This is a genomic window from Jiella endophytica (assembly GCF_004519335.1).
Classification (GTDB): domain Bacteria; phylum Pseudomonadota; class Alphaproteobacteria; order Rhizobiales; family Rhizobiaceae; genus Jiella; species Jiella endophytica.
On the sequence record NZ_SOZD01000002.1, the window covers coordinates 1,022,912 to 1,074,963 of the forward strand.

The window sequence follows — 52,052 nt, forward strand, 5'->3', positions numbered from 1 at the left end:
ACTTTGCGGCGAGCTTCCGGGCGCTCGCCGACATCGGCTTTTCCCGCGACATCACCTTCGAGAGCTTCTCCGGGGCGATCGTCGACGAGGCGCTGTCGGTCGCCTGCGGCATCTGGCGCGACACCTGGACCGACAGCGACGCGCTCGCCGCCCATGCCAGGACCTTCATCGAGGAACACTGGCGGGAAGCGGCGATCACCCGGCAGATCAACGCGGCGGGCTAGCCATGGCGCTCGCACCGGATCAGCTCGGGCCGACGGTCGCGGTCGGCGAGATTCTCGTCGAGATCATGGCGACGAGCGTCGGCGACGGGTTCTGCGAGCCGATCGCGCTCGTCGGCCCCTATCCGAGCGGCGCGCCGGCGATCTTCATCGATCAATGCGCCAGGATCGGCGGCGCGGCGGCGATGATCGGCGCCGTCGGCAGCGACGATTTCGGGCGGCTCAACGTCGGTCGCCTCGCGGCCGACGGCGCCGACGTCTCGGCGATCCGGGTCGACCCGGACTATCCGACCGGCAGCGCCTTCGTTCGCTACCGCGCCGGTGGCTCGCGCGATTTCGTCTATAATATCGCGACGTCGGCAGCCGCGCGCTTCGGCTGGAGCGCCGAGGTTGAAGCCCTCGTCGGCCGTGCCGGCCACCTCCACGTGATGGGCTCGGCCCTGTCGATGAAAAGCGCGGTCGAGGTGATCGAGCGCGCGCTTCCGATCGTCAAGGCGCGGGGCGGGACGCTCTCGCTCGATCCGAATCTGCGCAAGGAGATCGTCTACGACGCGGCGACGGAGCGCCGCTTCCGCGATCTGGTCGCGGCGGCCGACCTGATCCTGCCCTCCGGCGACGAATTGGCGCGCGCAGCCGGTGTCGACGGCGAGGCGGCGGCGGTCGCTCGGCTTCTCGAGACCGGCGTGAAGGAAATCGCCCTGAAGCGCGGGGCGGCCGGCGCCACGGTGTTCACGCGGCATACCCCACCGGTCTTCGCGCCGGCCTTTCAGGTCGAGGAGGTCGACCCGACGGGTGCCGGCGACTGTTTCGGCGGCGCCTATGTCGCCTGCCGGCGCCTCGGCATGGGGATCGAGGCCGCCCTCACCTATGCCAGTGCCGCCGGCGCCCGCAACGTCACCCGCCGCGGCCCGATGGAGGGCGCCGGCAGCCGTGCGGAACTCGACGCCTTCATCGCCGAAACCGCGAGGCACGCCTGATGGTCGCCGTTCTCGACGCCCTTGCCGAAACGCGCCGGGCGAAACGCCCGCGGGGGATCGCCTCGGTCTGCTCGGCCCATCCCCTGGTGCTGCGCGCCGCGCTCCGCCATGCCCGCGAAAGGGCGGGGCCGGTGCTGGTCGAGGCGACCTGCAACCAGGTCAACCACCGAGGCGGCTATACCGGGATGACGCCGGCGGGTTTCGTCGACCTCGTCGGGCGGATCGCCCGCGAAGAGCGCTGCCCGCCTAAGCAGATTCTCCTTGGCGGCGATCATCTGGGGCCCAATCCGTGGCGCGCGCGCCCCGCCGAGGAGGCGATGGCCGAAGCGGAGACGATGGTCGCGGCCTATGCCGGAGCCGGTTTTCGCAAGCTCCATCTCGACTGTTCGATGGGATGCGCCGGCGAGCCGCCGGCCCTCGACGACGAGACCACCGCCCGGCGGGCCGCAAGGCTGGCAAAGATCGCTGACGACGTCTGCCGGGAAGCCGGCGGGGCGATGCCGCGCTTCATCCTCGGCACCGAGGTGCCGCCGCCCGGCGGCGCCGACCATGTTCTCGACGGCGTCGAGCCGACCGCCCCGGACGCCGCCCGCGAGACCATCGCGGTGCATCGCAGGGTCTTTCAGGTGGCCGGTCTCGGCGAGGCCTTCGACCGCGTCACCGGCATCGTCGTCCAGCCGGGCGTCGAATTCGGCAACCGCAATGTCGTCCGCTATGACCGGGAGAAGGCCGCCGACCTCTGCAGGGTCCTGGACGAGGAGCCGGGGCTCGTCTTCGAGGCGCATTCGACCGACTATCAGGGCGCCGCACCGCTCGGCGCCCTCGTCGAGGACGGCTTCCTTATCCTCAAGGTCGGCCCGGAACTCAACTTCGTCCTGCGCGAGGCGCTCTACGCCCTCGACCTCATCGCCTCCGACCTTCTGCCCGGCTATGGCGACCGGCCGCTGATGCGGGCGATGGAAGCGGCGATGCAGGCTGATCCCGCCGGCTGGCAGCGTCACTACAAAGGCGACGGCGCCGAAGCGCGATTCCTGCGCCACTATTCGCTGTCGGACCGCATCCGCTACTACTGGCCCTCACCCGAAGCGGAAGCCGCCGTCGAGAGGCTGACGGCGGCGCTTACCGGCGTGAAGCTGCCGCTGCCGCTCCTCTGGCAGCACATGCCTGCTGCCGAGCACTTCGCCGATCGGCCGCTCGATCCGCAGGAGCTCCTGATCTGGCGCGTGATGCGGAGCCTCGACGTCTATCAGGCGGCGGCGGACGGCGATGCGACGCCCCGCGCCGCATGTTCATGAGGTGGAGAATGGCTGTTTCGCCGCCGGATATTCGCCGCCGCCGCGTCATCGCCCGGCTTGGCCGCGCCAGAGACTGAAACGCCTGAAGGCAAGGGAGGAACGCGACAATGGCACAGGATTTCGCCGGACAGACGGTCATCGTCACCGGTGCCGGCAAGGGCATCGGCCGCGCGACGACGGCAATGCTGGCAGCGCGGGGCGCGGCGGTCGTCGCGATCGCCCGGACCGAGGCGGATCTGTCGAGCCTCGCTTCGGCCACCGGCTGCCGCACGATCAGCGCCGATCTCCTCGACAGCGCCGCCGCGCGGGCCGCGATGAAGGAGGCCGGCACCGCCGATCACCTCGTCAACTGCGCCGGCACGAACGTCCTCGAGAGCGTGATCGACATGACCGAGGAGGGCTACGAGGCCGTCCTCGGCATCAATCTGCGGGCCGCGCTGATCTGCTCGCAGGAATTTGCCAGAGCGCGGATCGCGGCGGGGGGTGGCGGCTCGATCCTCAACGTCACCTCGATCGCCGGGCATCGCGGCTTTCCCAACCACCTCTGCTACGCCGCCTCGAAGGCGGGGCTCGAGGGCGCCACCCGCGTCCTTGCCAAGGAGCTCGGGCCGCACGGCATCCGCGTCAATGCCGTCGCCCCCGGCATCACCCTGACCGAACTTGCCGCGGCGGCCTGGAGCGATCCCGCCAAGAGCGAGCCGATGATGGTGCGAACGCCGATGCAGCGCTTCTGCGAGGTCGAGGATGTCGCCTCGACCATCGTGATGATGATCTCCGGCGACGCGGCCATGGTGACCGGCGCCGTGATGCCGATCGACGGCGGCTTCCTCGCCGTCTGACCTCTTTCCCAATCGCTTTTCGGAGAACCAACATGGCTGAAACGCTGAACGGCAAGATCGCCGCGGTGACGGGCGCAGCCTCCGGCATCGGGCTTGCAACGACGGAGGCGCTGATCGCAGCGGGCGCGACGGTGGTGATGGTCGATCGCGACGAAAGGGCGCTCGGCGAGATCACCGCCCGCCTCGGCGACAGGGCGATCGCCCAGACCACCGACCTACTCGACACGGAAAGCTGCGCGCAGATGGTGCCGGAGATCCTGGCGAAGACCGGCAGGATCGACATTCTCCACTGCAACGCCGGCACCTATATCGGCGGCGATCTCACCGAGTCCGACACGGCGACGATCGACCGGATGCTGACCCTCAACGTCAATGTCGTGATGAAGAACGTCCGCGACGTCATCCCGCACATGATCGAGCGCGGCAGCGGCGACATCGTCGTCACGGCCTCCGTCGCCGGGCACATGCCGATCCAGTGGGAGCCGGTCTATTCGGGTTCGAAATGGGCGATCACCTGCTTCGTCCAGACCATGCGCCGCCAGCTGAACAAGCACGGCATCCGCGTCGGCCAGGTGTCGCCGGGCCCGGTGATCTCGGCGCTGCTTGCCGACTGGCCGCCCGAGCGGCTTCAGGCGGCCAAGGATTCCGGCAGCCTGATCGAGCCGAGCGAGGTGTCAGACGCGGTCGTCTACATGCTGACGCGATCGCGCAACGTGACGATCCGCGACATGATCGTGCTACCGACGAATTTCGACATCTGAGGGCGGCAAGTAGCAGCCCTGCAGCACACGGGGGCCCGGCCGATCCGGCGCCGGCTCGAAGCGCCGAGAGCTGGAAAGCCGTGGGGGGAGAGGAAGATATCATGAGCGATCTGTCCGGGCTGACGGCCCTGATCACCGGCGCCGCCGGCGGCATCGGCACCGCGATGGCCGAAGCCTTCGCGAAGGCCGGCGCACGGCTCGTCCTCGTCGACATCACCGATGCGTCGGAGCTTGCGGCGCGCCTCGGGCCGGAGCATCGCCACGCCGTCGTCGATCTGGAAGACCCGGCGGCGATCGCGGCGGGCGTCGAGGCGATCGGCCGCGAGACCGGCATCGACATCCTCGTCAACAATGCCGGCTTCGGCATCGTCTTTCCGGCCGACACGACCGAGATCGAGGCATGGGACCGCACCATGCGGATCAACCTGCGGGCGCCCTGGCTGATGGCCGCCTCAGCCCTGCCCTTCCTCAACGCATCCGGGCGCGGGCGCGTCGTCAACGTCTCGTCCCAGGCCGGCGTCATCGCCATCGAGGAACACGCCGCCTACGGCGCCAGCAAGGCGGGGCTGATCAGCCTGACCAAGGTGATGGCGATCGAATGGGCGCAATACGGCATCACCGCCAACGCCATCGCCCCGACGGTGGTCGAAACGCCGATGGCGCTGGTCGGCTGGTCCGGCGAAAAGGGCGAAAAGGCCCGCCGCGACATTCCCGTCGGCCGCTTCGCCCGCCCCTCCGAGATCGCGGCGGCGGCGCTCTACCTCGCCTCGGGCGAGGCGGGGATCATCAACGGCGCGACGCTGATGGCCGACGGCGGCTATTCGGTGCGGTGAGATCTCGGCCCCGCAGCTTCTCTCTGTGAGACGATGGGGAATTTGACGCGAGAACTCGCACCGTCGCCCTCATCCTGAGGTGCGAGCGCAGCGAGCCTCGAAGGGCGAGGGCTACACAGGGCGCGACCGTCTGATCATCATGACACCGTTGGCCGTTGCCAGAGCCGCAAAGAGGATCGCGGCAGGCGATGCTGCGAAGCCCCCTCGCCCTTCGAGGCTCCGCCGGGCTTCGCCCGGCATCGCACCTCAGGATGAGGGCGCTTCCCGGCGGTCTGACCCCGCTGGCATTCTGGTCTACCTCGTCGGCCCAGCATCCGATATCACGCCGGCGATGCCTGAGCCTTCATGCGGCGGAGTTCCCGCCGTCCAGGCGCTCCAAAGGTTTGGCCGAAACGTCCCTCCAGGTCGTCATCCTCGGGCTTGTCCCGAGGATCTCCTGTCGGCTGATCAGCGGGCTATCCGGATGCGGAAGGGCGTTCTGCCGAGGTTCTGATGTTGCTCGGGCAGTGGATCCTCGGGACAAGCCCGAGGATGACGGCGCGTTGGTGTTGGCGCTCGTCCTGAACCGTCTTTGGCAGCCCAGACGACGCGAGCGGTGGCAACTTCCCGCCCGGCCGTCAGTCCACCCTGCCAGTAGTCAATCGGCCTGTCGGGTCGTCATTCTCGGGCCCCGTCCCGAGAATCCAGGGGATCGAAGGACTCGGGGCGATCGACAGGCAACCGGGCGGTTGGCTCGGAACCGCAGGTAGGTAGCTGAGGAAAAACGCCAGAGCCCGCATCCTGAGGTGCGAGCGCAGCGAGCCTCGAAGGGCGAGGGCGACACAGGGCGCAACCGTCTCTTCCCTCATGCTTTGGTGGGCGGGCATCCGATATCACGCCGGCGATGGCCGGGCCTTCAGGCGGCGGTGTTCCCGCCACCCAGGCGCTCCAGAGGTTCGGCCGAAACGTCCCGGACGTTCCGGCCATCAGACCTCAAAAGTCGAAGTCGTTGATGTCGTCCTTGGTGAAGACCTTGGGCGCGCCGAGCAGGACCTGGCTCTGGTTGACGATCTGCAATTCGCCGAGCCGCCCGGCCTTGACGGTGGTGTCGCCCGGCTTCAGCGTGCCGTCGACGACCTGCCGCATCACCTCGGCCGCGGCATAGCCGAGATCGACGGTGTTCCACAGGATCGTCGACTTGATGCAGTCGCCGTTGATGTAGGGCTTCATCGCATTCGGCAGAGCGAGGCCGACGACCGAGACCTTGCCGCAGAGGCCGTTCTGCTGGACCGCCTCGGCGGCGGCCGGCGTCGCGACAGAAGTCATGCCGAGAATGCCCTTCAGCTCGTCGCCATATTTGTTGATCAGCGTCTGGGCCTGGTTGAAGGACAGGATGTTGTCCTCCTGCGCTTCCACCGTCTCGAGGAATTTCAGCTTCGGGTGGCACTTCTCGGTATAGGCCTGCATCTCCGAGATCCACCGCGCCTGGTTCGGCGTGGTGAAGGTCGAGGTGACGATGGCGAAGCTGCCCTCTTCGCCGATCTCGGAGGCGAGCTGGTCCATCATCGACTTGGCGACGCCGTTCGGCAGTGCCTGATTGACGAACCACTGGCGGGCGTCGGCCTGGGCATCGGCGTCGTAGCCGACGACGTTGATGCCGGCGGCGAGCGCCTTCTTCAGCACCGGCGCGATGGCCACTGGGTCGTTGGCGGCAAACAGGATGCCGTCGACGCCCGAGGTGATGTAGTTGTCGACGAAGGTGATCTGCTCGTCGATATTGGCGCGGGTCGGCCCGTCGGTGTTGATGGTGATGTTGCCGAGTTCCTTCGCCGCCTCCTGCATGCCCGAGGCGGTGCTGGCGAAATAGCCGACGCCGACGAGCTTCGGAATGTCGACGACGGTGATGTCCTTGCCCTTGCGGTCGGGCGCATTCTCGGGCGCGCCGCCGTTGTATTCGCCGGGCTCGGGGGCCGGCGACTCGCCCGAACAGGCGAGCGGGCTGGTCGGCTGGTCGTCGCCGCCGGTCCAGGCCGATTGCGCGGCCACCGGCGTCGACAGCAGGCTGGCGCCAAGCAGCGCCGTCATCAGTTTCTTCATCGGTTCTCCTCCTCAAGTCGGGCGCCCTCCCGGCGCCCCTCCCAACCCTCAGTCGTTCGAGAAACGGCCGAGAATATTGCTGATCAGAACGGCGACGATCAGGACCGCGCCGATGACGACGGTGGTGCCGTCGCCGCGCACGCCCGAGAGCGACAGGCCGTTCTGCAGGATCTGCATCAGGCAGAGGCCGATCAGCGTGCCGATGACCATGCCGCGGCCGCCGAAGATCGAGGTGCCGCCGAGGACGACGGCGGTGATCACCTCGAGCTCGATGCCGTTGCCCATGTCCGAGCGGGTGGTCGAGACGCGCGAGACGAAGACGATCGCCGCCAGTGCCGAGACGAAGCCCGAGGCCGTGTAGATCAGGAGCTTCGTGCGCTCGACCGGCAGGCCGGAGAATTCCGCCGCCGCTTCGCTGTTGCCGATTGCATAGGTGGTGCGGCCGAAGGCGGTGAAGCGCAGGAGAAAGATGCCGGCCAGCGCGACGAGGGCGAACAGCCAGAGCTGCGTCGGAATGCCCAGGAATTCGCCCCGGCCGAGCACCGCGAACCATTCCGGATAGCCCCGCACCGAGCGGGCCTGGCTGATGCCCTCGGCGAGCCCGCGATAGAGCGCGAGCGTTGCCAACGTCGCGATCAAGGGCGGCACCCGGAACCGGGTGATGATGAGGCCGTTGGCAAAGCCCGCCGCAGTGCCGGCAAGGAGTGACAGGCCGATCGCCGCGGGCAGCGGCAGGCCGGCATTCTGCCAGAACACCCCGACGAGGATGGCGCAGAGGCCGAGGATCGAGCCGACCGACAGGTCGATGCCGCCGGTGACGATGACGAAGGTCATCGGGATCGCGATCAGGCCGACCTCGGTCATCAGCCGGGCCTGGTTCAAAAGGTTGGCGGTGGTCAGGAACCGGTCCGACTGGGCGGCCATCACGAACAGGGCGACGGCGAAGAGAATGCCGAGGATGGCTTCGTGGCGGATGAGGATGCGGGTCATGGCTCTTCTCCTCCTCAGCCGGTTCGCCTGCGCCGCGCCATGTCGGCGAGCACCGTTGCCAGAATGAGGACGCCCTGGACGGCTCGCAGCCAGTAGGCCGAGACGTTGAGGAAGATCAGCGAGGAGCCGATCGCCGCAAAGAGGATCGCCGCGAGGGTCGAGCCGACCACCGTTCCAACGCCGCCGAGGATCGACACGCCGCCGACCACCGAGGCGGTGATGATGACGAGTTCGAGCCCGACCGGCGTCGTCGACTGGATGACCTGCAGCTGCGTTGCGAAGAGCACGGCGGCGACGCCGGCGATCGCCCCGTGGATCGCGAAGACCCGCACCACCACCGAACTCGGGCTGATGCCGCTCGCCCTTGCCGCTTCCGGATTGCTGCCGACGGCGTAGACCGAGCGGCCGAAGGCCGTGTAGCGCATCAGCAGAGCCGCGACGATGGTCATGCCGACCATGAACCAGACCGGCGAGGGAACCCCGAGCAGGCGAAACTGGGCGAGCTGGTAGCCTGCCGGCAGGCCGCTGATCCAGCGCCCGCCGGTGAAGGTGATCAGCCCGCCCGAAAGGATCGACAGCATGGCCAGCGTCGCGATGATCGAGGGGACCCGGGCGAAGGCGATGAGGCAGCCGACCAGCGCGTTGATCGCCGATCCGATGAGGAGCGGCGCCAGCCAGGCGACCCAGATCGGATAGCCGCTGGTGACCAGCAGGCCCGAGATCACCGCCAGGACGCCGATCAGCGCACCGATGGAGACGTCGATATTGCCGGAAACGATGACCAGCGACATGCCGATCGCCGCGACGGCGATATAGGCGTTGCCGACGAAGATGCTGGTCAGGTTGTTTTCCGAGACGAAGCGCGGATTGACCGCGCCGACGAAGGCGAACAGCGCCAGGATCACCACGACCAGGAGGATCTCCTGGCCGAGCGAGCTGACGGCATGGAAGGACCGGCGGCTCATCGGGCTCCGCCCGCGGCGGCCGGCTCGCGCCGGGTCTGCATCATCGCGGCGCCGACGCTGTCGGGCGTCGCGTCCTTGCGATCGACGATCGCCGAAAGCCGCCCCTCCCGCATCACCAGGATGCGGTCGCTCATGCCGAGGACCTCGGGCAGTTCGGAGGATATCATCAGGATGGCGAGCCCCTTTCTGGCCAGTTCGCCCATCAGCCGGTGGATCTCGGTCTTGGCACCGATGTCAATGCCGCGCGTCGGCTCGTCGAGGATCAGCACCTTCGGGTCGGTGGCGAGCCATTTCGCCAGGACGACCTTCTGCTGGTTGCCGCCGGAAAGCTGGCCGACCCGCTGGCGGGCGTCCCTCGCCCGGATCGAGAAGCGCTCGATCGCCTCGCTCGCGAGGCGCTGCTCGCGGCCGGTATCGACCACGGCGTAGCGGGTCAGCCGGTCGAGGATCGCCATCGAGACGTTCTCGCGCAGCGGCTGCGGGCGGACGAGGCCGTGCAGGCCGCGGTCTTCCGGCACATAGGCGATGCCCGCCGCGATCGCGTCGCGGACGCTGGCGATCCTGCGGGGCGCGCCGTCGACGCGGATCTCGCCGGCCGTCGCGGGAGTGACGCCGAAGATCGTCTGGGCAAGCTCGGTGCGGCCGGAGCCGACGAGGCCGGCAATGCCGAGGATCTCGCCGGCATGAAGGTCGAAGGAAATGTCCTCGATCACGCCGGCCAGCGACAGGCCGCTGACCTCCAGCCGCGTCTCGCCGCGCGGAATGTCGACCTTCGGGAAAAGCTGGTGGATGTCGCGGCCGACCATCATCGACACGAGCGAGCCTTCGGTCACGTCCGCGACCTTGCTCGTGCCGATCGAGCGACCGTCGCGCAGCACCGTGACGCGGTCGGCGATCTCGAAGATCTCGTTCATCCGGTGCGAGACATAGACGATGCCGACGCCATCGGCCCGAAGCCGACGGATCACCTCCAGAAGCCGCCGGACATCGGCCTCGGCGAGCGCCGCCGTCGGCTCGTCCATGATCAGCACGCGGGCGTTGCGCGACAGGGCGCGGGCGATCTCCACCCGCTGGCGGTCGGCGACGGAGAGCTTGCTAACCCGCTGGTCGACGTCGAGATTGGGGCAGTCGAGGCGGTCGAGCAGCTCGCGCGCCTCCCGCCGCATCCTCGCCCAGTCGACGAAACCGCCGGCAGTCTTCGGCTGATGGCCGAGAAAGACGTTCTCCGCGACGCTCAAGGCCGGAAAGAGCAGAAGCTCCTGATGGACGACGGCGATGCCTTCGGCTTGCGCCTCGCGCGGCCCGGCAAAGCGGCGCGGCTCGCCGTCGAGGCGGATCTCGCCCTCGTCGGCCCGATGGTCACCCGATGCGATGCGGATCATCGTCGACTTGCCGGCGCCGTTCTCGCCCATCAGGGCGTGCACCTCGCCGGCGTAAAGATCGAAGTCGACGCCGGTGAGCACCTTCACCGGGCCGAACGCCTTCGAGATATTCTTCAGTTCGAGGATCGGCGTCATCAGCGCCTCGTCCGGCGCTCTTTCGCGCCGCACGCTCCCCCCAGATACGCTGTCACCTGCTCGCTCCCATCGAAATTTCCGGCGTTTCGCGGCGCCGGGGCTCCTCCACCCGGCGCCGCCAGGCCTCGGCATAGAACGACAGCCCGCGCATCGTCCTGCCAGCCCCGCCCTCCGTGGCGGCGTCGCCGGCCGGCGTGACCGGCGGGTCGGAACCCCGCGCCAGCAGCGCGGCGCCCGCCGCTGTGCCCGACAGACCAGGCTCGGCGAGGACGGGCCGTCCGGCGATTGCTGCGAGGGCGTCGCAGAAGACGGCGTTTCGCCCGAACGGGCCCTCGACGACGATCGGGCCGGCAGCCCCGGCGAGATCGAGGCAGACCGAGGTCGTCAGCGCCAGAGCGAGGCTTGCCGCGGCCGTCCGCTCGGCCTGCGGAAGCCGTTCCGGATCGACCGTCCACTCGCCGCGCCGGCCCGGAAAAGGACCGGTTCCGCTCACGAAGCTCGGCAGCGCCATGATGCCCTTTTTGATCACCGCCTCGGCGGCGTCGTGCTCGGCCTCGCCCGGCGTCTCGCCCGCCATCGCGGCGAATTCGCGCCCCGCCATGAAGCGCGCCGAGGGAACCGGCCGGCCGAAGGCGTCGATATTGGCAAGCGTGTCGCGCGCGGGGTCGAGCTCTGCCTTGCTGCTGCCGATGGCAAAGACGATCGCCCAGGTGCCGGTCGAGACCACCGCGAAGGGGGCTTTCCGCCCGATCAGATGCGGCAGCAGCGAGGCGTTGGAATCATGGATGCCGCAGAACACCGGGATCGCCGCATTGCCGCCCATCGTCCGGCGGATTTCGGGCTTCAGGTCGCCGAGCTGGTCGAAGGCGGAGCGCAGGGGCGCAAATTTCGCCGTCCATCCCCTTGCCTCGACCAGCGACGAGAAGCGCCTCTCCGCAGGGCACCAGAGGTCCGTATGGGCGCCGAGTTGTGTCACCTCGCAGGCGGCAACGCCGCTGAGCTTCATTGCCCAGTATTGCGGATAGGTGAGGATCCTCGCCGCCGCGAAGCGTTCCGGAAAGTGCCGCTCGAGGAAGAGCAGCTGGGCGCCGACGTTCAGCCCGGCGGGGAGCGCCGGCGACTGCGTCTCGGAAAAATCCGGCCGGATCGCGCGGTAGGCCGCGTGCGTCGCCTCGTCGAGGGCGAACTCGTAGTCGATCACCGGAAGCGCAAGATCGTCCGCGCCGACCAATGCGATGGAGGCGCCATGGGTGGTCACCGAGATCGCGTCGACCGGCATCTCGCCCGACAGCTCGGCGAGTGAGGCGAGAATGAAGCGCCAGAGCGCGTCGGTATCGAAATGCGGATAGGGACCGTGGGCGACGACGCGGTTCGGCGTCGTCAGGGCGCTGACCTCGCAATGCTCCGCCAGGTCGTAGAGCACGACCTTGGCGTTGGTCTTGCCGATGTCGATGACGGCGACGTTGCGGACCTTGCCCTCCATCCGATCACTCCATCCGGAACATCGGCTGCAGGGGCACGGAGACAGGCTCGTTGCCGGCCTTGGTCTCCATGATGTCGGCCATCATCGCCCACCATCGCTGCATCACCGGATGGTTCGGCAGGTCGTCCATGGCGTGGCCGCGCCGGCGCTCGAGCACGGCGAAGAGCGCGTCGGTCTCGGGATCGAGAAAGATCGAATAGTCGCGGATCCCCGCCGCTGAGAGGAGATCGACCAGCTCCGGCCAGATCGTATCGTGGCGACGGCGGTATTCCTCGGCCTTGCCTGGAAAGAGCCGCATCCGGAAGGCGACGCGCTCGAAGCCGTCGCTCTGCCCAGTGCCCGGGAGATCGGCCTCACGCGACATCGCGCTCACTCCCCTCGTCTGAAAGCGCCGCGACGACGAGGCGAACGCCGGCCGCCTCGACCATCGCCGCGTCCCTGTCGGCAATCGCCTCGTCGGTGATCAGAACGTCCGCGCGCTCGAGCGGCGCGATGATCATGCTCGACGGCTTGTGGAACTTCGAGGAATCGACCAGCAGCACCAGCTCGTCGGCCTGGCGCATCAGCCGCTGCTCGGACTGGATGATCAAGGGATCGGTCTCGGCGATGCCGTAGGTCGAGACGCCCTGCGCCCCCATGAACATCCGCCGTGCCCTGAAATGCGCAATCCCGTCCTCCTCGAAGGGCGAAAGGATCAGCGCCTGGTCGCGGTAGATCGCGCCGGCCGGCAGCATCACCGTGCATTCGGAATGCTCGATCAGATGGGTGGCGATGGAAAAGGAATTGGTCAGCACCTGCAGCCGCGCACCGGCGAAATGATGGACCATCTGGAAGGTCGTGGTGCCTCCATTGAGGATGATCGCGTCGCCATCCTCGCAGAGCCTCGCGGCCTCGCGGGCGATGCCGCGCTTCTGGCTCTCGTTGATCGTCCGCGCCGTCTCGAAGGGGAGGCTCGAAATCTCCCCGAAGGCAGCCGCCTTCAGCGCCTCGGCGCCGCCGCGCACCCGCTTCAGCTTCTTCTGCAGCGCAAGGGCCGCGATGTCGCGGCGGGTCGTCGCCTCCGAGGCTTCGGTCAGCCGCGACAGCTCCTGCACGGTCGCGACCGAGCGGGCCTGAACAACCGAGAGGATGATCCTCTGTCTCTCGCGTTCATGCATTTTGGCGTTTCTCCCAGGCTTGGATGCTGATGGATGGACGATTGATTGTCAATCATCTTCGATCAAGTTCAATCATATTGCATTGCAGCATGAGCGTATATGATCGTTCTGATTGACGTTCGAGCGGTTTTGGCCAATGCTGGCGCCAAACCAGTCCGCTGTGTCGGGACGTCGATCCGGGCAGGCGGGGGCATCCATCGCATGGGAGGGCCGCGCCGGAGGCCGGCTCTGCCCGTGGCGGTCAAAAATCGAGGTCGATCATGCCGACAGATCCGCAGACCAGCGGAGCGGGTCTCCTGCCTTCGCTCTGGGACGAGGCCCATGCCGCTTCGCTCGACGAGCCGGGGCGCCTGCTCTATCGCTCGAACCTTCTCGGCGCCGACAAGCGGATCACCAACTATGGCGGCGGCAACACCTCGGCGAAGGTGGTCGAGAAGGATCCGCTGACCGGCAAGGACGTGACGGTGCTGTGGGTAAAGGGCTCCGGCGGCGACGTTGGCACGATGAAGCGCGACGGTTTCGCAACGCTTTACCAGGACAAGCTGGAAGCCCTGAAGAGCCTTTATCGCGGCGTCGAGCACGAGGACGAGATGGTCGGCTATCTGCCGCACTGCACCTTCGCCCTCAATCCGCGCGCGGCCTCGATCGACACGCCGCTGCACGCCTATCTACCCTATCCCCATGTCGACCACATGCATCCCGACGCGGTCATCGCCATTGCCGCGACGGCGACCAGCCGGGAGCTCACCCGCGAGATCTTCGGCGAGGAGATCGGCTGGCTGCCCTGGCGCCGGCCCGGCTTCCAGCTCGGCCTCGACCTGTCGGACTTCGCCCGCCGCCATCCGGACGCCAAGGGCGTCGTCCTGGAGAGCCACGGCCTCTTCACCTGGGGCGAGACGGCGCGCGACTGCTACGAGACGACGCTGAGGATCATCAACCGGGCGATTTCCCATCTTGCCGACCGGACCGCCGGCATGGCGGCCTTCGGCGGCGTCCGGACCGGCGCGATGGAGGCTGAAGCCCGGCGCGCCGCTGCGGCGCGGCTGATGCCGGAGATCCGCGCCCGCATCGGCCAGGACGAGCGCAAGATCGGCCATTTCGACGATTCCGCCGCAGTCCTCGAATTCGTCGGCTCGGCCGAGCTCGGACGTCTCGCGCCGCTCGGAACCTCCTGCCCGGACCATTTCCTGCGCACCAAGATCCGCCCGCTGGTGCTCGATTTCGACCCGGCGAGCGGAAACATCGATCGGGTGGTTTCTGGGCTCAACGAGGCGATCGCCGCCTACCGCGCCGACTATGCCCGCTACTACGAGAGCTGCCGGCGGCCGGACAGTCCGGCGATGCGCGATCCCAATCCGGTGGTCTATCTCGTTCCCGGCGTCGGCATGATCACCTTCGCCAGGGACAAGGCGACGGCGCGGATCGCCGGCGAATTCTACGTCAATGCGATCAACGTCATGCGCGGTGCCGAGGCGATCGGCAGCTATCAGGGTCTTCCCGAGCAGGAGGCCTTCGACATCGAATACTGGCTGCTCGAGGAGGCCAAGCTCCAGCGCATGCCGAAACCGAAGGCGATGGCTGGCCGCGTCGCCTTCATCACCGGCGGCGGCGGCGGCATCGGCCGGGCGACCGCCGAGCGGCTCGCCGGTGATGGCGCCTGCGTCGTTCTCGCCGATATCGACGCTGAGGCACTGGAAGCCGCCAGAAGCGACCTTGCCGGGCGGTTCACCGCGGACATGGTGCGCACCGTCTCGCTCGACGTCACCGACGAGGCGGCGGTCCTGAAGGGCTTTGCCGACGCCAGCGTCGAATATGGCGGGCTCGACATTCTCGTCTCCAATGCCGGCATCTCCTCATCGGCGCCGATCGAGACGACCGAATTGTCGATGTGGAACCGCAATGTCGACATCCTCGCGACCGGCTACTTCCTGGTCTCGCGCGAGGCTTTCCGGCTGTTCCGGCGCCAGCAGCTTGGCGGCGCAGTCGTCTTCATCGCTTCCAAGAACGGCCTCGCCGCCTCGCCGAACGCCGCCGCCTACTGCACCGCCAAGGCCGCCGAGATCCATCTCGCCCGCTGCCTTGCCCTCGAAGGCGCCGACGCCGGCATCAGGGTCAACGTCGTCAACCCCGACGCGGTGCTGCAGGGCTCGAAGATCTGGACGGGCGAATGGCGCGAGCAGCGCGCCGCCGCCTACAACATGGCGCCGGACGAGCTCGAGGAGCACTATCGCAAGCGCTCGATGCTGAAGCGCTCCGTCCTGCCGTCGGACGTCGCCGAGGCGGTCGCCTTCCTTGCCGGCGACGCATCGGCGAAGTCGACCGGCAACATCGTCAATGTCGACGCCGGCAACGCCCAGTCCTTCACCCGCTAGCAAGCGGCGAGGCAGGCCTCGGGAGGAGGCCGGCGGGCAATTTCGCGACGACGGCACGACGAGGAACGGGCTTTCGCCATCCGGCCAATCTGGGAGGAACGGGCCATGAGCGACCAACCGATCGATCCGTCGGTGATCGAGACGGCCAACGAACGACAGAGCGGCGACCTTGCGAGCGACTTGGCCGCGCTCGGCGAGCAGCTCGACCGGCGCGGCATTTCCATCGACAGGATTGTCGAGGCCGTCAGGGGCTTCACCGTCGCGGTGCCGTCCTGGGGCGTCGGCACCGGCGGCACGCGCTTTGCCCGCTTTCCAGGCCCCGGCGAGCCCCGCGGCATCATGGAAAAGCTCGACGACTGCGCGGTGATCCACCAACTTGGCCGGGCAACGCCGTCGGTCTCGCTACACATTCCGTGGGACCGCGACGATCCGGCGGCCCTGAAGGACAAGGCTACGAGCCTCGACCTTGCCTTCGACGCGATGAATTCCAACACGTTCCAGGACCATCCGGACGATCCGAAGCAGCCGCTGTCCTACAAGTTCGGATCGCTCAGCCATGCCGATCCGGCGGTGCGCGCCCAGGCGGTGGAGCACAATCTCGACGTCGTCGAATTCGGCCGTGCCGTCGGATCGAAGGCGATCACCGTCTGGGTCGGCGACGGATCGAACTTCGCCGGCCAGTCCGACCTTTCCCGCAGCTTCGAGCGCTATCTGGAATCGGCGCGGACGATCTATGCCGGGCTGCCGGACGACTTTCGGCTCTTTACCGAACACAAGATGTACGAGCCGGCCTTCTATTCGACGGTGGTGCAGGACTGGGGCACCAACCTCCTGATCGCCCAGGAACTCGGACCGAAGGCCTTCTGCCTCGTCGATCTCGGCCATCACGCGCCGAACGCCAATATCGAGCAGATCGTCGCGCGGCTGATCTTTGCCAGGAAACTCGGCGGCTTCCACTTCAACGATTCGAAATATGGCGACGACGATCTCGACGCCGGTTCGATCGATCCGTTCCGGCTGTTCCTCGTCTTCAACGAACTGGTGGAAGCCGGCGAAACGCTGGAGCGGCTTCACCCGGCCCACATGATCGACCAGTCCCACAACGTCACCGACCCGATCGAAAGCCTGCTGCGCTCGGCTGACGAGATCCGCCGTGCCTATGCCCAGGCGCTGCTCGTCGACCGTGCGGCGCTGCGCGGCCTGCAGGACGACAACGACGCGCTGATGGCATCGCAATGCCTGAAGCAGGCGTTCCGCACCGACGTGACGCCGATCCTTGCCGAAGCACGGCGTCGCGATGGCGGGGCGATCGATCCGATCGCCGCCTACCGGGCGAGCGGCTACCGCGAAAGGGTGGCTGCCGCGCGGCCGGCCAGCCGCGGCTCCGGCGGCGGCATCGTCTGACCCGGTTTCGGGCGACAAGCGGGAATTCACGAGGGTGGAGGAAACAACATGAGCGATCTTTATCGAATCGCACTCGCCGAACTCGGCACGGTGATGGACGGGGTCGACGACGGCGCCGTCGACACGGCCTGCCGGATGATCGCCGATGCGCGGCGCGTCGGCACCTATGCCGGCGGACGCGAGGGCCTGCAGATCAAGGGCTTTGCCATGCGGCTCTTCCACCTCGGCTGCCATGTCGGCGTGGTCGCCGACATGACGATGCCGGCGCTCGGGGACGGCGATCTCTTCGTCGTCTCCGTCGGGCCGGGGGAGATTTCCACGGCGCTCGCCTTGATGGGCGTCGCGAAGGACGCCGGCGCGAAGATCCTGTTCCTCACCGCCCAGCCGAATGGCCGCTGCGCCGAGCTTGCCGACTTCGTGCTGACGGTTCCCGCCCAGACCATGGCGAACGACCAGGGCGCCTCGGCGACCTCCGTCCTGCCGATGGGCTCGCTCTACGAAGGCGCGCTGTTCGTCCTCTTCGAGGTGATGGTGCTGAAGCTGCGGGACATCATGGCCGTCTCACCGGAGACCATGCGCGGCAACCACACCAACATGGAGTGACAGCCGGCGAAAACATGCCGCGACACGGGAACTGTCACCGATGTCTCGGGAACGGCGGCCGGTTCAAGTCGTATCGAAGAAAGGAAAATTGGAGCGGGCGAAGGGATTCGAACCCTCGACCCCAACCTTGGCAAGGTTGTGCTCTACCCCTGAGCTACACCCGCCCGCTCCCAGCGGCGATCCGTTTCCGGCGCCGCGAACGGGCGCTATATGGCCGAAAGAATCGGACAATGCAACAGCCAAATTTCCCGCTGGACAAAATCGCCCGGCCGGGCGAGGCCCGATCCCAGCACCCCGGGGCGCTGGGTCCGTCCGGCTCTCGGCACGGATCGCCTGATTTTGCGGCGACAGCGACGGAGGCGGGCCTTGCCGGCGACACGTGACGAACTGATGACGTATCTGGACGAGCTCGGCATCGCCGTCTCGACCATCGAACACCCGCCGCTCTTTACCGTCGCGCAGTCGCAGGAGCTGCGCGGCGAGATCTCCGGCGGCCACACCAAGAATCTCTTCGTCAAGGACAAGAAGGGCCGGCACTTTCTCGTCGTCGCGGAGGAGAGCACCCTTGTCGACCTGAAGTCGCTGCACCGGCTGATCGGCGCCCAGGGTCGCCTGTCCTTCGCCGGCCCCGACGCGATGATGGCGATGCTCGGCGTCGAGCCCGGCTCGGTGACCGCCTTCGGCGTTCTCAACGATCGCGACGGCCGGGTGACCGTGGTGCTTGATGAGGCATTGCTCATGCACGATATGGTGAACTGCCATCCGTTGACGAACACCGCGACCACGACGATCGGCGTCGACGGATTGATGGAATTCTTCAGATCGACCGGGCACGAACCAATCGTCACCCGGCCGGGCGGCGAAACGGTTGAGGGCGACGGGCAGGACGGATGAGCGACAACCCCTACGGCAATCCTTATGGCGCTTCCCAGGGCGGCTTCGGGCAGCAGACGGTCGGCCTCGGATCGGCCGCAGGTGGCCAGCCGCGGCAGCCGGCAGGCACCACCCCGCCGGCGGGCCTCTCCGGCTTCGGCGAGACGACTGCCGGGCCGGCCCCGGCCGACCTGATCAAGGACACCACCACGGCGACCTTCTCGGCGGACGTCATCCAGGAATCGCGGCGCCAGCCGGTGCTCGTCGATTTCTGGGCGCCATGGTGCGGGCCGTGCAAGCAGCTGACGCCGATCCTCGAAAAGGCGGTGCAGGCGGCCGGTGGCAAGGTAAAGCTGGTCAAGATGAACATCGACCAGCATCCCTCGATCGCCGGGCAGCTTGGCGTCCAGTCGATTCCGGCGGTCTTCGCCTTCGTCGGCGGCCAGCCGGTCGACGGCTTCATGGGCGCTCTGCCGGAAAGCGAGGTGAAGGCCTTCATCGCGCGGCTCACCTCGGGCCAGCCGGGCGGCGATCCGATCGCCGAAGCGCTGGAGGAGGCGAACACGCTGCTCGCCAGCGGCGACGTCGGCAATGCCGCCCAGCTCTTCGGCGCCGTGCTTCAGCACGAGCCCGGCCATGCCGGCGCCAGTGCCGGCCTTGCCGAGTGCTACCTCGCTTCGGGCGATGCCGAGCGCGCCAAGGCCGTCATCGACCAGCTGGCCGCGGACAAGGCCGAGGATCCGGCCGTGGCGGCAGTGAAGGCCAAGCTGAAGCTGAAGGAAGAAATCGCCAGGCTCGGCGATCCGGTGCAGCTCCAGGCGCGCATCGAGGGCGATCCCGACGATCATCAGGCTCGATTCGATCTCGCGCTCATCGCCAATGCCAAGGGCGACCGGCAGACGGCGGCGGGCCATCTCCTCGAGATCATGCGCCGCGACCGCAGCTTTGGCGAGGACGCCGCGCGGCTGAAGCTTCTGGAATTCTTCGCCGCCTGGGGCCCGACCGACCCGGCCACCAAGGAGGCGCGGCGGCGGCTTTCCTCGCTGCTCTTCGCCTGAGCCGGCGGGCGGCGCCTTCGGCTGCCGCCTCCCCTCCCGCCGCCGCGACGGTCGTGCGCCATCGCTCTTTGCGCCGACGGACCGGCCACCGACGAAAACGCGGCGTCGAAACAATCGCTTGGCACCGCCGCACGGGCCGTCCCGCGAATCGGCCGTGGCCGGTCGCAGGCCTTGAGATCGCCGACCCGCGTTCCACATCGCAAGGAGGTCGACGGAGGCGCTCTTTGGTTCAGGCGGGCAATATCACTTATGCGGACGAATCGGATCTGCCGACCACGATCGCGGTGTTTCCGCTGACCGGGGCGCTGCTTCTGCCCGCCGGCCAGCTGCCGCTCAACATCTTCGAGCCGCGCTATATCGAGATGATCGACGATGCGATGGCGGGGTCGCGGATCATCGGCATGGTGCAGCCGAGCCTCGACGGCGCCATGCGCGACAACCGCGATCCGAAGCTCTGCGAGGTCGGCTGCATGGGCCGGATCACCTCGCTCGCCGAGTCCGGCGATGGCCGCTACATCATCAGCCTGCAGGGCATTGCGCGCTTCCGCATCGCCGAGGAATTGGCGGTGCGCACCCCCTATCGCAGCTGCCGCGTCACCGCCTTTCTCGGTGATCTCGATGCCGGCATGGGCGAGGAGGCGGTCGACCGCGAGGGGCTGCTGCGGGCGTTCCGCCGCTTCTTCGAGGCGAACCAGATGGAAGCCGACTGGGACTCGATCGACCGCGCCTCCAACGAGACGCTGGTCAACGCGCTGGCGATGATGTCGCCCTATGGCGCCGCCGAGAAGCAGGCGCTGCTCGAGGCGAACGACCTGAAATCCCGGGCGGAGACGCTGATCGCCATCACCGAGATTTCGCTTGCCGGCGAGGGAGGCGAAGACGGTTCGCCAACGCTGCAGTGAGCACTCGCCCTGACTTGCCGGCCCATGCTATTGCCCGCCGCACGACACGCCAAGCGGACGGAACTGCCATGAGCGAGCGCATGAACGACGGTCAGCCGGATCCGAAACTCCTCGAGCTGCTCGTCTGTCCGCTGACCAAGACGCCGCTGGTCTACGACCGCGAGCACAACGAGCTGATCTCCAAGGCGGCCAGGCTGGCCTTCCCGATCCGCGACGGCATTCCGATCATGCTGCCGTCGGAAGCCCGGGAGATCGAATAGGGCCAGCTCGTCTACGGAGCCTGACGCGCGCGGCGCGTGGCCGCCCCGACGCGACACCTGACAATCCTGCCGGACGGCCAGCGTAGCACAGACGAGGATCGCGCCACTGTTTCCGGCGGGGCGCGAGTCCGCGACATGAATCGTCCCGCAACGCAACCGAAGCCTTTCGGTATGAAAAAAGCGGCCCTCCCAAGGGCAGCGCCGCTTCCTGGAGCGCCGTGCGTCGGAATGGACGTACAAAGGACGCGCTCAATCATTGAATCGCCGCATCTTGCTTTCCGAAAATCGTTTGCGATTTTCGGGCCGATGCTGTCGCTCGGCGATGGCGCGAAAGCCTATTTCGACGCTGCAGCCTTCAGCACCTCGGCAGGATCCTGGCTGGCGCCCTCTTCGTTGAAGCTGGCGAGATAGGCGATGACGTTCTTCAGGTCGTCGGGCTTCTTGAGGCCGGCAAAGGCCATCTTGGTGCCCTTGACGGTGCCGCGCGGGTCGGAAAGCCAGGTGGTCAGCAGTTCCTCGTTCCAGGCGGTCTTGTCCGCCGACCAGTCCTGGAACGGCTTGGAGAACTTGTAGCCGCCGCGGTCGGCGCCCGGCTTGTCGCCGACGATGCCGTTGAGTTCCGGTCCGATCTTGTTCTTGGCGCCCTCGCCGATGGCGTGGCAAGCCTTGCACTTGTTGAACACCTTCTCGCCGGCCGCGGGATCGCCGACCTCCTGGGCAGAGGCCGCCCCGGCAGCGAAAGCAAGCGCCGCGCCGGCGATAACGAGGCTGAATTTATGCATGGATCCTCCCTTTCGTGAAATCTCGGGTTCGATCGTCCAAGTGCCCACTGCCGCGATCATATTGGGCGCTGCCCGGGCTTGGCAACGAAGCTGAGAACGAATCCAAAGTCGCCTGCAGAGCCCGGCGGCGTGATGCCTGCCCGGCAGGGCCTTCACGCGGAAGATTTGCCTGCGAGGCCGAGTGTCACCTTACCCTTGGGAATATTCTCCCCACACTTTCGCCACACTCGTAAACGCATGAGACGATTACGGAAATTTCCATCAACTTTGAATTTTAATCAATTTTCAACGCTTCGAACCAACGATTGGGGCATCGAAAGCGCGGCGACGGAGCCGAGTGAGGCCCTTCTGCAACACTCAAAATAAGACCGAATTCCTGCCACGATTCAGCCAACCAATCTGATCAGGGATCGTTGTCGAATTCGGAACTTATCCGGATCCGCAACGCGCAGAGGTCCCGACCTGCTGCCATCCGTCGCGCTTCGCGACAAAGGAGAAATACGCATGAAACGCTTTGCACTGCTTCTCGCCACCGCAGCGTTCGCCACCCCCGCAATGGCCGCCGACATCCTTGCTCCCGAGCCGCCGGCACCGGCGCCGATGGCGATCGAGCCGATCGCTCAGACCACCACCTGGACCGGCATCAATCTCGGCGTCCAGGCCGGTGCGGCGATGGGCGGGCACGCCGGCGAGGCGAGCTTCGATCCCGGCACCACCCCGGCTTTCGGTGGCGGCGACGTCAACTACGACCTCGACGGCAACTTCATCGGCGGCGCCAACATCGGCTACGACTACCAGTTCCAGAACAACGTCGTTCTGGGTGCAACGGCCGACTTCAGCTACATCGACCGGACCAAGGAGACGACCTACTCGACGCCGGGTGGTTCGAACTTCACCGACGAGACCAAGCTGAACTATCTCGGCACGGTCCGCGCCAAGCTCGGCTATGCGATGGACAACGTGATGGTCTACGGCACCGGCGGTCTCGCCTATGCCGACGTCAAGCAGGACGCCTCGGCGCCCTCGACGGCAGCCGGTTCGGAATTTGCCGGCTACAACTTCGACACCAGCAACGACAAGTCCTCGGTCGGCTACGCCGTCGGCGCCGGCGTCGACTACATGGCGACCCAGAACCTCTCCTTCGGCGTCGAGTATCTCTACACCAATCTCGGCAAGAACGAGCAGACGATCTCCGGGACCAACGGCGTCAACGACGTCGAGTTCAAGAGCAACGACGACAACGACCTCGACTTCCACACCGTGTGGGCCAAGGCGGCCTATCACTTCAACTGATCGGGATTGCCGGGCGGCGAAAGCCGCCCCGTCTCCGAGCGTTCGGCAAAAGGCCGGCGGATATTTCCATCCGCCGGCCTTTTCGTTTCGATCAGGGCTTCGAAAGCCGGGCCTGGCACTCGATACGCCCGGTTGGAATCATCCGAGCGGCGGCAGGCCGAGGTCGCTCCGCCGAGGCAGGTCGGCGCCCTTGCGGGTGCAGGTGACCGCCGCGGCCTCGACGGCAAAACCGAGCAGCGCCTCGACATCGTCCTGCGAAAACCCCGCGATGGCAGGCCGCGACAGGCTCAAACGCTCCTTCAGCCCGGCAAGAAGCGCCGCCTGGAAGGTGTCGCCCGCCCCGACCGTATCGACCACCGCGACCGAGCGGCCGGCGACCCTGGCGGACACGCCGCTCGCCGTCGCGGCGATGGCGCCCTGCTCGCCGAGGGTGACGACGGCGATTTCCGCTCCAGCGGCCACCCATTCCGCAACGACGCTGTCGACGGCGCGGCCGGGATAGAGCTGGGCAATGTCCTCTTCGCTGGCCTTGACCATCGCCGCCAGCGGCACGAGTTCGGAAACCTTCTGCCGCCAGACATCGAGATCCGGCTCGATCGAGGCGCGGATGTTCGGATCGTAGGAGATGAAGCGGTTTGGCGCTTCCTGGCGCAGCAGCCGGGCGAGCGCCGTCGCGGTCGGTTCGGTCACGGTCGAATAGGAGGCGACATGGATCGCCTCGACATCGGCCGGCAGCGCGCTCGGCACCTCCTCCGGCTCGATCGAGCGGTCGGCGGTCCCCTCGATGTAGAAGGCGTAGCTCGCCGAGCCGTCCGGGCCGAGCGAAACCATGGCGAGCGTCGTGTTGCGCTCGGTCGGAATCAGGAAGCGCTGGTCGATCCGCTCGCGCTCCATGAAGCCGCGGATGCGCTCGCCGAAGAGATCGCCCGACATCTTGGTGAAATAGCCGGAATGATGCCCCAGCCGCGACAGGCCCAGCGCGACATTGAGCGGCGAGCCGCCGACCCGGCCGGATAGACCGACCGTCGCCACATCCTCTTGGGGCATGGCGAAGAGATCGAACAGGCAATCCCCACAGCTGAGAAACATCCGCGGCCCTCCCTTCAATGTTGGAAAAGCCGCTAGCAGGAATGCGCAGCCGGGAAAAGACCATCCCGCCCCGGGGCTTCCTTCGGCGCCGCCTGCCTCTATCATGCCGGGAAAGCGAAATCGGACCCCGCCATGCCCTTCGACCGCCTCAACGACGTCGTCCTCCATCACCGCGCCGACGGGCCTAAGGGCGCGCCGGTCCTCGTCCTGATCAATTCCCTTGGGACCGACGACCGGATCTGGGACGACGTCGTGACCCGGCTTGCCGGAGATTTCCGAATCATCCGCTACGACAAGCGCGGCCACGGGCTCTCCGAGGTGCTGCCGGCGCCCTATCGCATGGCGGATCACTCGGCCGATCTCGCCGCCCTTCTCGATCATCACGGGATCGCCCGGGCCCTCGTCGTCGGCCTCTCCATCGGCGGCCAGATCGCCCTCGGCCTTGCGGCGGAGACGCCGGAGCGCCTTGCCGGCCTCGTCCTGATGGACACCGCCCACAAGATCGGCGACGCCGACAGCTGGAACGCCCGTATCGCCGCAATCGCAAAGGACGGCATCGCGGCGATCGGCGATCAGATCCTCTCGCGCTGGTTCACGCCGGCCTTCCGCAGGCCGGACAACGCCGCTTTCACCGGCTATTCGAACATGCTTTTAAATTCACCGGTGGAAGGCTATCTCGGCTCCTGCGCCGCGCTGCGCGACGCCGATCACACCGAGACCGCCCGCAATCTCGCCGTTCCCACACTCTGCATGGTCGGCGATCAGGACGGCTCGACGCCACCGGAGCTGGTGAAGCAATGCGCCGGGCTGATCGGCGGGGCCCGCTTCGAGATCGTCGCCGGCGCCGGTCACCTGCCCTGTATCGAGCAGCCGGAAGCTACGGCGAAGCTGATTGCCGACTTTGCCGGCGAAGTCTTCGGCAAGGACGCCTCCCGGTGACGGCTTCGGTCTTTGGTCATCCGTTTCTCGGCCGGCTTTTCGGCGACGAGGAGATCGCCAGCTATTTTTCCGCCGGCGCCGATATCGAGGCGATGGTGGCCTTCGAGCTGGCGCTCGCCGAGGCGCAAGCGGAGGCGGGCCTGATCGATCCGCGCCACGCCGAGGCGATCCGGGCCTCCACATCGGACTTCACGCCGGATCTCGCCGCCCTCGCCGAAGGGACAGCGCGCGACGGCGTCGTCGTGCCGAGCCTCCTCAAGCAGCTTCGCGGCGGAATTCCCGAGGACGCCGCCAAGGCGCTCCACAAGGGCGCGACCAGCCAGGACGTGATCGACGCGTCGCTGGCGATGCGCCTGCAGGGCGTTTCGCTGGTCCTCGACCGGCGGCTCGCGCAGATCACCGACGCCTTCACCGCCTGGAATCTGGCTGCGGGCCAGAAGACCGTGATGGCCCATACCCGCATGCAGGCGGCGAAGGAGACGCGCTTTTCGCGCAAGATCGCCGCATGGTCCGACCCGCTGCTGCGCTGCCGCCTCCGACGCGAGGAGATCGCCCCGCGGGCCTTCGCGCTGCGGATCGGCGGCGCCGTCGGCGACCGGGCGGGCTTTGGCGACAGGGCCGACGCGATCGCGTCCGCGGCTGCTGCCAAGCTCGGGCTCCATCGTGCCCCGACCTCGCTCCATTCCGAGCGGGACGGCCTCGCCGAATTCGCCGGCTGGCTCTCGCTGATCACTGGGGCGCTCGGCAAGCTTGGTCAGGATGTCGTCCTGTCCATCCAGAACGAAGTCGGCGAACTGAAGCTTGCCGGCGGCGGCGGCTCGTCTGCGATGCCGCACAAGAACAATCCGGTCGGGGCGGAGATCCTGGTCACCTTCGCCCGGTTCAACGCCACCCTCGTTTCCGGCATGCATCAGGCGCTCGTCCACGAGAATGAGCGCTCCGGTGCGGCATGGTCGCTGGAATGGATGATCCTGCCGCAGACGGCGATGGCGGCCGGCGCCGCGACGCGCACGGCGCTCGAACTCCTCGACAAGCTGTCGCTCGCCGAAGACGACGGCTGAGTCAGGCGGCCCGCGCGGCGGTCACGCGGTTGCGGCCGGCCTTCTTCGCCCGGTAGAGCGCCGCATCTGCCCGGTCGAAGGCCTCCTGGAACGACCGGCCGTCATCGGCGATCGTCTCGATCCCGATGCTGACGGTGACTTCAACCGTCGCACTCCCGACATCATGGCTGGCGCCGGCGATCTCGCCACGCAGGCGCTCGGCCTTGCGCCTGGCGGAGACTTCGTCGACCCCCGGCAAGAGGACGGCGAATTCCTCGCCCCCGAGCCTTGCCGTCATGCCCGAGATGCCCGCTCGCGCACTCAGGATGTCGGCGACGGAGCGCAGCACCGCATCACCCGCCGGATGGCCATAGGTATCGTTGACCCGCTTGAAATGGTCGACGTCGAGGAGGAACAGCGAACTCGGCCTGCCCTGCCCTTTCGCCTTGGCGACCATCTGCGGTGCACGGCGATCGAAGCTGCGGCGATTGACGAGACCTGTCAGAGGATCGCGCATCGCATCCTCGGCCAGCGCCTGCTCGCGCAATACGCGCCCCTGCTCGCGGTCGAGCATCTTGGCCGTCAGGATGACGCCGAGGAGATTGGCGATGACGAAGGTCGGACCGACCTGAAGAAGCACCGCGGCGGCGGTCGAGAACGGCAGCAGAGCCAGGGCGGCGAGGCACAGCGAGGCGCAGAGGCCCATCAGTGCGAGCCGTCTCAACGGCGTCGGACCGCCGATCGTGTTCCATCGCGCGATCGCGATCCCGACGAAGGTGGAAATGAGGATGCCGAGGACACCGGCCAGCATCCCGGAACCGCCGACGAAGAACCGGTAAGCGGAGGTAACCGCGGCCATCAGTATGGCGGCAGGCAAACCGCCATAGGTCGCGGCGAGGACGAGGAAGACGTGTCGCATGTCGAAGATGAGACCGTCGGCTAGCGTGACCGGAACCATCATCGAGCCGAGCGCGCAGGCCGTCAGCACCAAGCCGGACACCATGCGGCGCCCTGCCAGGCCCTTCACCCGCGTCAGCACCATCTCGTAGGGCAGGGTCGCGAGAAAGACGATCCCGAGGCTTTGCAGGAAGGCGGCAATGAGGAGCTCGAATTTCATCCCTGTCCTGCGGCAAGATCTGTTCGCGCGATGTCGGGCATCCCGGCAGCGAATGCGCTCCGAGGGCTACGCGTGCCATCCGGGCGCAGCGTCCGGGCTTTGATAATACGCGCTTAATTGCCGGCTAAAGGTTACCGCGGCCGAGGCGAATCGCTGTCTTCACGGACATGTGAGGGAAGCTGCGGCGTTCGGGACAACCGCTTCTAGAACTCGATGCCCTTCTGCGCCTTCACGCCGGAGCGGAACGGGTGCTTCACCATCTCCATCTCGGTGACGAGGTCGGCGATGTCGATCAGTTCGTCCTTGGCGTTGCGACCGGTGACGATCACATGCTTGTTTTCCGGCTTACCCTTCAGAAAGCCGATCACCTCGCCGAGGTCGAGATAGTCGTAGCGCAGGACGATATTCATCTCGTCGAGCAGCACCATGTCGTGCTCCTCGTCCATGATCAGCGCCTTTGCCCGCTCCCACGCCGCCTTTGCCGCCTGGATGTCGCGCTGACGGTCCTGGGTCTCCCAGGTGAAGCCGTCGCCCATCGCCGTCATCGTCACCTGATCGGGAAAATGCTCGAGGATCTTCCGCTCGCCGGTCTCCCACTTGCCTTTGACGAACTGGACGACGCCGACCTTCATGCCGTTGCCGAGGGCGCGGAAGACGAGGCCGAAGGCGGCGGTCGACTTGCCCTTGCCCTTGCCGGTATGAACGATCAGCAGCCCCTTCTCGATGGTCTTGGTGGCGAGGATCTTGTCGCGGGCCGCCTTCTTCTTCCGCATCTTCTCGGCATGGCGGGCGTCGAGTTCGGCCTCGCTCATCCCGTCGGTGATCTTGCTGCGCTCTTGCGGCCCGTCGCTCATGCGGCCTTCTCCGGTTGGCTCGGTGTGTCTTGGGAGAGCATCTTGGCGAAGAAGATGCGGCTCTCGCCCTTCGGATAGTCCGGCAGGCGGCCAAAGGGCCGGTAGCCGAGCTTTTCGTAAAATCCCGGCGACTGGAAGGAATAGGTGTCGACCCAGATGCCGGTGCAGCCTTCTTCCCTGCCGATCGCCTCCGCCATCTCCATCAGCTGCCGGCCGAGGCCCCGGCCGCGCCAGCGCTCCGGCACCGCGAGGATCTCGATATGCATCCAGTCCCAGTAGAGCTGGGCGATCAGGCCGCCATCGGCGCCTATCTCGTCCGTCAGCGCCAGGGTGACGAAGCGCGGCGCGAAGGCGAAATCCTTCTTGGTGGAGAACTCGGCGAGCGGCCCGACGATGCGGGCGCGAAGGTCGAGATCGGGCAGGGTCAGGCGTTCGATGGTCGGCGTCATGAAAGCGTCATGGCGCGGTCGCTGTGCCGCTTCAAGTGCGAAGTTCCGCCCGGGCAGAATTCGAGCGCGGCGACCAGAGGCCGCGCTCGATCGCCTCGGCGAAGCGATCACGGATTTCGCCGAGCGCGGCGGGATTGTTCGCTTCAAGGAAAGCGCGGACATGATCGTCCATCACGAATGCGTTCCAGGCCGCCTCGAAATGATGGTCGCGCACCGCCCCGGTGGTCGCGGCGAAGGCGAACATGTAGTCGACCGTCGCGGCGATCTCGAAGGCGCCCTTGTAGCCGTGGCGCATGACGCCGGCGATCCATTTCGGATTGACGACCCGGGCCCGGACGACCCGGCCGATCTCCTCTTCCAGCGTTCGCACCACCGGCCGCTCGGGCCGCGAATGGTCGTTGTGATAGACCACCGGTCGCGCGCCCGAGAGATGTTCGACCGCAGCCGTCATGCCGCCCTCGAACTGGTAGTAGTCGTCGGAGTCCAGCAGATCGTGCTCGCGGTTGTCCTGGTTCTGGACCACCGCCTCGATGCCGGAGAGCCGTTCCTCGAACATGCCTCGCTCGGCAGTGCCCTCCGCATCCGCCCCGTAGGCGTAGCTGCCCCAGACGAGATAGCTTTCCGCAAGATCGGCCTTGTCGTCCCAGCCCTTCTCGTCGATCAGCGCCTGCAGCCCTGCGCCATAGGCGCCGGGCTTCGAGCCGAACACCCGGAAGCCGGCGCGCCGCTCCGCTTCGCTTTCGTCAGCTCCCGCCTCGATCAGCGCCGCCCTCTCCCGGCGCATGCGCGCGGCGATCGGGTTGTCGGCCTCGTCCTCCTCGAGAGCACCGACGGCGCGAACCGCCCGGTCGAAGAGGGCGATCTGATCCGGGAAGGCATCGCGGAAGAAGCCGGAGATCCGCAAGGTGACGTCGATGCGCGGCCGTCCGAGCTCGGCAAGGGTGACGATCTCGTAGCCGGTGACCCTTCGCGAGGCGCGGTCCCAGACCGGCTTCGCCCCAACCAGCGCCAAGCCTTGCGCGATATCATCGCCGCCGGTGCGCATGTTGGAGGTGCCCCAGGCCGTCAACCCGAGCGATGTCGGCCACTCGCCCTGGTCCTGCAGGTGCCGGGTGACGAGGAGCTCAGCCGACTTCCTACCGAGGCGCCAGGCGGTCTCGGTCGGCACGGCCCGGGTGTCGACGGAATAGAAGTTCCGCCCCGTCGGCAGGACGTCCGGCCGACCCCGCGTCGGTGCGCCTGACGGGCCGGGCGCGACGAAGCGGCCTGCGAGCCCTTCGAGGAGGCCGGCGATCTCGGCCGGGCCGGAGCCGATCACCGCCGGCTTCAGCTCCGTTTCGACCGCGTCGAGAACCGGCCTTGTGGATATCCAGTGAACATCCGGGGGTATTTCACCGGCGATCAGCCTGACTGCCAGGCTCTCCAGTCGCTCGACCGTATCGCCCACCGTGCGCCACGGGCTTGTGGACAGATCCGCCAGACGCTGTGGACGAGGTCCTTCCCACGGTGCTGCCATGTCGCAGTCGAGGGGATCGAAGGACTTGCTGTCGTCACCAGCTGCGCCGTTACCCCCCTCTGTCCTGCCGGACATCTCCCCCTCAAGGGGGGAGATCGACCCTGGTCCGGCGGAATCGCCCCGTTCGGATGTTGCCGTGAAGTCTGTAACCTCGGCGCCGCTACCCCCCTCTGCCCTGCCGGGCATCTCCCCCTCAAGGGGGGAGATCGGACCTCGTTCGGCGGCATCGCCAATACTGCTGACGTCGGCTGGTGCGTTTTCCCAGCTATCAGTTGCGGCCAAAGGCTTTTCAGAAGAAACGCCGCCATCCCCGCCGCCTGATCTCCCCCCTTGAGGGGGAGATGTCCGGCAGGACAGAGGGGGGTGCCCAGCCGCCACGCCAGAAGGCAGTCCACACAGCCCCAGATCCGCCGCCAGTGCCCGCATCAGCGAGGCATCGCCGGGACGCGAGCCGCGAGGAAGCCGCGCCAGCGCCGCCACGAGGTCATGCAGGAGCCTGCCGTCCGGCGAGACGCCGAAGACGTGCAGCCCGTCGCGGATCTGCATTTCCTTCAGATCGCAGAGATAGGCGTCGAGCTTGGTCAGCGCGCTGTCGTCGGCCTCGCCCGAAACGATGCCGGCGTCCTGGTCGAGACCGATGTCCCGGACGAGATCGAGGATCTCGGTCTTCAGGAGCGCGAGGCGCCGCGGATCGCCGCCCGCCGCCTCGTAATATTCATCGACCAGCGCCTCGAGATCCTTCAGCGGCCCGTAGGTCTCGGCCCGCGTCAGCGGCGGTGTCAGATGATCGATGATGACCGCCGACGTCCGGCGCTTGGCCTGCGTCCCCTCGCCCGGATCGTTGACGATGAAGGGGTAGAGATGCGGCATCGGCCCGAACACCGCCTCGGGAAAGCAGCGCTCCGACAGCGCCAGTGCCTTACCGGGCAGCCATTCGAGATTGCCATGCTTGCCCATATGGACGACGGCGTCGCAGGTCTCGCGGAGAAAGGCATAAAGCGCCAGATAGTTGTGCGGCGGCACGAGATCCGGCGAATGGTAGGTCTCCTTGGGGTCGATGTTGTAGCCTCGGGCCGGCTGGATCCCAACAAGGGTATCGCCGAAGCGGGCGAGCGGCAGCGCAAAAGCCGGCTTACCATCTGCCGCGACGACGAACGGATCGCCCTCCGGCGGCCCCCAGCGGTCAGTCACCGCGCTGCGAAGCTCTTCCGGCAGGCTGTCGAAAAACCGGCGATAGGTGTCGAGCGGCATCACCTCGCGTATCTCGCGTGCGGCGGTGCCGGCATTGGTCGGCCCGGCCATCAGATAGTCGATCAGGGCGTTGCCGTTTTCCGGCAGCGTTTCGACCGGATAGCCCGCCGCCTGCATTGCCCTCAGGACCTCGACGGTTCCTGCCGGCGTGTCGAGACCGACGCCGTTGCCGAGCCGGCCGTCGCGGTTCGGATAGTTGGCAAGCAATATGGCAACGCGCTTTTGCGGGTTTGGCTTCCGCCGCAGCCGCGCCCAGCGAGTGGCGAGTTCGGCGACGAAGCGGACACGGCCTGCGACGGCGCGATGGGCGACGATGTCGGTCTCGGTCAGCGCGTCCCAGTCCCCGGCCGACTTGAAGGCGATGGCGCGGGTAAGGACGCGGCCGTCGAGTTCCGGCAGCGCGACGTTCATGGCGAGGTCCCGCGCCGACAGCCCCTGGCTCGACCCGTTCCAGCCCTCCTCGGAGCCGGAAGCCAGCACCCCCTGGAGAACGACGGCACCGGTTTCCTCCAGAACGGTCGCCACCCTCTCGGCGCCGGCCCCCGCTGCCGGAGACGAGACGGCAAAGCCGGTGAGATTGACGACGACATCCGGCGGTCGGCGGGAAAAGAGGCCGCGCAGGGTCTCGACCGAGACGGGGTCCTTCAGGCTCGAGACATAGACGGGCAGAACGTCGAGGCCGCATTCAGCCATGGCCCTTGCCAAGGCCTCTATAGGCCCCGTCTGGCCGCTCTGGACGAGCGCGCGATAGCAGACGATGGCGGCGAGAGGCCTTTCGGCGGCGGCGGCGTCCCGGGCCGCAGCCTCCTCACCCCGGGCCTGACCCGGTTCGTCATCCCCTTCTTGGCAAAGGTCGTCATCCCGGGCTTGACCCGGGATCCATTCCAAACCGTCCTCGCCGCGGCGAGCGTCGCCGGGACCCCCCTCTGCCCCGCCGGACATCTCCCCCTCAAGCGGGGAGATCGGACCTTGTTCGGCGGCACCGGTCCGCCGCCCGACCGTCGCGACGGGGTTTGAGACCTTGGCGCTGTTACCCCCATCTGCCCTGCCGGGCATCTCCCCCTCAAGGGGGGAGATCGGACCTTGCTCGGCGCGTGCACCCTCAATTGAAGCGTCGGCAGGCTGCTCAAACCCCTTTTCAGGTAGCTTCAACCTTTCAGAACGGAGGCCGACATTGCCTGCTGCTGATCTCCCCCCTTGAGGGGGAGATGGCTGGCAAGCCAGAGGGGGGTGCTCGTCCGCTGCGGAAGCCAAAAACGCACCACCGTCCCGCGTAGGGTACCCCGCCTGCTCCGAGAGAGCCGACGGCACCACCCCCGCTTTCAGGAGCGGTGCCGCAGCGCCCGGCCATTCGCCTGTTCCAAGCACCGCGCGGCAGCCGAGCAAGAACCCCTCGGCATTTGCCGGCCCGCCTTCGATCAGGAACCGCCAGAGCCGGTCACGCTGGTCGAGCGGAATGGTGGTATAGGCATCCAGCCCCGGATCCGGCTTGTCGTCGCCGGGGATCACCGCCAGCAGGCCTCCCGTCCCTTGCGCATTGGCGAGCAGCGCGTCGAGCCCATAGGGCCAGTAGGCGGCGCCGCCGAGAAGCCGCACCACCACCAGCTTCGCCCGGCCAAGCGTGCGGGAGACGTAGGTGTCGACCGACATCGGATGCTTGAGCCGCAGGAGATTGGCGAGCCGAAGCTCGCGCGGCCCGAGATCCAGGCGGTGCGCCGCCGCCGCCAGCGCGGCGATTTCCGTATCCGCCGCGGACAGAAACACGATCTCCCCCGGCGACTGGCCGAGATCCACCGCCTCGCCGCCGTCGTCGATCGTTCCCTTCTGGGCGAGAAGAAGATGCAAGTCCGCGCCCTTATTCGGCTGCGGTGTGGGGGACCGCAGGGGCCTCGCCCGCCGCCAGCGAACGGATGCGTCCGTCGATCGCCGTGCAGACCGCGTCGATCAGCCCGTCATGGAGGCCGATGACGACGAGCCGCGTCGCCCGTTTCTCGTCTTTGCCCCAGGGCCGGTCGAAATAGGTCTCGATGCGCTGGCCGACCGCCTGGACGACGAGGCGCATCGGCTTGCCGGGAATGTCGGCAAATCCCTTAAGGCGAAGGATGTCGTGCTCGCCGATCAGATCCTTCAGCCCGTCGACGAAGGCGGTCTGGTCGAGGACCGGGCCGGCATTGGCGACGAAGCTCTCGAACTCGTCGTGATCGTGCTCCTCGCCGCCTTCGTGCTCGATCTCGTGATGGGATTTCCGCTCGGCGATGAGATCCTCGGCGCCGGCGGCGATCCCGAGCAGCACCTCGGCCGGCAGGCTGCCGTTCTCGGCGGCGACGGTCTTCACCGCCCGGGCCGTGGCGGCGCTGGTCAGCTTGCGCACCTCCTCGAGCCTGTCCCGGTCGATCAGGTCGGCCTTGTTGAGGACGATCAGGTCCGCCGCGCGAATCTGGTCCTCGAAGAGTTCCTCGAGAGGATTGTCATGATCGAGGCTGTCGTCCGCCGCCCGCTGTGCCGCGACCTTCTCCTCGTCGTCGGCGAAGCGACCGGAGGCGACGGCCGCCGCGTCGATCACCGTGACGACGCCGTCGACCGTCACTTTCGTCTTCACCTCCGGCCAGTTGAAGGCGGCGACGAGGGGCTGCGGCAGCGCCAGTCCGGAGGTCTCGATGACGATATGGTCGGGCAGGCTGCCCCGTTCGAGCAGCTTCGTCATCGCCGGGATGAAGTCGTCGGCGACGGTGCAGCAGATGCAGCCATTGTTGAGCTCGACGACGTCGTCCTCGCTGCAGGTCTCGATGCCGCAGCCCTTCAGGATGTCGCCGTCGACGCCGAGATCGCCGAACTCGTTGATGATCAGCGCGATCTTCCGGCCGCCGGCATTCTGCAGGAGATTGCGGATCAGCGTCGTCTTGCCGGCGCCGAGAAAGCCGGTGATGACGGTTGCGGGAATTTTCTGGGCAGCCATTCGGCGCCTCCTTTCTTCAAGGTCTCAATTGCGGGGAGCGGATATCCGCTCAACCCTTCAGTTTCATCGGCAGGCCGGCGACGACGAAGTAGACCGTCGATGCGACGGCGGCGATCCGCTGGTGCAGCCGGCCGGCATGATCGCGGAACGCGCGGGCCATGGCATTGTCCGGCACGATGCCGAGGCCGACCTCGTTGGAAACGAGGACGACCGGCGCCGCAAGCCCGGAGCCGAGACAGGCGGCAAGGGCGTCCGCCTCCGCATCGATCTCTCTGCCGTCCATCATCAGGTTGGTCACCCAGAGCGTCAGGCAGTCGACGAGGAGCATCCGGCCCGGCTTCGCCTCGCGCTCAAGCGTACCGACCAGATCGAGCGGCGCCTCGAGCGTCTGCCAGGTCGGCCCGCGATCCGCCCGGTGCCGGGCGATCCGCGCGTCCATCTCGGCGTCGAACGCCCGCCCGGTCGCGACATAGACCGGTGACAGGCCGCTGCGGCTGACCAGCGCTTCGGCAAAGGCGGTCTTGCCGGAGCGGGCGCCGCCGATGACGAATGTGATGGTGTCGGCCATCCGGGCTAAGGCCACGCGGCGCCAGCTTTTACGCAGCGTCGCGGATGCCCCCGAGTCAGCGCCGGCGGCGCGTGGCGGCCAGGGGAACGGCGAAGGCTGCCTGTCGCAGCGCTCGTGTGGAACCAGTCGTCATATCAACCTCCGTGACGGCCGCTCGTCGCAAGCGGCCCTTTTCTTCTCGAAGCACGGCAGGTCTCCTGGCTCGCGGGTCGTCAAAATCCATCTCGCCTTCCCGGAACGTAGGTTCCAGTGGCTTTCAGATCCCGGCGGGTCATCCCTGCCGGGCCAGTGACGCATTTCTCGCCGCTCTACAGTCGCGGGGTCGGCTGCGATATGGACCCCCGGATTGGGTCGGCCCGTCGCATTCCCTCTTCGCCCCCGCCAGGCTTGCGGCGGGGGAACCGTCCTTCGTCCGGCACGGCCCCTGAAGACCGCCCGATCGGCGCCAAACTAGCAGCCCGCCGACCGATCGCAAGCAGATTTCCCGCGCAGCCGGGACCGTGTCGCTGGGCGGAGCGAAGTCCCGCCCGGCGATTGACGCGCCTTCCGCAATGCAAAAACATCGCTGCGGCACGGTTTCTGTTTCGTCTCAGCCTCTATATCCGAAAGGATCGACATCGCCGAAAGACAGCAAAATCGACGGAGACTGACGCTTCATGTGCGGAATTTGCGGTGAGATTCGCTTCGATCAGAAACCGGCCTCGGGCGAGCGGCTGCAACGCATGGGAGACTGTCTGGCGCCGCGCGGCCCCGATGGATCCGGCATGGTCCTGCGCGGTCCCGTCGGTCTCGGCCATCGCCGGCTGAAGATTATCGACCTTTCCGAAAAGGCCCAGCAGCCGATGGTCGATCCCGAACTTGGGCTGACCATCGCCTTCAACGGCTGCATCTACAACTATCCCGAACTGCGCAAGGAGCTGGAGGGCAAAGGCTACCGCTTCTTCTCGACCGGCGACACCGAGGTCATCATCAAGGCCTATCACGCCTGGGGCCGGGACTGCGTGAAGCATTTCCACGGCATGTTCGCCTTCGCCATCGCCGAGCGCGAGAGCGGCCGGGTGATGCTGGCGCGCGACCGTTTCGGCATCAAGCCGCTCTATCTCTCGCAGAACGACAAGCGCCTCTATCTCGCCTCCTCGCTGCCCTCGATTCTCGCGACCGGCGACGTCGACCGGACGATCGACCGCGAGGCGCTGCACCATTACATGACCTTCCACGCGGTGGTGCCGCCGCCGCTGACCATCGTCAAGGGCGTGCGCAAACTCCCCCCCGCGACCACGCGGATGATCGAGCCGGACGGCTCCTTCGACGATGAGGTCTACTGGGCGCCGGACTTCTCGCCGCGTCCGGGCGACGACAGACTGTCGCCGACCGACTGGCGCGAACTCGTCATGGACGCGCTGAAGCTCGCCGTCGACCGGCGGATGGTCGCCGACGTTCCGGTCGGCGTGCTCCTGTCCGGCGGCGTCGATTCCTCGCTGATCGTCGGCCTCCTTGCCGAAGCCGGGCAGAAGGACCTCAACACCTTCTCGATCGGCTTCGAGGACGCCAATGGCGAGGTCGGCAACGAGTTCGAGTTCTCCGACATCATCGCCAAGCACTACGGCACCGAGCACCACAAGATCTTCGTGCCGGGCTCGGAGCTGATGGAGCATCTGCCGGGAACGATCCGGGCGATGTCCGAGCCGATGGTCTCCTACGACAATGTCGGCTTCTACCTCCTGTCCCGGGAAGTCGCCAAGCACATCAAGGTCGTCCAGTCGGGACAGGGCGCCGACGAGATCTTCGGCGGCTATCACTGGTACCCGAAGATGGTCGGCGCGAACGATCCGCTCGCCGCCTATTCGGGCGCCTTCTTCGACCGCAGCCACGAGACGCTGAAGAGCCAGATCGCTCCGGAATGGCAGACCGAGAGCGACGTTTCCCGCGACTTCGTGGCGCGGCACTTCGCCATGGCCGGTGCGGAGAACCCGGTCGACAAGGCGCTCCGCGTCGACGCCCATGTCATGCTGGTCGACGATCCGGTAAAGCGCGTCGACAACATGACCATGGCCTGGGGCCTCGAGGCGCGCGTCCCCTTCCTCGACCATGAACTCGTCGAGCTCGCCGCCCGCGTGCCGGCCGAGGAGAAGCTGAAGCAGGACGGCAAGGGTGTGCTGAAGGAAGTCGCCCGGCAGGTGGTCCCTTCCGAGGTGATCGACCGCAAGAAAGGCTATTTCCCGGTCCCGCAGCTGAAATACATCTCTGGCCCCTATCTCGACATGGTCCGCGACGCCCTGACCAGCGAGGCGGCGACGTCCCGCGGGCTGTTTCAAAAGAGCTATCTCGACGAGCTTTTCGCCAACCCCGCCGATCACATCACGCCGTTGCGCGGCTCCGAGCTCTGGCAGGTCGCGCTTCTCGAGATGTGGCTCCAGGAACAGGGGGTCTGAGCCGATGTCAGGGGAAAAGCAGGCCGAGCGGCCCCGCCGCGACCACCGGCTGGAGAAGCTGCGCGCCTCCGGCCCGAACGGCTCGGCGGCCCGCGAACGCGCCAATGGCGACGGGCTGAAGCGAAACGCCATCCTCGACTGCGGCTGGGGGCGGCTGGTGTTCAGCCAGACCTTCGAGGATCCGCGCGAGCTTGCCAATTCGCTGCGCGAGGAAGGGCCGGACCGGCGCGACATCGCGTTCTACGTCAAGGATCCGCACGTCCTTCTCAGCCACGCGCCGCAGGAGCTGTTCCTCGATCCCTCGCACACCTACCGGCTGGATCTCGCGACCTACCGGCCCAGCAACCGGCGGCCGCGCGGTTTCTTCATCCGCCGCCTCGCCTCCGAGCAGGATGCGACCGAGGTCAACCGGATCTACCAGTCCCGCCACATGGTGCAGGTGCATCCGGCGTTCTTCTGGTCGAACCGCGACAACCGGGCGCTGACCTATTTCGTCGCCGAGGACGAGGTCACCGGCGCGATCGTCGGCACGGTCACCGGCGTCCACGGCAGGCGCGCCTTCGGCGATCCGGAGAACGGCTCGTCGCTCTGGTGCCTCGCCGTCGATCCGCAGGCCACCCATCCCGGCATCGGCGAAAGCCTGGTGCGCCGGCTCGCCGAGCATTTCCAGGCGCGCGGCTGCGCCTTCATGGACCTGTCGGTGATGCACGACAACGAACAGGCCATCGCGCTCTACGAGAAGCTCGGCTTCGTGCGGGTCTCCTACTTCACCATCAAGCGCAAGAACGAGATCAACGAAAAGCTCTTCACCGGGCCGAACACCGAATATGACGGGCTCAACCCCTATGCCCGCATCATCGTCGACGAGGCGCGCCGGCGCGGCATCCACACCGAGGTGGTGGACGCCGCCGGCGGCTTCTTCCGGCTGACCCATGGCGGGCGCACGGTGCTCTGCCGCGAGAGCCTCTCCGAGCTCACCACCGCCGTCGCCATGTCGATCTGCGACGACAAGATGGTCACCCGGCGCATGGTCGAGGCGGCGGGCGTCAAGGTGCCCGAACAGCTCTCCGGCGACAGCGACGACGAGGCCATCGCCGCCTTCATCGAGAAGCACGGGCAGATCGTCGTCAAGCCGGCCCGCGGCGAGCAGGGCCGCGGCATCTCGGTCGGCATCGAGAGCCTCGACGAGGCGAAGAGTGCCATCGAGGCCGCCCGCAAGCATTCCGAGACCGTGCTCCTCGAAGCCTGCTTTCAGGGCGACGACCTGCGACTCATCGTCATCGACTACCGCCTCGTCGCCGCCGCGCTGCGCAAGCCGCCGGTGATCACCGGCGACGGCCGCTCCAGCGTCAGGGACCTCATCGAGCATCTGTCGCGGCGGCGCTCGGCGGCGACCGGCGGCGAAAGCAAGGTCCCGATGGATGCGGAGACCGAGCGCTGCGTGAAGCAGTCGGGCTTTGCGATGGAGGACGTGCCGCCGGAGGGCGAACGCATCACCGTGCGCAAGACCGCCAACCTTCATACCGGCGGCACGATCCACGACGTCACCGGCGACATTCATCCGGCGCTGGTGGAGGCGGCTGTTGCCGCGGCACGGGCAATTGAGATACCGGTGACCGGCATCGACCTGATGATCAAGTCGCCGGCCCTGCCGGACTACGCGTTCATCGAGGCGAACGAGCGGCCGGGCCTGGCAAATCACGAACCACAGCCGACGGCGGAGCGGTTCATCGATCTGCTGTTCCCGTTGTCCGTACCATTTTCGGTGAGAGCGGCCAGGACCAACCAGAGAAGGTCGCGCAGGGAGGACTGAGTGCCGAGGCTTACGATCGATACCGAGTATCTGACCGAGCAGCTCAAGGCGCTTTTGAGAATTCCGAGCCCGACCGGCTACACCGACACCGTGGTCCGCCATGTCGCGCAGGAGCTCGAGCGGCTCGGCCTCAAGGTCGAGCTGACCCGCCGCGGCGCCATTTCGGCGCTGCGCCAGGGCTCGCGGCGGGCCTCGGCGAGAGCCATCGTGAGCCACCTCGACACCCTCGGCGCCCAGGTCAAAAGGCTGAAGGAGAACGGCCGTCTGGAGCTGGTGCCGATCGGTCACTGGTCCGCCCGCTTCGCCGAGGGCGCCCGCTGCATGATCTTTTCCGATGCCGGCACCTATCGCGGCACGATCCTGCCGCTGAAGGCCTCCGGCCACACCTACAACGATGAGGTGGATACGCTGCCGGTCGGCTGGGAGTTCGTCGAGCTCAGGGTCGATGCCCTGTCGCGCGACGTCACCGAACTCACCAAACTCGGCATCGAGGTTGGCGACACGGTCGCGATCGATCCGCAGCCGGAATTCCTCGACAACGGCTACATCGTCTCGCGCCATCTCGACAACAAGGCGGGAGTCGCCGTCATGCTGGCGGCGATCAAGGCGATGGAGGATTCCGGCGAATCCACCCCCGTCGACACCCACTGGCTGTTCACCATCGCCGAGGAGGTGGGCGTCGGCGCCGCCTCGATCCTCACCCCCGACATCGCCTCGATGATCGCGGTGGACAACGGCACCTCGGCGCCGGGGCAGAACTCCGCCGAATTCGGCGTGACCATCGGCATGGCCGACCAGACAGGGCCTTTCGACTATCACCTGACCAAGAAGCTGGTGCGGATCTGCCAGGACGAGGACATCCGCTACCAGAAGGACATCTTCCGCTACTACCGCTCCGATTCGGCCTCGGCGCTGGAGGCCGGCCACGACGTGCGTACCGCGCTGATCACCTTCGGCGTCGACGCCTCCCACGGCTACGAGCGGATCCACATGCACGCGCTGCGCTCGCTGTCGGAGCTGATCACCGCCTATCTCACCTCGCCTGTCGAAATCGAGCGCGATCGCAACTATCATGCCGGCCTGAAGGGCTTCACCCGCCAGCCGGATGTCGAAGCCGCCCAGGAACTGGCGCGCGACACCGACCCCGCCGAATAGCCCGCCCCGACGGTTCCGGGTCCAGTCTCGAGAGGAGCCGCGCCCGCCCATGAGCGTCGACGACATCGTCGCCTTCCCCGGCCGGGTGCTATGGAGCCTTCTCGTCCTGCTCGGCGCGCTTGCCCAGGACTGTCTCGCCGCGGCGGGGCAGCATCCGTTTCTCGCCGCGGCGATCTTCCTTGCCTTCTTCGTCTCGCTGGTCCTCGCCCGCGGGGTGGTGATGGTCGGCCTGGTGCTCTGCTTCGTGGCGGTCGCAGCCCTGATCGGTGCCGAGCCGGTGCGCGAGCTCGACAAGCGCCAGACCTTCTCGGCGCTGTCGATGCTGGCGATGATCCTGATCGGCCTTGCCATGCGCCATCAGCGGCTCCTGCGCCAGCGGCTGGAGGACGAGATCGCCGCGCGCGAGGAAGCCCTCGACGAGGCCCGGCGGCAAGGCTGGGATGCGGCGATGAAGTACCGCCCGGAGGACGAGACGCCGCGGCTGGGGCCGCCGGATTGAGGGGAGACGTCAACAGGCGAGTGCCGAATGGCGCCACAGGTCTGCTCCTCTTGTTAGAGCGCCGTGCGTCCGAATGGACGCATAAAAGGACGCTCTGACTTATTGAATCGACGCATTGTGCTTTCCGGAAATCGGTTCCGATTGTCGGGCCGATGCTGTAGGAGAGCGGGCGAAAGCCATCTCCTGCCGCAACCAATGCGCTCGCATGGTATAAGATCGGCATGGCGCTCATCACCCTTGCCGTGTCCGGCTACCGTTCGCTTCGCAGTCTCGTGCTCCCGCTCGAACGGTTGAATGTGGTCACGGGGGCCAACGGCAGCGGCAAATCGAGCCTTTATCGCTCGCTGCGTCTCCTTGCGGATGTCGCACAGGGTCAGGCGATTGCTTCGCTTGCCGCTGAGGGAGGCTTGCGATCGACCATGTGGGCAGGAAGTTCAAACTATTCGACCGCGATGCGCTCCGGGCGATCGCCGATCCAGCGCAACATCGGGCGCGGTCCGATGTCGCTTCGCCTCGGCTTCGCGTCCGAGGACTACGGCTACGCCATCGATCTCGGCCTTCCCATTCCCGAACCCGGAGCAAGCCGGGAGGAACCTTCACTCTTCGGGGACGATCCGGTCGTGAAGGCGGAAGCCGTATGGGCCGGAGAGAGCCTATCGCGGCGCAACGTCATTGCCCGGCGAGGCAACGCGTCGGTTTCGGTGCAGGATGGTAGTGGCCGCATGCGGCCCGTCGTGACCGATCTCGCTCCGTTCGAAACCATGATGATGCGCGCGGCAGACCCGACCAACGCGGTCGAACTGCTGCTTCTTCGCGAGCGTATGAGGGGATGGCGCTTCTACGACCACTTTCGCATCGATCGCGACGCTCCTTCGCGCATTCCTCGGATCGGTACCCGCACGGTCGCGCTGGCATCCGATGGTTCAGATCTGGCTCCTGCCGTTCAGACGGTGCGCGAGATCGGCAACGGACCAGCTTTCGACGGAGCGATCGAGGATGCCTTCCCTGGATCATCGATCGAGATCGATGCAGCGAACGGGTTGTTTCGTCTTTCGATGCGCCAAGACGGGCTCCATCGCCCTCTCGACGCATCCGAACTTTCGGACGGCACGTTGCGCTATGTCGCCTTGGCCACGGCGCTCCACACACCGCGCCCGCCCGAGCTGATGGTGTTGAATGAGCCGGAAGGCAGTCTCCATCCAAGCTTGCTGGAACCGCTCGCACGAATGATCGCAAAGGCCAGCGAGCGGAGTCAGGTCATCGTCGTCAGCCACGCCAGAACGCTGGTTGATGCGCTCTGCGACCATGGCGCGCAGGCGCTGGCATTGGAGAAGGAGAACGGCGAAACGATCGTTGCGAACGTCGAAGTCCCCCCATGGGCGTGGCCAGACCGTTGACCCGCATGCTCGGCCGAGCATGGTTCAACGACCCCAAGCCTCGGACGTTCGGATCTGGCAAAGCACGACCAAGGGCTCGCACGCCCCCTCACCCCATGAACTGGCCGCCATTCACCTCGATCACCTGCCCCGTCAGATAGCCCGACAGCCTCGCGCTCGACAGGAACAGATAGGCCGGCGCGCAGTCCTCAGCGGTGCCGAGGCGCTTCATCGGGATCGAGGCGGCGGTCGCCTGAAGCTTCTCCTCAGACGAATAGCGCCGGTGAAAATCGGTCATGATGGTGCCGGGCGAGACCGCGTTGACCCGCACGTGGTCCGGTGCGAGTTCGCGGGCGAGGGCTCGGGTCCAGGTCGAGACGAAGGCTTTCGAAGACGAATAAAGCGACGAGCCGGGCGAGCCGCCGACGATCGCCGAGATCGACGAGGTGTTGACGATCGCGCTGCCGCCCTCCGCCTTGCCGCCGTCCTTCAACGCCGGCAGCAACACCGTCGTCAGCGCGACGACCGAGCGGACGTTGAGATCGACGATGGCGTCGAAGGCTTCGTCGTCCACCTCGGCCGCCGGGATGCGCCCGACCATGGTGCCGGCATTGTTGACGAGGACGTCGAGCGGCCCGTCGAGGACGCCAAGAATGTCCCCGGCGAGGGTCTCGCCGCCGCCCCGCACTGACAGATCGGCCGTGAGCAGCGTCAGCCGGCTTTTCTGGTCATCGGAAAGTCCCGGCAGGAGATCCGCTTCGGCATGGTCGAGGCTGCGGCCGGCATGGGCGATGACGCTCGCGCCGGTTTCGAGAAAGCCTCTCGCCACTGCCGCGCCGATGCCGCGGCCGGCGCCGGTGACGACGACGGTCTTTCCGGAAAAGAGCGCCGGGTCGAAGCCGTTCATCGCGTCACTCCGTCGATCTGCGGCACCGCGGGCTTGGGAGCCGGCGCGTGCGATTGGTCTGCGCCGCGCCGGACCATCGCGAAAAGACCCGCGACGGCGACCAACAGCCAGCCAGCGATCAGCATCGTCCCGCCGGTCGGCGCAGCGTCGGCGAACAGCGAGTGGCCGCGCACCGCCCGCATGGCGAGATCGCCGGAAAACAGGACGACGCCGATCACCGTCGCCATGCCGGCGACGCCAATTAGCTTCGGCGCCCGGGCGGTGACCGCGGCAAGCCCCAGAAGCGCCGGCGCGTGGATGAGCGCCATCGACGCCGCGATGGCGACGAAGCGGTCGCCCTCTGCAACATGGGCTGCCAGCGCCGCGCCGGCGACGCCGGCCGCGCCGAAGAGCCCGGCGAAGACGATGAAGAGACCCGAAAGAATGCGCATGCCGCCTGCCGACATGTCAGCTCTCTCCCTGTCCGGCGATGCCGCTATGGGCGTTCGGCTCGGGATGGCGGCCGGAGGGGGTGTCCGACTGACGGGTGGTGACGGCAAGTTCCGGCATCTCGTCGAGCACCGATCCCCCCCACATCCGATAGCCGACGGCATAGGCGGCCTTGGCGAGAAGATGCGCCGAGAGCGGCGCCGTTAGCAGGAAGAAGGCGATGGCGGCGATCGCCCTCAGCGCCTCAGGCCCCGAATGGGAGACGAGGGCAAGGGCGAGCAGCGCCATGCCGGAGCCGACGGAGCCGGCCTTCGAGGCGGCATGCATGCGGGTGTAGATGTCCGGCAGGCGCAGGATGCCGAAGGCGGCGACGGCGGCGAAGGCCGAGCCTGCGAGGATCAGGAGCCCTGCGAGGACCATCAGGATCGTGTCGATCATCGGCCGGCTCCCGCTTCGGCTGCGGCGTCGCCGTCTCGCTCGTGCCGCTTGTCGTCGAACTTGCGCAGGTCCTGCTTCTCGTCGTCGTCGGCCGTCTTGCCGCGGGCGAGGATGAAGCGCGCGAAGGCGACCGTCGCCAGGAAGCCGACGAGGCCGAGCGCGATCGCGATGTCGACATAGAGGGTGTTGCCGGTGTCGATCGCGATGACGGCGATGAAGCCGATGGCGACCGAGGTCAGCATGTCGAGGCCGAGCACCCGGTCCGGCAGCGTCGGCCCGCGGATGATCCGCCCGATCGTCAGGAAGAAGGCAAAGCCCAGCAACACGAGCGAGATGTCGAGGCAGACGTCGAGGAAGATTTTGGCGAAGTCGGAATGGGTCATCGGAACGCCTCGAGGATCTTGCGCTCGAAGCCGGAGGCGATGTCGGCCCTGGTGCCGTCCGGGTCCGAGCAGTCGATGGCGTGGACATAGAGGGTCGAGCGGTCCTCGGAGACGTCCACCGAGAGCGTTCCGGGGGTCAGGGTGATGAGGTTGGCGAGCAAGGTGATCTCGAAGTCGCGATCGACCTTCAGCTCATAGGCGAAGATGCCCGGCGTCAGGTCCATCTTCGGCGACAGCACCAGCACCGCCACCCGCCAGGCCGACATGAGCAGCTCGTAGAGGAAGAGCAGGAACAAGGAGCCGATCCTGACGAAGCGGTCGACATAGCCGACCGTGCCGATCTCCCGGCGGATCAGGAACAGCGAGGCGGCGCCGAGCAGGAAGCCGAAGGCGAGGTTGAGGATGGTGAAGGAGCCGGAGACGATCGTCCAGACCAGCGCCAGCACGATGTTGATCAGGAACAGGATCACGAGCCGCCTCCTCCAAAGACCGAGCCGAGATAGGCCGCCGGGTCGACGACGCCGCGCGCCGCCTCGTCGGTGAGGCTCGCCAGCCACTGGGGAAAGACGCCCGCCGCGACGACGAAGGCGGCGAGGAGAACCAGCGGCAGCATCGCGGCGACCGGCGATGCCTCGCCCTTCGGATCGAAGCGTGCCGGAGCGTTACCGGCCCCGGGCCCGGCTGCCGCCGGCTCGGGGGCGTTGCGCCAGAAGGCCAGCGCAAAGACCCGGGCGCTGGCGATGGTCATCAGGAAGCCGGTGACGAGGATGACCGCACCGAGCCAGGGCAGCCCCGCCCCGAAGGCGCCGCGGACCAAAATCACTTTCGGCCAGAAGCCGGAGAAGGGCGGCAGGCCCGAGACGGCAAAGAGAAACACCAGCATCAGCGCCGCAAGGCCGGGCCTTGCCCGCCACAGCCCGCCCATTACGACAAGCGAGGACGAGCCGGCGACGCGCGAGGCCGTGCCGCCGGCAAGATAGAGCGCCGTCATCACCACGATCGAATGCAGCGCATAGAACACCGCGCCGGACAGGCCGACCACCAGTGGGCCGGAGCCCGGCAGAAGCGGCGCGGCCGCGGCATCCGCCGGGGCGGCGGTCGCCGCGCTCGCGGCCGTCGCGATGATCGATGGCTCCGCCGCGCCGCCATCCCCGGCAAGGGCAAGGCCGGCGAGGATCGTGCCGATGCCGGCGATGACGAAGTAGTTGAGCAGCCGGCGAAGGTCGCTCTGGGCGAGCGCGCCGAAGGCCCCGACCAGCATGGTCAGCGCCGCGACCCAGGCGATCAGCGTCGCGAGTTCGGCATGCTGCGGCGGAAACAGCATCAGGAGGACGCGGATCAGCGCATAGACGCCGACCTTGGTGAGAAGGCCGGCAAACAGCGCCGAAACCACGAAGCGCGGCGTGTGGTAGGAGGCCGGCAGCCAGTAGTTCAGGGGAAAGGCCGCGGCCTTCATGCCGAAGGCGACGAGATAAAGGACGGCGATGGTCAGCATCGCGCCGTCATCTTCGAGCCTGCCGGCCTTCTGCGCGATGTCGGCCATGTTGAGCGTGCCGAACAGGCCGTAGAGATAGCCGGTGGTGATCAGGAACAGCGTCGTCGCGACGAGGTTGAGGAAGCAGTATTTCGTCGCACCGTCGAGCTGCTCGTGTTCGGAGCCGAGGATCAGCAGTCCGAATGAGCCGATGAGCAGCACCTCGAACCAGACATAGAGATTGAAGATGTCGCCGGTGAGGAACGCCCCGGAGACGCCCCCCATCATCAGGAACATGAAGGGGAAGAAGCCGTAGCGCCGCTCGACGAGGCTCATCGACAAGGTGGCGTGGATCGCCGCCGCCAGCGCCACGAAGCCGGCGGTCGCGACGAACAGGGCGCCGAGCATGTCGACGGTAAAGGCGATGCCGAAGGGCGGCTTCCAGGCGCCCATCATCATCGTCTGCGGCCCGTCGGCCACGACTTTCAGGAGCAGCATGACGTCGACCGCCAGGAGCAGCGCGAAGCCCGGTATGGCCAGCCAGGGATGCCAGTCGACGCGCTTTCGTACCATCAGAAGCACGGCACCGAACAGGAAGCAGACGGCGACCGGAGCGACGACGAGATAGTCCGAAGGCGCCAGCGCCCCGTGGATCATCGCCTCGGCTTTCAGATGTGCGGTCTCGGAAGGTGCGGCCATCGAATGCTCAGTATCCCAGCGGCGGCAGGCCGTCGTTTTCGGGCTCGGCGACGCGCATCTCGTCGGTGTCGTCGGTGCCGAGGTCCTGATAGGCGCGATAGGCGAGCACCAGCAGGAAGGCGAAGAAGGAGAAGGAGATGACGATCGCCGTCAGGATCAGCGCCTGCGGCAGCGGATTGGCGACGGCGTCGAGCGGCGCCTTCGCGCCCTCAGGCACCAGCGGCGGCGCCACCGAGGAGACGCGCCCGGCGGTGAAGATCAGGATGTTGACGGCATTGCCGAGCAGCACCACCCCGAGCAGCATGCGGATGATGTGCTTCGACAGAAGCAGGTAGAGGGCGACGGCGAAGAGGCAGCCGACGACGAAGCTGAGGGCGGTTTCCATCAGTCCGACTCCCGTTCCTCGAGGGCGAGCGCGATCGACGAGATGCCGCCGACGACGACGAGATAGACGCCGATGTCGAAGAGCATCGGCGTCGACAGCGCCAGTTCGGTGCCGAAGACATGCGGGAAGATCCACAGGCCGGTCATGAAACCGGTGCCGGCGGGGATCGAGAGAAGGCCCGCGACGACGGCGAAGAGCAGGCCCGCCGCAGAGATCGCCATCGGATGGAAGTAGAGCGCCCGGCGCACCGCCGCGACGCCGCAGGCGATACCGTAGATCGCGAAGGCCGAGGCGGCGATCAGCCCGCCGATGAAGCCGCCGCCGGGATCGTTGTGGCCGCGCAGGAGGACGAAGATCGAGAACAGCACCATCAGCGCGGTGAGATAGGGCGCGGTGAAGCGGAAGATGATCGTCCTCATGGCGTCGTCTCCGTCGGATCGGCCGGCGCCCGGTCGCGGCGCCCGACGCGGATGCGGATCAGCGCCAGCACCGCGAGGCCGGTGGTCATGACGACGGCGATCTCGCCCATCGTGTCGACGCCGCGGAAGTCGACGATGATCACGTTGACGATGTTGTGGCCGTGGGCGATCGCGTAGGAATAGCGCTCGAAGAAATCCGACAGCACCGGATCGAAGGGCCGCTGGGTGATCGACAACAGGAACAGGCCGAAACCCGCGCCGCCGGCGGTCGCCAGCGCCGCATCGGGCAGCGTCTCGCGCCACGGCCGGTGGTCGGCCGGCGAGAGCCGCAGCCGGGTCATCACGAGGGCGAGGATGACCACCGACAGGGTCTCGACCATGAACTGCGTGAAGGACAGGTCCGGCGCGCCGAGCAGCATGAAGATCAGCGCCGTGGCAAAGCCCTGGATGCCAAGCGAGACGATCGCCGTCAGGCGGTTCTTGGCGATGACGACCGCGACGATGCCGACGAGGATCAGCGCCAGCACGATCCACTCGTAGAAACGCAGCTCCGGCACCTTCGGTTCGGACGGCAGCGCGCCGGCGAAGATCATCGGCACCAGCAGCCCGGCGGTGATCACCGCGATGGTCACCGTCATGTAATAGTCGAGCCGGCCGGATTGCAGGCGCCGGGTGGCAATGAACGACACCCGCAGGAGCCCGCGCATCGCCTGGTCGAAGCCGAGATCCGGCCCCCAGCCGATCGCCGCAAGGGTGCGGCCGGTCGCGGCCCTGATGGCGTTCGAGGCGAGATAGATCAGGATGCCGAGGCCGATCGTCGCCAGCGAAAGGGCGAAGGCGAGGTTGAGATGCGGCACCCAGGAAATCTCGATCCCGGCCGGCGCGCCGATGGCCGAACTCGCCATCGGGCCCGAGAAGAAGTGGTGGTAGGTTTCGGAAAACAGCGCCCCGACAAGACCGGCGACACCAAGAACGAGCGGGCCGAGCCAGATCGTCAGGCCGCCCTCATGGGGATGGTGGATCGTCTCCGGGAGCCTGCCGACAAACGGCTTCAGCGCGACGATGAAGGCGGCGGCGAACATCAGCGCATTGCCGAGGATCGCAGCGGCGATCAGGAAGACGTGCCAGGCGTCGGGATGCTCGAGCGCGTGATAGATCTCCTCCTTGGCAAGGAAGCCGACGAAGGGCGTGATGCCGCCCATCGACAGCGCGCAGAGCAGCGCCGCGGTGAAGGTGATCGGCATGTATCTGGCGAGCCCGCCGAGACGGTCGAGCTCGCGGGTATGAGCGCCGTGATCGACCGATCCCGCCACCATGAACAGGCCGCCCTTGAACAGCGAATGGGCGATCAGATAGAGCACCGCGCCGATCAGTGCGGCTTCGGTGCCGACGCCGATCAGCATGACCAGCAGGCCGAGCGAGGAGACGGTCGTATAGGCGAGCGTGATCTTGATGTCGGTGGCACGCACGGCGAGCAGCGCGCCCATCACCAGCGTCACCGCGCCGAAGATCGGCAGAACCGTCGTCCACAGAACGGTCTCGCCGAGCGCCGGCTGCATCCTCAGGAGCAGATAGACGCCGGCCTTCACCATCGTCGCCGAGTGCAGATAGGCCGACACCGGCGTCGGCGCTTCCATGGCGTTGGGCAGCCAGACATGGAACGGCATCTGCGCCGACTTGGTGAAGGCGCCGCAGATGACCAGGACGAAGATCGCCGTATAGGCGGGGCTCGATCGCAGCGCGTCGCCGGCGGCCAGCACCTCGCTCATCGAGTTCAGCCCGGCGAGCTCGCGGATCAGGATGAAGCCGGCGAGCAGCGCGAGGCCGCCACCACCGGTGATCGCCAGCGCCTGGATGGCGCCGCGCCGCGCCCTCTCCCTGTCATGATCGAAGCCGATCAGCAGGAAGGAGGTGATCGAGGTCAGCTCCCAGTAGACGAACAGCGTCATCAGGTCGTCGGCCAGCACCAGGCCGAGCATCGAGCCCATGAACATCAGGATGAAGGAGAAGAACCGGCCCTGGTCCCGGTGACCCTTCAGATAGCCGCCGGAATAAAGCACGATCAGCGTGCCGATGCCGGTGATCAGCAGGCCGAAGGTCGAGGCGAGGCCGTCGATGCGGAAGGAGAAGCGCACGTCGAAGGCGGGGATCCAGTCATAGCCGAACTGGACGACGCCGCCATCGGCGACGGTCGGAAGGAAGGTAAAGAGGATCGCGAAGGCGAGAGCCGGAGCCAGCGCCAGCAGCCAGGCGGCATGGGCGCCGAGGAACCGTTTGGCGATCGGCGCGATCGCCGCGGCGAGAAATGGCAGGGCAAGGGCCAGCGTTCCTCCGGTCGTCGCCTCGATTTCCGCCATCCGTCGTCCTTGCCGTTGCGCCTTCGGTGATTCGATGCCGCCGGTTGATCCGGCGAGCCCGCCGGGGACGATCGAATGTGCTGCCCGCCCGCAGGAACGCGATGCGAGGGACAGCGCCTTCGTTCTATAAGAACCGCCACGCCGCGGGGCAAGGACACCGAAGCCGGCCGCTGCGGCCTTTCCCGGGATCTCCGGGCGGCAGGGCCGCTTGCGAAGCACCGCCGGACCACCTAACTGCGGGCCGGGTTTCGTTTCGCCGCTCCGCCCGCCTGTCCGCAATGACGCCTGCGATCGGCGCTCCGGCGAAAGGCCGAAACGCGACGGTGGCGTTTTTCCGCGAAATGCGGTGCAATCGGCGCGAATCCCATTCCGTGCATCGACGACGAAGAGCCTTGGATATCTGCCGTGACGACACGTTTCGACCCGCCCGCCGAGCTTCCGAAGCCGCCGCTCCCCGACAAGCGGCCGCTGACGGATACGCGCCACGGCCGCGAGCGGCTCGACGAATATGCCTGGCTGAGAGCGCATAACTGGCAGGAGGTCTTCAAGGATACGGCGGTCCTCGATCCCGACATCCGGGCCCATCTGGAGGCCGAAAACGCCTATCAAAAAGCCGTCATGACCGGCACCGAGGCGCTGCGCGAGGCGCTGGTGAAGGAAATGCGCGGGCGGATCAAGGAAGACGATTCGTCGGTCCCCGCCCCCGACGGTCCCTTCGCCTACGGCATCGCCTACGAGGCCGGCGCCGAATATCCGCGCTTCGTGCGGGTTCCCCGGGAGGGCGGCGAGACGGCGGTGCTGCTCGACGCCGAGAAGGAAGCCGCGGACCGCGCGTATTTCTCCCTCGGCGGCGCCAGCCATTCCGGCGACCATCGCTGGCTGGCCTGGGCCTATGACGACAGGGGTTCGGAATTCTACACGCTGAGGATCCGCGATCTTGAGAGCGGCGAGGACCTTCCCGACATCGTCGAGGACACCGGCGGCGGCGGTGTCTGGTCGGCGCGCTCGAACGGCTTCTTCTACACGCGCCTCGATTCCAACCACCGGCCGAGCCGGGTGTTTTATCACCGCCTCGGCAGCGACCCCTCGAGCGACGCGCTGATCTACGAGGAAACCGATGCCGGCTTCTTCATGGGCGTCGGCAAGACCCAGTCGGACGAGTTCGTCGTCATCGACATCCACGACCACGAGACGTCGGAATGCTGGCTGATCCCCTCAGCCAATCCGGCGGCCGAGCCGCGGCTTCTCGCCGAGCGCGAGACCGGCGTCGAATACGACGTCGACGAGGCCGGCGGCACCCTCTACATCCGCACCAATGCCGACGGCGCCCACGACTACAAGATCGTCACGGCGCCCGTCGATTCGATCGGCCGCGGCGAGTGGGCCGACTATGTCGCCCATGAGGACGGCCGGCTGATCCTCGACCACATGGTGCTGCAGAACCACCTCGTCTGGCTGGAGCGCCGCGAGGGCCTGCCGCGCATCGTCGTCAAGCGTCTCTCGGACGGCGCCGAACATGCCGTCGCCTTCGAGGAAGAGGCCTATTCGCTGGGCCTTTCGGGCACCTACGAATTCGACACGACGGTGATCCGCTTTTCCTATTCTTCGCTGACGACGCCGTCGCAGACCTTCGACTACGACGTCGAGACGCGCGAGCGGACGCTGCTGAAGACCCAGGAGGTTCCCTCCGGCCACGATCCGGAGGCCTATGTGACCCGGCGGACTTTCGCTCCCGCCAACGACGGCGAGAGCGTGCCGGTATCGCTGCTCTACCGCAGGGACACCCCGCTGGACGGCTCGGCACCGTGCCTCCTCTACGGCTACGGCTCCTACGGCATCACCATCCCGGCAGGCTTCAACACCAACATCCTGTCGCTGGTGAATCGCGGCTTCGTCTATGCCATCGCCCATATCCGCGGCGGCAAGGACAAGGGCTTCCGCTGGTACGAGGCGGGCCGGCGGCGCAACAAGGCGAACACCTTCACAGACTTCATCGCCGCCGCCGACCATCTCGTCGCCGAACGATTCACCTCCCACGAGCGGATCATCGCCGAGGGCGGCTCGGCCGGCGGCATGCTGATGGGCGCCGTCGCCAACATGTCGCCGGAAAAGTTCGGCGGCATCGTCGCTATCGTCCCCTTCGTCGACGTCCTCAACACCATGCTCGACGACACCCTGCCGCTGACCCCGCCGGAATGGCCCGAATGGGGCAATCCGATCCTGTCGGGCGAGGACTACGAGGTGATCGCGTCCTACAGCCCCTATGACAACGTCAAGCGCCAGGCCTACCCGCCGATCCTGGTGCTCGCCGGGCTGACCGACCCGCGGGTGACCTATTGGGAGCCGGCGAAATGGGTGGCGCGGCTGCGCGAATTGAAGACCGACGACAATCCGGTGCTTTTGAGGACAAATATGGACTCCGGCCATGCCGGCGCTTCCGGCCGCTTCTCGAAGCTCGAGGAAGTCGCCTATGTCTATGCCTTCGCCCTGAGGCTGATGGGGAAGGCGGCGTAGGCGGCGCAGGCAGAGCGTCGGGCGCATTCCGCCTGCCGCGTCTTTCTTCGCAGGCGGTGCTCGGAGTTTCGATTCAGCCGGCTTTTGCGGTTTGGTCGTTCCGCTGAGAGTGCTTGAGAACTCTCCGTGCGCGGTGCTTTCCGGTTTTCCTTTGACAATACCTGGGGTTACCCCCCTCTGCCCTGCCGGGCATCTCCCCCGCAAGGGCAGGCGAATCGCATATGGCCGGCGGTGATTTGAAGCTGATCGGGCTTGCGGTTTTGGCTCTGATTGATTCTGGAAGCATCCATGGAGATGTCCCGTGGAGGCGAAGATGGATCGATTTGTCGAAT

Annotated in this window: 46 protein-coding genes, 1 tRNA gene and 1 riboswitch (1 of these 48 cut by a window edge); of the genes, 22 read left to right on the forward strand and 25 right to left on the reverse strand. The window is 67.0% G+C overall.

Annotated elements, in window-relative coordinates; translation table 11 throughout:
* The 6 genes from E3C22_RS09710 to E3C22_RS09735 all read left to right on the forward strand — a co-directional run.
* Nucleotides 1-224: the end of a sugar phosphate isomerase/epimerase family protein gene (locus E3C22_RS09710; RefSeq protein WP_134761776.1), read on the forward strand. 661 nt of this gene lie to the left of the window's left edge; the window shows 224 of its 885 coding nt (coding positions 662-885); its start codon lies beyond the left edge, outside the window; the stop codon is at nucleotides 222-224.
* A gap of 2 nt (nucleotides 225-226) precedes the next feature.
* Nucleotides 227-1,198, forward strand: a complete 972-nt coding sequence (locus E3C22_RS09715) for a tagatose kinase (RefSeq protein WP_134761777.1) — start codon at nucleotides 227-229, stop codon at nucleotides 1,196-1,198.
* Nucleotides 1,198-2,493, forward strand: a complete 1,296-nt coding sequence (locus tag E3C22_RS09720; RefSeq protein WP_134761778.1) for a class II D-tagatose-bisphosphate aldolase, non-catalytic subunit — start codon at nucleotides 1,198-1,200, stop codon at nucleotides 2,491-2,493. The genes E3C22_RS09715 and E3C22_RS09720 overlap by 1 nt, the downstream gene beginning before the upstream one ends.
* 107 nt (nucleotides 2,494-2,600) lie before the next feature.
* Nucleotides 2,601-3,332 carry an SDR family oxidoreductase gene (locus E3C22_RS09725; RefSeq protein WP_134761779.1) on the forward strand — a complete coding sequence of 244 codons (732 nt, stop codon included), beginning with the start codon at nucleotides 2,601-2,603 and terminating at the stop codon, nucleotides 3,330-3,332.
* A gap of 32 nt (nucleotides 3,333-3,364) precedes the next feature.
* Nucleotides 3,365-4,093 (forward strand): SDR family oxidoreductase, encoded by a 729-nt coding sequence (locus tag E3C22_RS09730; protein WP_134761780.1) that lies wholly within the window; start codon nucleotides 3,365-3,367, stop codon nucleotides 4,091-4,093.
* 101 nt (nucleotides 4,094-4,194) lie between these two features.
* Nucleotides 4,195-4,926, forward strand: coding sequence for an SDR family oxidoreductase (locus E3C22_RS09735; RefSeq protein ID WP_134761781.1), 732 nt, complete (start codon nucleotides 4,195-4,197; stop codon nucleotides 4,924-4,926).
* 972 nt (nucleotides 4,927-5,898) lie between these two features.
* On the opposite strand, the gene E3C22_RS09740 is transcribed toward E3C22_RS09735, so the two are convergent.
* The 7 genes from E3C22_RS09740 to E3C22_RS09770 are packed head-to-tail and all read right to left on the reverse strand — an operon-like array spanning nucleotide 5,899 to nucleotide 13,114.
* Nucleotides 5,899-7,002: an autoinducer 2 ABC transporter substrate-binding protein gene (locus E3C22_RS09740; protein ID WP_134761782.1), complete on the reverse strand. Its 1,104-nt coding sequence runs from the start codon at nucleotides 7,000-7,002 to the stop codon at nucleotides 5,899-5,901.
* Between the two features lie 48 nt (nucleotides 7,003-7,050).
* Complete coding sequence (locus E3C22_RS09745) at nucleotides 7,051-7,992, reverse strand: ABC transporter permease (RefSeq protein WP_134761783.1); 942 nt, start codon at nucleotides 7,990-7,992, stop codon at nucleotides 7,051-7,053.
* A gap of 14 nt (nucleotides 7,993-8,006) precedes the next feature.
* On the reverse strand, nucleotides 8,007-8,957 hold the full coding sequence (locus tag E3C22_RS09750; protein WP_134761784.1) for an ABC transporter permease: 951 nt from the start codon (nucleotides 8,955-8,957) through the stop codon (nucleotides 8,007-8,009).
* The gene (locus E3C22_RS09755) at nucleotides 8,954-10,507 is read right to left on the reverse strand and encodes a sugar ABC transporter ATP-binding protein (protein ID WP_342635620.1); all 1,554 of its coding nucleotides are present in this window, start codon (nucleotides 10,505-10,507) and stop codon (nucleotides 8,954-8,956) included. Before E3C22_RS09755 ends, E3C22_RS09750 begins: the two co-directional genes overlap by 4 nt.
* A 19-nt stretch (nucleotides 10,508-10,526) precedes the next feature.
* Nucleotides 10,527-11,957, reverse strand: a complete 1,431-nt coding sequence (locus tag E3C22_RS09760) for an FGGY-family carbohydrate kinase (protein ID WP_134761785.1) — start codon at nucleotides 11,955-11,957, stop codon at nucleotides 10,527-10,529.
* A gap of 4 nt (nucleotides 11,958-11,961) precedes the next feature.
* A complete protein-coding gene (gene rhaM / locus E3C22_RS09765; protein ID WP_134761786.1) occupies nucleotides 11,962-12,321 on the reverse strand; it encodes an L-rhamnose mutarotase in 360 nt (119 codons plus the stop codon).
* Nucleotides 12,311-13,114 carry a DeoR/GlpR family DNA-binding transcription regulator gene (locus E3C22_RS09770; RefSeq protein ID WP_134761787.1) on the reverse strand — a complete coding sequence of 268 codons (804 nt, stop codon included), beginning with the start codon at nucleotides 13,112-13,114 and terminating at the stop codon, nucleotides 12,311-12,313. Before E3C22_RS09770 ends, rhaM begins: the two co-directional genes overlap by 11 nt.
* A 260-nt stretch (nucleotides 13,115-13,374) precedes the next feature.
* Between E3C22_RS09770 and E3C22_RS09775 the strand changes: the two genes are divergently transcribed.
* The 3 genes from E3C22_RS09775 (at nucleotide 13,375) to E3C22_RS09785 (ending at nucleotide 17,493) form a co-directional block, all read left to right on the forward strand.
* A complete protein-coding gene (locus E3C22_RS09775; RefSeq protein ID WP_134761788.1) occupies nucleotides 13,375-15,486 on the forward strand; it encodes a bifunctional rhamnulose-1-phosphate aldolase/short-chain dehydrogenase in 2,112 nt (703 codons plus the stop codon).
* A gap of 105 nt (nucleotides 15,487-15,591) precedes the next feature.
* Nucleotides 15,592-16,890: an L-rhamnose catabolism isomerase gene (rhaI, locus tag E3C22_RS09780; RefSeq protein ID WP_134761789.1), complete on the forward strand. Its 1,299-nt coding sequence runs from the start codon at nucleotides 15,592-15,594 to the stop codon at nucleotides 16,888-16,890.
* A 48-nt stretch (nucleotides 16,891-16,938) separates the two neighbouring features.
* Nucleotides 16,939-17,493: an SIS domain-containing protein gene (locus E3C22_RS09785; RefSeq protein ID WP_134761790.1), complete on the forward strand. Its 555-nt coding sequence runs from the start codon at nucleotides 16,939-16,941 to the stop codon at nucleotides 17,491-17,493.
* 89 nt (nucleotides 17,494-17,582) lie between these two features.
* Here E3C22_RS09785 and E3C22_RS09790 read toward each other — a convergent pair.
* Nucleotides 17,583-17,657 (reverse strand) — tRNA-Gly (locus tag E3C22_RS09790).
* Nucleotides 17,658-17,859: 202 nt separating this feature from the next.
* Here E3C22_RS09790 and E3C22_RS09795 point away from each other — a divergent pair.
* The 4 genes from E3C22_RS09795 (at nucleotide 17,860) to E3C22_RS09810 (ending at nucleotide 20,586) form a co-directional block, all read left to right on the forward strand.
* Nucleotides 17,860-18,387 carry a prolyl-tRNA synthetase associated domain-containing protein gene (locus E3C22_RS09795; RefSeq protein ID WP_134761791.1) on the forward strand — a complete coding sequence of 176 codons (528 nt, stop codon included), beginning with the start codon at nucleotides 17,860-17,862 and terminating at the stop codon, nucleotides 18,385-18,387.
* On the forward strand, nucleotides 18,384-19,424 hold the full coding sequence (gene trxA / locus E3C22_RS09800; RefSeq protein ID WP_134761792.1) for a thioredoxin: 1,041 nt from the start codon (nucleotides 18,384-18,386) through the stop codon (nucleotides 19,422-19,424). Before E3C22_RS09795 ends, trxA begins: the two co-directional genes overlap by 4 nt.
* Nucleotides 19,425-19,648: 224 nt before the next feature.
* Nucleotides 19,649-20,326, forward strand: coding sequence for an LON peptidase substrate-binding domain-containing protein (locus tag E3C22_RS09805; protein WP_134761793.1), 678 nt, complete (start codon nucleotides 19,649-19,651; stop codon nucleotides 20,324-20,326).
* Nucleotides 20,327-20,394: 68 nt separating this feature from the next.
* A complete protein-coding gene (locus tag E3C22_RS09810; RefSeq protein WP_134761794.1) occupies nucleotides 20,395-20,586 on the forward strand; it encodes a Trm112 family protein in 192 nt (63 codons plus the stop codon).
* 335 nt (nucleotides 20,587-20,921) lie between these two features.
* On the opposite strand, the gene E3C22_RS09815 is transcribed toward E3C22_RS09810, so the two are convergent.
* Nucleotides 20,922-21,368 carry a c-type cytochrome gene (locus E3C22_RS09815; protein ID WP_134761795.1) on the reverse strand — a complete coding sequence of 149 codons (447 nt, stop codon included), beginning with the start codon at nucleotides 21,366-21,368 and terminating at the stop codon, nucleotides 20,922-20,924.
* A 504-nt stretch (nucleotides 21,369-21,872) separates the two neighbouring features.
* Here E3C22_RS09815 and E3C22_RS09820 point away from each other — a divergent pair.
* Complete coding sequence (locus E3C22_RS09820; RefSeq protein WP_134761796.1) at nucleotides 21,873-22,661, forward strand: outer membrane protein; 789 nt, start codon at nucleotides 21,873-21,875, stop codon at nucleotides 22,659-22,661.
* 138 nt (nucleotides 22,662-22,799) lie between these two features.
* Here the strand turns inward: E3C22_RS09820 and E3C22_RS09825 are convergent, their stop codons facing one another.
* Nucleotides 22,800-23,750, reverse strand: coding sequence for a carbohydrate kinase family protein (locus E3C22_RS09825; RefSeq protein WP_134761797.1), 951 nt, complete (start codon nucleotides 23,748-23,750; stop codon nucleotides 22,800-22,802).
* Between the two features lie 132 nt (nucleotides 23,751-23,882).
* Here E3C22_RS09825 and pcaD point away from each other — a divergent pair, with 132 nt between their 5' ends.
* Together pcaD and E3C22_RS09835 are read left to right on the forward strand one after the other, a co-directional pair.
* The gene (gene pcaD, locus E3C22_RS09830; protein WP_134761798.1) at nucleotides 23,883-24,689 is read left to right on the forward strand and encodes a 3-oxoadipate enol-lactonase; all 807 of its coding nucleotides are present in this window, start codon (nucleotides 23,883-23,885) and stop codon (nucleotides 24,687-24,689) included.
* Entirely contained in the window at nucleotides 24,686-25,750 is a 1,065-nt protein-coding gene (locus tag E3C22_RS09835; RefSeq protein WP_134761799.1) for a 3-carboxy-cis,cis-muconate cycloisomerase, read from the forward strand. The genes pcaD and E3C22_RS09835 overlap by 4 nt, the downstream gene beginning before the upstream one ends.
* A gap of 1 nt (nucleotide 25,751) precedes the next feature.
* Here the strand turns inward: E3C22_RS09835 and E3C22_RS09840 are convergent, their stop codons facing one another.
* The 6 genes from E3C22_RS09840 to cobU all read right to left on the reverse strand — a co-directional run bounded on the left by E3C22_RS09840 (nucleotide 25,752) and on the right by cobU (nucleotide 34,440).
* Complete coding sequence (locus E3C22_RS09840) at nucleotides 25,752-26,846, reverse strand: GGDEF domain-containing protein (protein ID WP_134761800.1); 1,095 nt, start codon at nucleotides 26,844-26,846, stop codon at nucleotides 25,752-25,754.
* Nucleotides 26,847-27,049: 203 nt separating this feature from the next.
* Entirely contained in the window at nucleotides 27,050-27,658 is a 609-nt protein-coding gene (cobO, locus tag E3C22_RS09845; protein WP_134761885.1) for a cob(I)yrinic acid a,c-diamide adenosyltransferase, read from the reverse strand.
* 38 nt (nucleotides 27,659-27,696) lie between these two features.
* Nucleotides 27,697-28,149, reverse strand: coding sequence for a GNAT family N-acetyltransferase (locus tag E3C22_RS09850; RefSeq protein WP_134761801.1), 453 nt, complete (start codon nucleotides 28,147-28,149; stop codon nucleotides 27,697-27,699).
* Nucleotides 28,150-28,180: 31 nt separating this feature from the next.
* Nucleotides 28,181-32,761, reverse strand: a complete 4,581-nt coding sequence (cobN, locus tag E3C22_RS09855) for a cobaltochelatase subunit CobN (protein WP_167591709.1) — start codon at nucleotides 32,759-32,761, stop codon at nucleotides 28,181-28,183.
* A gap of 10 nt (nucleotides 32,762-32,771) precedes the next feature.
* The gene (gene cobW / locus E3C22_RS09860; protein ID WP_134761803.1) at nucleotides 32,772-33,872 is read right to left on the reverse strand and encodes a cobalamin biosynthesis protein CobW; all 1,101 of its coding nucleotides are present in this window, start codon (nucleotides 33,870-33,872) and stop codon (nucleotides 32,772-32,774) included.
* A 49-nt stretch (nucleotides 33,873-33,921) separates the two neighbouring features.
* Nucleotides 33,922-34,440, reverse strand: coding sequence for a bifunctional adenosylcobinamide kinase/adenosylcobinamide-phosphate guanylyltransferase (gene cobU / locus E3C22_RS09865; protein WP_134761804.1), 519 nt, complete (start codon nucleotides 34,438-34,440; stop codon nucleotides 33,922-33,924).
* Nucleotides 34,441-34,610: 170 nt separating this feature from the next.
* Nucleotides 34,611-34,861, reverse strand: a riboswitch (cobalamin riboswitch).
* A 235-nt stretch (nucleotides 34,862-35,096) separates the two neighbouring features.
* Between cobU and E3C22_RS09870 the strand changes: the two genes are divergently transcribed.
* The 5 genes from E3C22_RS09870 (at nucleotide 35,097) to E3C22_RS09890 (ending at nucleotide 41,736) form a co-directional block, all read left to right on the forward strand.
* The gene (locus tag E3C22_RS09870) at nucleotides 35,097-36,872 is read left to right on the forward strand and encodes an N-acetylglutaminylglutamine amidotransferase (RefSeq protein WP_134761805.1); all 1,776 of its coding nucleotides are present in this window, start codon (nucleotides 35,097-35,099) and stop codon (nucleotides 36,870-36,872) included.
* A gap of 4 nt (nucleotides 36,873-36,876) precedes the next feature.
* Nucleotides 36,877-38,685, forward strand: coding sequence for an N-acetylglutaminylglutamine synthetase (gene ngg, locus E3C22_RS09875; RefSeq protein ID WP_134761806.1), 1,809 nt, complete (start codon nucleotides 36,877-36,879; stop codon nucleotides 38,683-38,685).
* Nucleotides 38,686-39,840 carry an osmoprotectant NAGGN system M42 family peptidase gene (locus E3C22_RS09880; protein WP_134761807.1) on the forward strand — a complete coding sequence of 385 codons (1,155 nt, stop codon included), beginning with the start codon at nucleotides 38,686-38,688 and terminating at the stop codon, nucleotides 39,838-39,840.
* Nucleotides 39,841-39,889: 49 nt separating this feature from the next.
* On the forward strand, nucleotides 39,890-40,339 hold the full coding sequence (locus E3C22_RS09885; protein WP_134761808.1) for a hypothetical protein: 450 nt from the start codon (nucleotides 39,890-39,892) through the stop codon (nucleotides 40,337-40,339).
* Nucleotides 40,340-40,560: 221 nt separating this feature from the next.
* A complete protein-coding gene (locus E3C22_RS09890; protein WP_134761809.1) occupies nucleotides 40,561-41,736 on the forward strand; it encodes an AAA family ATPase in 1,176 nt (391 codons plus the stop codon).
* Nucleotides 41,737-41,824: 88 nt separating this feature from the next.
* On the opposite strand, the gene E3C22_RS09895 is transcribed toward E3C22_RS09890, so the two are convergent.
* From E3C22_RS09895 to E3C22_RS09935, 9 genes are read right to left on the reverse strand one after another with little or no spacing between them, the layout of a single operon-like run.
* On the reverse strand, nucleotides 41,825-42,622 hold the full coding sequence (locus tag E3C22_RS09895; protein WP_134761810.1) for an SDR family NAD(P)-dependent oxidoreductase: 798 nt from the start codon (nucleotides 42,620-42,622) through the stop codon (nucleotides 41,825-41,827).
* Nucleotides 42,619-43,068, reverse strand: a complete 450-nt coding sequence (locus tag E3C22_RS09900) for a DUF423 domain-containing protein (RefSeq protein ID WP_342635621.1) — start codon at nucleotides 43,066-43,068, stop codon at nucleotides 42,619-42,621. The genes E3C22_RS09895 and E3C22_RS09900 overlap by 4 nt, the downstream gene beginning before the upstream one ends.
* 1 nt (nucleotide 43,069) lies before the next feature.
* A complete protein-coding gene (gene mnhG / locus E3C22_RS09905) occupies nucleotides 43,070-43,489 on the reverse strand; it encodes a monovalent cation/H(+) antiporter subunit G (RefSeq protein ID WP_134761811.1) in 420 nt (139 codons plus the stop codon).
* Nucleotides 43,486-43,872, reverse strand: coding sequence for a cation:proton antiporter (locus tag E3C22_RS09910; protein WP_134761812.1), 387 nt, complete (start codon nucleotides 43,870-43,872; stop codon nucleotides 43,486-43,488). Before E3C22_RS09910 ends, mnhG begins: the two co-directional genes overlap by 4 nt.
* The gene (locus E3C22_RS09915) at nucleotides 43,869-44,342 is read right to left on the reverse strand and encodes a Na+/H+ antiporter subunit E (RefSeq protein WP_134761813.1); all 474 of its coding nucleotides are present in this window, start codon (nucleotides 44,340-44,342) and stop codon (nucleotides 43,869-43,871) included. Before E3C22_RS09915 ends, E3C22_RS09910 begins: the two co-directional genes overlap by 4 nt.
* A complete protein-coding gene (locus E3C22_RS09920; protein ID WP_134761814.1) occupies nucleotides 44,339-46,045 on the reverse strand; it encodes a proton-conducting transporter transmembrane domain-containing protein in 1,707 nt (568 codons plus the stop codon). The genes E3C22_RS09915 and E3C22_RS09920 overlap by 4 nt, the downstream gene beginning before the upstream one ends.
* Nucleotides 46,046-46,052: 7 nt before the next feature.
* Nucleotides 46,053-46,430, reverse strand: coding sequence for a Na+/H+ antiporter subunit C (locus E3C22_RS09925; RefSeq protein ID WP_134761815.1), 378 nt, complete (start codon nucleotides 46,428-46,430; stop codon nucleotides 46,053-46,055).
* Nucleotides 46,430-46,849, reverse strand: coding sequence for a Na+/H+ antiporter subunit B (locus E3C22_RS09930; RefSeq protein WP_134761816.1), 420 nt, complete (start codon nucleotides 46,847-46,849; stop codon nucleotides 46,430-46,432). The genes E3C22_RS09925 and E3C22_RS09930 overlap by 1 nt, the downstream gene beginning before the upstream one ends.
* Nucleotides 46,846-49,206 (reverse strand): putative monovalent cation/H+ antiporter subunit A, encoded by a 2,361-nt coding sequence (locus E3C22_RS09935; protein WP_134761817.1) that lies wholly within the window; start codon nucleotides 49,204-49,206, stop codon nucleotides 46,846-46,848. Before E3C22_RS09935 ends, E3C22_RS09930 begins: the two co-directional genes overlap by 4 nt.
* A gap of 405 nt (nucleotides 49,207-49,611) precedes the next feature.
* Here E3C22_RS09935 and E3C22_RS09940 point away from each other — a divergent pair, with 405 nt between their 5' ends.
* Nucleotides 49,612-51,720 (forward strand): S9 family peptidase, encoded by a 2,109-nt coding sequence (locus E3C22_RS09940; RefSeq protein ID WP_134761818.1) that lies wholly within the window; start codon nucleotides 49,612-49,614, stop codon nucleotides 51,718-51,720.
* Nucleotides 51,721-52,052 lie beyond the last annotated feature (332 nt).

What these genes read in the sequence shown, in the direction of transcription:
- E3C22_RS09715 (WP_134761777.1), top strand. Translation starts at nt 227, where the DNA reads ATGGCGCTCGCACCGGATCAGCTCGGGCCGACGGTCGCGGTCGGCGAG.
- E3C22_RS09720 (WP_134761778.1), top strand. Translation starts at nt 1,198, where the DNA reads ATGGTCGCCGTTCTCGACGCCCTTGCCGAAACGCGCCGGGCGAAACGC.
- E3C22_RS09725 (WP_134761779.1), top strand. Translation starts at nt 2,601, where the DNA reads ATGGCACAGGATTTCGCCGGACAGACGGTCATCGTCACCGGTGCCGGC.
- E3C22_RS09730 (WP_134761780.1), top strand. Translation starts at nt 3,365, where the DNA reads ATGGCTGAAACGCTGAACGGCAAGATCGCCGCGGTGACGGGCGCAGCC.
- E3C22_RS09735 (WP_134761781.1), top strand. Translation starts at nt 4,195, where the DNA reads ATGAGCGATCTGTCCGGGCTGACGGCCCTGATCACCGGCGCCGCCGGC.
- E3C22_RS09740 (WP_134761782.1), bottom strand. Translation starts at nt 7,002, where the DNA reads ATGAAGAAACTGATGACGGCGCTGCTTGGCGCCAGCCTGCTGTCGACG.
- E3C22_RS09745 (WP_134761783.1), bottom strand. Translation starts at nt 7,992, where the DNA reads ATGACCCGCATCCTCATCCGCCACGAAGCCATCCTCGGCATTCTCTTC.
- E3C22_RS09750 (WP_134761784.1), bottom strand. Translation starts at nt 8,957, where the DNA reads ATGAGCCGCCGGTCCTTCCATGCCGTCAGCTCGCTCGGCCAGGAGATC.
- E3C22_RS09760 (WP_134761785.1), bottom strand. Translation starts at nt 11,957, where the DNA reads ATGGAGGGCAAGGTCCGCAACGTCGCCGTCATCGACATCGGCAAGACC.
- rhaM (WP_134761786.1), bottom strand. Translation starts at nt 12,321, where the DNA reads ATGTCGCGTGAGGCCGATCTCCCGGGCACTGGGCAGAGCGACGGCTTC.
- E3C22_RS09770 (WP_134761787.1), bottom strand. Translation starts at nt 13,114, where the DNA reads ATGCATGAACGCGAGAGACAGAGGATCATCCTCTCGGTTGTTCAGGCC.
- E3C22_RS09775 (WP_134761788.1), top strand. Translation starts at nt 13,375, where the DNA reads ATGCCGACAGATCCGCAGACCAGCGGAGCGGGTCTCCTGCCTTCGCTC.
- rhaI (WP_134761789.1), top strand. Translation starts at nt 15,592, where the DNA reads ATGAGCGACCAACCGATCGATCCGTCGGTGATCGAGACGGCCAACGAA.
- E3C22_RS09785 (WP_134761790.1), top strand. Translation starts at nt 16,939, where the DNA reads ATGAGCGATCTTTATCGAATCGCACTCGCCGAACTCGGCACGGTGATG.
- trxA (WP_134761792.1), top strand. Translation starts at nt 18,384, where the DNA reads ATGAGCGACAACCCCTACGGCAATCCTTATGGCGCTTCCCAGGGCGGC.
- E3C22_RS09810 (WP_134761794.1), top strand. Translation starts at nt 20,395, where the DNA reads ATGAGCGAGCGCATGAACGACGGTCAGCCGGATCCGAAACTCCTCGAG.
- E3C22_RS09815 (WP_134761795.1), bottom strand. Translation starts at nt 21,368, where the DNA reads ATGCATAAATTCAGCCTCGTTATCGCCGGCGCGGCGCTTGCTTTCGCT.
- E3C22_RS09820 (WP_134761796.1), top strand. Translation starts at nt 21,873, where the DNA reads ATGAAACGCTTTGCACTGCTTCTCGCCACCGCAGCGTTCGCCACCCCC.
- E3C22_RS09825 (WP_134761797.1), bottom strand. Translation starts at nt 23,750, where the DNA reads ATGTTTCTCAGCTGTGGGGATTGCCTGTTCGATCTCTTCGCCATGCCC.
- pcaD (WP_134761798.1), top strand. Translation starts at nt 23,883, where the DNA reads ATGCCCTTCGACCGCCTCAACGACGTCGTCCTCCATCACCGCGCCGAC.
- E3C22_RS09840 (WP_134761800.1), bottom strand. Translation starts at nt 26,846, where the DNA reads ATGAAATTCGAGCTCCTCATTGCCGCCTTCCTGCAAAGCCTCGGGATC.
- cobO (WP_134761885.1), bottom strand. Translation starts at nt 27,658, where the DNA reads ATGAGCGAGGCCGAACTCGACGCCCGCCATGCCGAGAAGATGCGGAAG.
- E3C22_RS09850 (WP_134761801.1), bottom strand. Translation starts at nt 28,149, where the DNA reads ATGACGCCGACCATCGAACGCCTGACCCTGCCCGATCTCGACCTTCGC.
- cobW (WP_134761803.1), bottom strand. Translation starts at nt 33,872, where the DNA reads ATGGCTGCCCAGAAAATTCCCGCAACCGTCATCACCGGCTTTCTCGGC.
- cobU (WP_134761804.1), bottom strand. Translation starts at nt 34,440, where the DNA reads ATGGCCGACACCATCACATTCGTCATCGGCGGCGCCCGCTCCGGCAAG.
- E3C22_RS09870 (WP_134761805.1), top strand. Translation starts at nt 35,097, where the DNA reads ATGTGCGGAATTTGCGGTGAGATTCGCTTCGATCAGAAACCGGCCTCG.
- ngg (WP_134761806.1), top strand. Translation starts at nt 36,877, where the DNA reads ATGTCAGGGGAAAAGCAGGCCGAGCGGCCCCGCCGCGACCACCGGCTG.
- E3C22_RS09885 (WP_134761808.1), top strand. Translation starts at nt 39,890, where the DNA reads ATGAGCGTCGACGACATCGTCGCCTTCCCCGGCCGGGTGCTATGGAGC.
- E3C22_RS09890 (WP_134761809.1), top strand. Translation starts at nt 40,561, where the DNA reads ATGGCGCTCATCACCCTTGCCGTGTCCGGCTACCGTTCGCTTCGCAGT.
- E3C22_RS09895 (WP_134761810.1), bottom strand. Translation starts at nt 42,622, where the DNA reads ATGAACGGCTTCGACCCGGCGCTCTTTTCCGGAAAGACCGTCGTCGTC.
- E3C22_RS09900 (WP_342635621.1), bottom strand. Translation starts at nt 43,068, where the DNA reads ATGTCGGCAGGCGGCATGCGCATTCTTTCGGGTCTCTTCATCGTCTTC.
- mnhG (WP_134761811.1), bottom strand. Translation starts at nt 43,489, where the DNA reads ATGATCGACACGATCCTGATGGTCCTCGCAGGGCTCCTGATCCTCGCA.
- E3C22_RS09910 (WP_134761812.1), bottom strand. Translation starts at nt 43,872, where the DNA reads ATGACCCATTCCGACTTCGCCAAAATCTTCCTCGACGTCTGCCTCGAC.
- E3C22_RS09920 (WP_134761814.1), bottom strand. Translation starts at nt 46,045, where the DNA reads ATGGCCGCACCTTCCGAGACCGCACATCTGAAAGCCGAGGCGATGATC.
- E3C22_RS09925 (WP_134761815.1), bottom strand. Translation starts at nt 46,430, where the DNA reads ATGGAAACCGCCCTCAGCTTCGTCGTCGGCTGCCTCTTCGCCGTCGCC.
- E3C22_RS09930 (WP_134761816.1), bottom strand. Translation starts at nt 46,849, where the DNA reads ATGAGGACGATCATCTTCCGCTTCACCGCGCCCTATCTCACCGCGCTG.
- E3C22_RS09935 (WP_134761817.1), bottom strand. Translation starts at nt 49,206, where the DNA reads ATGGCGGAAATCGAGGCGACGACCGGAGGAACGCTGGCCCTTGCCCTG.